This window comes from Bradyrhizobium sp. JYMT SZCCT0180 (assembly GCF_018130165.1).
Lineage (GTDB): Bacteria > Pseudomonadota > Alphaproteobacteria > Rhizobiales > Xanthobacteraceae > Bradyrhizobium.
In genome coordinates this window covers 1-55,417 of record NZ_JAFCLZ010000038.1, presented here as the reverse complement: position 1 = coordinate 55,417, position 55,417 = coordinate 1, and the positions used below count along the sequence as shown (strand labels likewise).

General features: G+C 63.1%; 58 protein-coding genes and 1 riboswitch (1 of these 59 cut by a window edge). Of the genes, 25 read left to right on the top strand and 33 right to left on the bottom strand.

All coding sequences use genetic code 11. From position 1 onward, the window contains the following. Window positions 1-72 carry the beginning of an outer membrane protein gene (locus JQ641_RS36290; RefSeq protein WP_212001860.1) on the bottom strand. Its footprint begins 501 nt before the window's first position, so the window shows 72 of its 573 coding nt (coding positions 1-72); its start codon is at window positions 70-72; its stop codon lies off the left edge, out of view. Between the two features lie 180 nt (window positions 73-252). On the opposite strand from JQ641_RS36290, the gene JQ641_RS36285 reads away from it, so the two are divergent. Together JQ641_RS36285 and JQ641_RS36280 are read left to right on the top strand one after the other, a co-directional pair. After that, a complete protein-coding gene (locus tag JQ641_RS36285) occupies window positions 253-1,545 on the top strand; it encodes an enoyl ACP reductase FabMG family protein (RefSeq protein WP_212001858.1) in 1,293 nt (430 codons plus the stop codon). Window positions 1,546-1,717: 172 nt separating this feature from the next. Then, window positions 1,718-1,909, top strand: coding sequence for a hypothetical protein (locus tag JQ641_RS36280; protein ID WP_212001856.1), 192 nt, complete (start codon window positions 1,718-1,720; stop codon window positions 1,907-1,909). An 87-nt stretch (window positions 1,910-1,996) separates the two neighbouring features. Here JQ641_RS36280 and JQ641_RS36275 read toward each other — a convergent pair whose 3' ends face one another. Together JQ641_RS36275 and JQ641_RS36270 are read right to left on the bottom strand one after the other, a co-directional pair. Beyond that, window positions 1,997-3,739 carry an N-acyl-D-amino-acid deacylase family protein gene (locus JQ641_RS36275; RefSeq protein ID WP_212001854.1) on the bottom strand — a complete coding sequence of 581 codons (1,743 nt, stop codon included), beginning with the start codon at window positions 3,737-3,739 and terminating at the stop codon, window positions 1,997-1,999. Window positions 3,740-3,817: 78 nt separating this feature from the next. Then, the gene (locus tag JQ641_RS36270; RefSeq protein WP_212001853.1) at window positions 3,818-5,056 is read right to left on the bottom strand and encodes an MFS transporter; all 1,239 of its coding nucleotides are present in this window, start codon (window positions 5,054-5,056) and stop codon (window positions 3,818-3,820) included. Window positions 5,057-5,246: 190 nt separating this feature from the next. Here JQ641_RS36270 and JQ641_RS36265 point away from each other — a divergent pair, with 190 nt between their 5' ends. Next, window positions 5,247-6,500, top strand: coding sequence for an ATP-grasp domain-containing protein (locus JQ641_RS36265; protein ID WP_212001851.1), 1,254 nt, complete (start codon window positions 5,247-5,249; stop codon window positions 6,498-6,500). Window positions 6,501-6,600: 100 nt separating this feature from the next. Here the strand turns inward: JQ641_RS36265 and JQ641_RS36260 are convergent, their stop codons facing one another. Continuing rightward, window positions 6,601-6,756 (bottom strand): hypothetical protein, encoded by a 156-nt coding sequence (locus JQ641_RS36260; protein ID WP_212001849.1) that lies wholly within the window; start codon window positions 6,754-6,756, stop codon window positions 6,601-6,603. Window positions 6,757-6,915: 159 nt separating this feature from the next. Here JQ641_RS36260 and JQ641_RS36255 point away from each other — a divergent pair, with 159 nt between their 5' ends. Beyond that, window positions 6,916-7,155 carry a hypothetical protein gene (locus JQ641_RS36255; RefSeq protein WP_192735553.1) on the top strand — a complete coding sequence of 80 codons (240 nt, stop codon included), beginning with the start codon at window positions 6,916-6,918 and terminating at the stop codon, window positions 7,153-7,155. 82 nt (window positions 7,156-7,237) lie between these two features. On the opposite strand, the gene JQ641_RS36250 is transcribed toward JQ641_RS36255, so the two are convergent. The 4 genes from JQ641_RS36250 to JQ641_RS36235 form a co-directional block, all read right to left on the bottom strand. Then, the gene (locus JQ641_RS36250; RefSeq protein ID WP_249151132.1) at window positions 7,238-7,525 is read right to left on the bottom strand and encodes a hypothetical protein; all 288 of its coding nucleotides are present in this window, start codon (window positions 7,523-7,525) and stop codon (window positions 7,238-7,240) included. Next, on the bottom strand, window positions 7,522-7,770 hold the full coding sequence (locus JQ641_RS36245) for a transcriptional regulator (protein ID WP_249128059.1): 249 nt from the start codon (window positions 7,768-7,770) through the stop codon (window positions 7,522-7,524). The genes JQ641_RS36250 and JQ641_RS36245 overlap by 4 nt, the downstream gene beginning before the upstream one ends. A 115-nt stretch (window positions 7,771-7,885) precedes the next feature. Then, on the bottom strand, window positions 7,886-8,902 hold the full coding sequence (locus JQ641_RS36240) for a DUF6925 family protein (RefSeq protein WP_212001847.1): 1,017 nt from the start codon (window positions 8,900-8,902) through the stop codon (window positions 7,886-7,888). Window positions 8,903-8,999: 97 nt separating this feature from the next. Beyond that, window positions 9,000-11,282, bottom strand: a complete 2,283-nt coding sequence (locus JQ641_RS36235) for a TonB-dependent receptor (protein ID WP_249151131.1) — start codon at window positions 11,280-11,282, stop codon at window positions 9,000-9,002. Window positions 11,283-11,396: 114 nt separating this feature from the next. Then, window positions 11,397-11,596: riboswitch (cobalamin riboswitch) on the bottom strand. A gap of 134 nt (window positions 11,597-11,730) precedes the next feature. Between JQ641_RS36235 and JQ641_RS36230 the strand changes: the two genes are divergently transcribed. Genes JQ641_RS36230 through JQ641_RS36220 form a run of 3 tightly spaced genes read left to right on the top strand, consistent with a single transcriptional unit; the run spans window position 11,731 to window position 14,380 of the window. Next, window positions 11,731-12,774 (top strand): FecCD family ABC transporter permease, encoded by a 1,044-nt coding sequence (locus JQ641_RS36230; RefSeq protein WP_212001844.1) that lies wholly within the window; start codon window positions 11,731-11,733, stop codon window positions 12,772-12,774. After that, window positions 12,771-13,553, top strand: coding sequence for an ABC transporter ATP-binding protein (locus tag JQ641_RS36225; protein WP_212001843.1), 783 nt, complete (start codon window positions 12,771-12,773; stop codon window positions 13,551-13,553). The genes JQ641_RS36230 and JQ641_RS36225 overlap by 4 nt, the downstream gene beginning before the upstream one ends. Further along, window positions 13,553-14,380 (top strand): ABC transporter substrate-binding protein, encoded by an 828-nt coding sequence (locus JQ641_RS36220; RefSeq protein ID WP_212001841.1) that lies wholly within the window; start codon window positions 13,553-13,555, stop codon window positions 14,378-14,380. Before JQ641_RS36225 ends, JQ641_RS36220 begins: the two co-directional genes overlap by 1 nt. A gap of 106 nt (window positions 14,381-14,486) precedes the next feature. Here JQ641_RS36220 and JQ641_RS36215 read toward each other — a convergent pair whose 3' ends face one another. The 10 genes from JQ641_RS36215 to soxC all read right to left on the bottom strand — a co-directional run bounded on the left by JQ641_RS36215 (window position 14,487) and on the right by soxC (window position 22,315). After that, window positions 14,487-15,527 carry an MBL fold metallo-hydrolase gene (locus JQ641_RS36215; RefSeq protein WP_212001838.1) on the bottom strand — a complete coding sequence of 347 codons (1,041 nt, stop codon included), beginning with the start codon at window positions 15,525-15,527 and terminating at the stop codon, window positions 14,487-14,489. Window positions 15,528-15,649: 122 nt separating this feature from the next. Next, the gene (locus tag JQ641_RS36210; RefSeq protein ID WP_249151138.1) at window positions 15,650-16,081 is read right to left on the bottom strand and encodes a DsrE family protein; all 432 of its coding nucleotides are present in this window, start codon (window positions 16,079-16,081) and stop codon (window positions 15,650-15,652) included. A gap of 26 nt (window positions 16,082-16,107) precedes the next feature. Further along, complete coding sequence (gene soxB, locus JQ641_RS36205) at window positions 16,108-17,850, bottom strand: thiosulfohydrolase SoxB (protein WP_212001828.1); 1,743 nt, start codon at window positions 17,848-17,850, stop codon at window positions 16,108-16,110. A gap of 88 nt (window positions 17,851-17,938) precedes the next feature. Further along, complete coding sequence (locus JQ641_RS36200) at window positions 17,939-18,244, bottom strand: hypothetical protein (RefSeq protein ID WP_212001826.1); 306 nt, start codon at window positions 18,242-18,244, stop codon at window positions 17,939-17,941. Further along, the gene (gene soxA / locus JQ641_RS36195) at window positions 18,241-19,104 is read right to left on the bottom strand and encodes a sulfur oxidation c-type cytochrome SoxA (RefSeq protein ID WP_212001823.1); all 864 of its coding nucleotides are present in this window, start codon (window positions 19,102-19,104) and stop codon (window positions 18,241-18,243) included. The genes JQ641_RS36200 and soxA overlap by 4 nt, the downstream gene beginning before the upstream one ends. After that, complete coding sequence (soxZ, locus tag JQ641_RS36190; RefSeq protein WP_212001821.1) at window positions 19,101-19,412, bottom strand: thiosulfate oxidation carrier complex protein SoxZ; 312 nt, start codon at window positions 19,410-19,412, stop codon at window positions 19,101-19,103. The genes soxA and soxZ overlap by 4 nt, the downstream gene beginning before the upstream one ends. 27 nt (window positions 19,413-19,439) lie before the next feature. Next, window positions 19,440-19,928, bottom strand: coding sequence for a thiosulfate oxidation carrier protein SoxY (gene soxY / locus JQ641_RS36185; RefSeq protein ID WP_212001819.1), 489 nt, complete (start codon window positions 19,926-19,928; stop codon window positions 19,440-19,442). 27 nt (window positions 19,929-19,955) lie between these two features. Next, on the bottom strand, window positions 19,956-20,279 hold the full coding sequence (gene soxX / locus JQ641_RS36180) for a sulfur oxidation c-type cytochrome SoxX (protein WP_212001879.1): 324 nt from the start codon (window positions 20,277-20,279) through the stop codon (window positions 19,956-19,958). Between the two features lie 91 nt (window positions 20,280-20,370). Beyond that, window positions 20,371-21,009 carry a c-type cytochrome gene (locus tag JQ641_RS36175; RefSeq protein ID WP_502755032.1) on the bottom strand — a complete coding sequence of 213 codons (639 nt, stop codon included), beginning with the start codon at window positions 21,007-21,009 and terminating at the stop codon, window positions 20,371-20,373. Window positions 21,010-21,034: 25 nt separating this feature from the next. After that, window positions 21,035-22,315: a sulfite dehydrogenase gene (gene soxC / locus JQ641_RS36170; RefSeq protein WP_502755031.1), complete on the bottom strand. Its 1,281-nt coding sequence runs from the start codon at window positions 22,313-22,315 to the stop codon at window positions 21,035-21,037. Window positions 22,316-22,492: 177 nt separating this feature from the next. Here soxC and JQ641_RS36165 point away from each other — a divergent pair, with 177 nt between their 5' ends. The 5 genes from JQ641_RS36165 (at window position 22,493) to JQ641_RS36145 (ending at window position 26,746) form a co-directional block, all read left to right on the top strand. Next, complete coding sequence (locus tag JQ641_RS36165) at window positions 22,493-22,858, top strand: ArsR/SmtB family transcription factor (RefSeq protein WP_212001815.1); 366 nt, start codon at window positions 22,493-22,495, stop codon at window positions 22,856-22,858. A 9-nt stretch (window positions 22,859-22,867) separates the two neighbouring features. Beyond that, a complete protein-coding gene (locus JQ641_RS36160; protein ID WP_212001813.1) occupies window positions 22,868-23,563 on the top strand; it encodes a DUF938 domain-containing protein in 696 nt (231 codons plus the stop codon). A 112-nt stretch (window positions 23,564-23,675) separates the two neighbouring features. Further along, window positions 23,676-24,920: an MFS transporter gene (locus JQ641_RS36155; protein WP_212001811.1), complete on the top strand. Its 1,245-nt coding sequence runs from the start codon at window positions 23,676-23,678 to the stop codon at window positions 24,918-24,920. 25 nt (window positions 24,921-24,945) lie between these two features. Beyond that, window positions 24,946-25,305 (top strand): nuclear transport factor 2 family protein, encoded by a 360-nt coding sequence (locus JQ641_RS36150; RefSeq protein ID WP_212001809.1) that lies wholly within the window; start codon window positions 24,946-24,948, stop codon window positions 25,303-25,305. A 202-nt stretch (window positions 25,306-25,507) separates the two neighbouring features. Then, the gene (locus tag JQ641_RS36145) at window positions 25,508-26,746 is read left to right on the top strand and encodes an MFS transporter (protein WP_212001800.1); all 1,239 of its coding nucleotides are present in this window, start codon (window positions 25,508-25,510) and stop codon (window positions 26,744-26,746) included. A gap of 92 nt (window positions 26,747-26,838) precedes the next feature. Here JQ641_RS36145 and JQ641_RS36140 read toward each other — a convergent pair whose 3' ends face one another. Together JQ641_RS36140 and JQ641_RS36135 are read right to left on the bottom strand one after the other, a co-directional pair. Continuing rightward, window positions 26,839-27,333, bottom strand: coding sequence for a VOC family protein (locus JQ641_RS36140; RefSeq protein WP_212001799.1), 495 nt, complete (start codon window positions 27,331-27,333; stop codon window positions 26,839-26,841). Window positions 27,334-27,426: 93 nt separating this feature from the next. Next, window positions 27,427-27,972 (bottom strand): carboxymuconolactone decarboxylase family protein, encoded by a 546-nt coding sequence (locus JQ641_RS36135; RefSeq protein ID WP_212001792.1) that lies wholly within the window; start codon window positions 27,970-27,972, stop codon window positions 27,427-27,429. Window positions 27,973-28,131: 159 nt separating this feature from the next. On the opposite strand from JQ641_RS36135, the gene JQ641_RS36130 reads away from it, so the two are divergent. After that, window positions 28,132-29,316: an acyl-CoA dehydrogenase family protein gene (locus JQ641_RS36130; RefSeq protein WP_212001790.1), complete on the top strand. Its 1,185-nt coding sequence runs from the start codon at window positions 28,132-28,134 to the stop codon at window positions 29,314-29,316. Between the two features lie 158 nt (window positions 29,317-29,474). Beyond that, window positions 29,475-30,614, top strand: coding sequence for an acyl-CoA dehydrogenase family protein (locus tag JQ641_RS36125; RefSeq protein WP_212001788.1), 1,140 nt, complete (start codon window positions 29,475-29,477; stop codon window positions 30,612-30,614). Between the two features lie 302 nt (window positions 30,615-30,916). On the opposite strand, the gene JQ641_RS36120 is transcribed toward JQ641_RS36125, so the two are convergent. The 8 genes from JQ641_RS36120 to JQ641_RS36085 form a co-directional block, all read right to left on the bottom strand. Further along, window positions 30,917-31,957, bottom strand: a complete 1,041-nt coding sequence (locus tag JQ641_RS36120; RefSeq protein WP_212001781.1) for an amino acid ABC transporter substrate-binding protein — start codon at window positions 31,955-31,957, stop codon at window positions 30,917-30,919. A 57-nt stretch (window positions 31,958-32,014) separates the two neighbouring features. Further along, window positions 32,015-32,614, bottom strand: a complete 600-nt coding sequence (locus tag JQ641_RS36115; RefSeq protein WP_212001779.1) for a L,D-transpeptidase — start codon at window positions 32,612-32,614, stop codon at window positions 32,015-32,017. 261 nt (window positions 32,615-32,875) lie between these two features. Beyond that, entirely contained in the window at window positions 32,876-32,977 is a 102-nt protein-coding gene (locus JQ641_RS36110; protein WP_192735727.1) for a DUF2474 domain-containing protein, read from the bottom strand. An 89-nt stretch (window positions 32,978-33,066) separates the two neighbouring features. After that, entirely contained in the window at window positions 33,067-34,074 is a 1,008-nt protein-coding gene (gene cydB / locus JQ641_RS36105; protein WP_210337217.1) for a cytochrome d ubiquinol oxidase subunit II, read from the bottom strand. Then, window positions 34,071-35,480 (bottom strand): cytochrome ubiquinol oxidase subunit I, encoded by a 1,410-nt coding sequence (locus JQ641_RS36100; RefSeq protein ID WP_212001778.1) that lies wholly within the window; start codon window positions 35,478-35,480, stop codon window positions 34,071-34,073. Before JQ641_RS36100 ends, cydB begins: the two co-directional genes overlap by 4 nt. Window positions 35,481-35,566: 86 nt before the next feature. Then, window positions 35,567-36,391, bottom strand: coding sequence for a hypothetical protein (locus tag JQ641_RS36095; RefSeq protein ID WP_212001776.1), 825 nt, complete (start codon window positions 36,389-36,391; stop codon window positions 35,567-35,569). A gap of 231 nt (window positions 36,392-36,622) precedes the next feature. Further along, window positions 36,623-37,102, bottom strand: a complete 480-nt coding sequence (locus tag JQ641_RS36090; protein WP_212001774.1) for a cupredoxin domain-containing protein — start codon at window positions 37,100-37,102, stop codon at window positions 36,623-36,625. 318 nt (window positions 37,103-37,420) lie between these two features. Then, the gene (locus JQ641_RS36085; protein WP_212001772.1) at window positions 37,421-37,612 is read right to left on the bottom strand and encodes a hypothetical protein; all 192 of its coding nucleotides are present in this window, start codon (window positions 37,610-37,612) and stop codon (window positions 37,421-37,423) included. Here JQ641_RS36085 and JQ641_RS36080 point away from each other — a divergent pair. Then, on the top strand, window positions 37,611-37,775 hold the full coding sequence (locus JQ641_RS36080; RefSeq protein ID WP_212001770.1) for a hypothetical protein: 165 nt from the start codon (window positions 37,611-37,613) through the stop codon (window positions 37,773-37,775). The genes JQ641_RS36085 and JQ641_RS36080 overlap by 2 nt on opposite strands. 12 nt (window positions 37,776-37,787) lie before the next feature. On the opposite strand, the gene JQ641_RS36075 is transcribed toward JQ641_RS36080, so the two are convergent. The 5 genes from JQ641_RS36075 to JQ641_RS36055 form a co-directional block, all read right to left on the bottom strand. Next, entirely contained in the window at window positions 37,788-38,399 is a 612-nt protein-coding gene (locus tag JQ641_RS36075) for a sigma-70 family RNA polymerase sigma factor (RefSeq protein WP_192735524.1), read from the bottom strand. 382 nt (window positions 38,400-38,781) lie between these two features. Then, a complete protein-coding gene (locus JQ641_RS36070) occupies window positions 38,782-39,519 on the bottom strand; it encodes a response regulator (protein ID WP_212001768.1) in 738 nt (245 codons plus the stop codon). Then, window positions 39,516-41,261 carry an ATP-binding response regulator gene (locus JQ641_RS36065; RefSeq protein WP_212001765.1) on the bottom strand — a complete coding sequence of 582 codons (1,746 nt, stop codon included), beginning with the start codon at window positions 41,259-41,261 and terminating at the stop codon, window positions 39,516-39,518. Before JQ641_RS36065 ends, JQ641_RS36070 begins: the two co-directional genes overlap by 4 nt. Next, window positions 41,231-43,297 carry a sensor histidine kinase gene (locus tag JQ641_RS36060; RefSeq protein ID WP_212001759.1) on the bottom strand — a complete coding sequence of 689 codons (2,067 nt, stop codon included), beginning with the start codon at window positions 43,295-43,297 and terminating at the stop codon, window positions 41,231-41,233. Before JQ641_RS36060 ends, JQ641_RS36065 begins: the two co-directional genes overlap by 31 nt. 31 nt (window positions 43,298-43,328) lie before the next feature. Continuing rightward, the gene (locus tag JQ641_RS36055; RefSeq protein WP_212001757.1) at window positions 43,329-44,324 is read right to left on the bottom strand and encodes a TRAP transporter substrate-binding protein; all 996 of its coding nucleotides are present in this window, start codon (window positions 44,322-44,324) and stop codon (window positions 43,329-43,331) included. Window positions 44,325-44,552: 228 nt separating this feature from the next. On the opposite strand from JQ641_RS36055, the gene ugpB reads away from it, so the two are divergent. From ugpB to JQ641_RS36005, 10 genes are all read left to right on the top strand, one after another. Continuing rightward, window positions 44,553-45,863 carry a sn-glycerol-3-phosphate ABC transporter substrate-binding protein UgpB gene (gene ugpB, locus JQ641_RS36050; RefSeq protein WP_502755030.1) on the top strand — a complete coding sequence of 437 codons (1,311 nt, stop codon included), beginning with the start codon at window positions 44,553-44,555 and terminating at the stop codon, window positions 45,861-45,863. A gap of 140 nt (window positions 45,864-46,003) precedes the next feature. Next, window positions 46,004-46,957: an aminoglycoside phosphotransferase family protein gene (locus JQ641_RS36045; RefSeq protein WP_212001753.1), complete on the top strand. Its 954-nt coding sequence runs from the start codon at window positions 46,004-46,006 to the stop codon at window positions 46,955-46,957. 238 nt (window positions 46,958-47,195) lie between these two features. Next, window positions 47,196-48,815, top strand: coding sequence for an ABC transporter substrate-binding protein (locus JQ641_RS36040; protein ID WP_212001751.1), 1,620 nt, complete (start codon window positions 47,196-47,198; stop codon window positions 48,813-48,815). 6 nt (window positions 48,816-48,821) lie between these two features. Continuing rightward, on the top strand, window positions 48,822-49,835 hold the full coding sequence (locus JQ641_RS36035; protein WP_212001749.1) for an ABC transporter permease: 1,014 nt from the start codon (window positions 48,822-48,824) through the stop codon (window positions 49,833-49,835). A gap of 2 nt (window positions 49,836-49,837) precedes the next feature. Beyond that, window positions 49,838-50,737 carry an ABC transporter permease gene (locus JQ641_RS36030; RefSeq protein ID WP_212001748.1) on the top strand — a complete coding sequence of 300 codons (900 nt, stop codon included), beginning with the start codon at window positions 49,838-49,840 and terminating at the stop codon, window positions 50,735-50,737. Window positions 50,738-50,747: 10 nt separating this feature from the next. Further along, window positions 50,748-52,457, top strand: coding sequence for a dipeptide ABC transporter ATP-binding protein (locus JQ641_RS36025; protein ID WP_212001746.1), 1,710 nt, complete (start codon window positions 50,748-50,750; stop codon window positions 52,455-52,457). A 110-nt stretch (window positions 52,458-52,567) separates the two neighbouring features. Next, window positions 52,568-52,747 carry a DUF4089 domain-containing protein gene (locus tag JQ641_RS36020; protein WP_192735513.1) on the top strand — a complete coding sequence of 60 codons (180 nt, stop codon included), beginning with the start codon at window positions 52,568-52,570 and terminating at the stop codon, window positions 52,745-52,747. A gap of 7 nt (window positions 52,748-52,754) precedes the next feature. Next, a complete protein-coding gene (locus tag JQ641_RS36015) occupies window positions 52,755-54,131 on the top strand; it encodes an AtzE family amidohydrolase (protein ID WP_212001744.1) in 1,377 nt (458 codons plus the stop codon). 14 nt (window positions 54,132-54,145) lie between these two features. Continuing rightward, complete coding sequence (gene hpxZ / locus JQ641_RS36010; protein WP_212001740.1) at window positions 54,146-54,538, top strand: oxalurate catabolism protein HpxZ; 393 nt, start codon at window positions 54,146-54,148, stop codon at window positions 54,536-54,538. Window positions 54,539-54,571: 33 nt separating this feature from the next. Next, window positions 54,572-55,309: a GntR family transcriptional regulator gene (locus tag JQ641_RS36005; RefSeq protein WP_212001737.1), complete on the top strand. Its 738-nt coding sequence runs from the start codon at window positions 54,572-54,574 to the stop codon at window positions 55,307-55,309. The last annotated feature ends 108 nt before the right edge of the window (window positions 55,310-55,417 follow it).

Below are 55,417 nucleotides of genomic sequence, written 5' to 3'. Positions count from 1 at the left end.
GGCCGTCCGCCCGCCCAGACAGAGCGCCGCCAGAACGAGCGCGAGACCTAATCTGCCTGCAAAAATCGACATCCGTACCATCGCCAAACTTCCCCGGATCATACCCTCCAGGTATCGGGAACGCCAGCACGGAGCCCTATCGATACTCGGCCTGATACTTGGCTTCATACTTGGGTTCAGGATGGAACCGATGTACTTGGTACCGGTCAATTTGATAGTATTCGAAGAACCTCTCCAGCCAAGGATATCCGCGTGCAAAAGTTCGAGCCGCTTCGTCAGGTCAACCCCGTTTCAGGCTACGGCAAAAACGACGTTCTGGTCATTTTCGGCGAGGTCTTTGCCCGAGGTTACGTCAACGGCCTGATCGATGAAGCCAAGAAGGCCGGGATGACAGTCATCTATGGCACGGTCGGACGCCGCGATGAAAATGAGCAGCTGCGTCCCCTGACGGCGGAGGAGTTGGCCGAGAAAGACCAGCCGCTGGTCAACGTTCCCCTGGAATGCGGATTCGATCTGGCAAAATCGAGCAAGGGCCTCAGCCCATGCGACCAGCTCAAGGGTCTAAAACTCAGCGAGTGGGACAAGGCCACGGTTGATCTTGCGCAGGTGGAAGAATCGCGCAAGGCCGGCCGCGAAAATTTTCGCGCGCGCGTGCAGCAATATCTGGTCGAGTTGCAAAAGCAAATTCCCGACGGCGCCAAGGTCCTGATCGCTCACACCATGGCCGGCGGCGTTCCGCGCGCGAAGATCATGATGCCTGTCATGAACCGGGTCTTCAAAGGGACCGCTACCTCTTCCAAGGAGTTTTGGGAAGGCGACCTCGGCCGGCTCTGCGAAATGAGCTTTATGGATGTGAGCGCGAATAGTCTTTCGGATCTGATCGAACTGAGTGCCGGGCTACGCGACAGCGTCGCCAAAAACGGCGGTCAGGTTTCCTACGTGGCCTACGGCTATCATGGCACCGAGATCCTGATTGCCGGTGAGTATCATTGGCAGAGCTATTCACCCTACCTGCAGGGTTTCGCGAAGATCGAACTCGAGAATATCGCGCGGCGCGCGACCGCGGATGGCGTGAAAGCGAGCGTCTTCAATGCGCCGGAGATACTGACCAATTCAAGCTCGATCTTTCTGGGTGTCGAAGTGGCGCTCTATCCGCTGCTCGCCGCCTTCAAGAAAGAGGCGCCCGATCATCCGGTCACCAGGAAACTTCTGGCCGAGTGTGCTGACCTGCTGAAGCCCGAACACAGCCTTGAGGCACTGATCGAACTCACCGACAATTATTTTCGGTCAGACATTATCCAGCGCTGGACCAAGTTCGAACAATGGCCGCAGCACAATGGCCCCGAGCAGATGGAATTGATGCACGCCACGTCGAAAGCAATTATCGACATGCACAAGGACGGCCGCAAGCTTCTCACGGCGGCGCTGAGTGAAATCGTGTTCAAGGCCTGCGGATACGCCATGCTGCATGAGGCATTGAATCCCCGCCAACCGGTATGGTGGGTCGGCCATCAATTTGTCACCCAGGCTGCAACCAAGGCCTGACGCGCCGCGGCGCCAAACTTCGGTCGTGACACCCCGCGCACCGGTTTGCCCGGGCGTGCACCTGTGCCTTGCGATCACCCCGATTTGAGCGATCTTGAGGCCGTCACAGATTGCGGCAGTGCGGTAGGGACCACACATGGGAAGCGGGGTGGCTGATTAAAGGATATTCGCGATGCGTTTTGTGTTGGCCCTGGGCCTTCTGATCGCCTTTAGTGCTTCTGCCAGCGCCGCAAAGAAGGTGCATCACGCCAAGCAGCGGCATGTCATTGTCCGTGCCGTCCAGCCGGTGGACCCACGCTTTCCGCCCGTGCTCATGGACCAGACCCCGAGATACGATGATCCGTCCAAGTTTGGTGGCGGCTGATCTGCGACGACCGCGTACAAGCATGCGATGATGGCATCGAAGCGCGGTGACGCGCTCGACTTCGATTGCAGTTAAGCCAATCCCGCGTCAGCCCGCCGCCGCGCCGAACTTCGGTTGCGATCCCTGCGCGCCGCGAACTAGTTTGCCGGGGCGTGCGCCGGTCGCCTTGCCGCCGCGCTGCGTCACTACTCCAGAGACGATGGTGGCATCGTAGCCGTCGACCTGCTGCATCAGCCGGCGGCCGCCGACCGGCAGATCGTAATGCACCTTCGGCGGATGCAGATGCAGCTTGTCGTAGTCGATGACGTTGACGTCGGCCTTGAAGCCAGGTGCGATCACGCCGCGATCATAGAGGCCGACCGACAGCGCGGTCTTGCGCGACTGCGCCGCCACCACGAACGGGATCGAGAGTTTTTCGCCGCGGCTGCGGTCACGGGTCCAGTGCGTCAGCAGATAGGTCGGGAAGCTGGCATCGCAAATGATGCCGCAATGCGCGCCGCCGTCGGAAAGACCCGGCACCGAATGCGGATCGCGCAGCATCTCGCGGGTCGCATCGAGATTGCCGTCAGAATAATTGAGGAACGGCACATAGAGCATGCCACGGCCTTCTTCGGTCAGCATCGCTTCATAGGCGAGTGCTTCCGGCTGCCGGCCCTGACGGCGAGCCTGCGCGCCCAGCGTGTTTTCCGGCGGCTGTTCGTAATCCGGCGGATTGCCGAGCAGGTACATCTTGTCGTAGTTCGGGCGGAAGAATAGCGGATCGTCGGTCGCGGTCGCATGCTCGCTCAGGATCGCCTTGCGCATCTCAGGCTGATGCAGGCGCTTCAGGCGTTCCTCCAGCGGCAGGTGGGCGATCGCCTTGTAGCTCGGATGAGTCTGGAACGGGTTGCGCGACAATTCGAGCCCGAGCATCAATCCGACCGGACGTGCAGGGATCTGCGCGGTGATGTCGAGGCCGCGCGCAGATGCTGCGCTGATCATGTCGAGCGTCTTGCGCCAGCGCTGCGGCTCTTTGTCGTTCTGCGTGATCGAGAACGTCACCGGAATTTTGGTGTTCTCGGCCACCCGCAGCATCATCGGAAGATCTTCGTTGATGGTGGAGAGGTCGAGCACGAACTGCAGTACGCTGCGGCCCTGGCCGTGCATCGCGGCGGCAATCGCGGTCAGTTCGTCCTCGCCGGCCTTCAAGGTCGGCGTGTAGTCGCCGGTCGAGGTGCGGTGATTGAGCGTGCGCGAGGTCGAGAAGCCGAGTGCGCCCGCGCGCACGGCATCCGCGGCAAGCGCCGCCATCGCCTTGTTGTCTTCGGGCGTGGAGGGATCGCGGCGCGCGCCGCGGTCGCCCATCACATAGACGCGCAAGGCCGCGTGCGGCAGTTGCGCGCCGACATCCATGTCGAAGCTTCGCTTCGACAGCCATTCCATGTAATCCGGAAAGCTTTCCCAGGCCCAGGGAATGCCGGCGCTCAACACCGGCTCCGGAATATCCTCGACGCCTTCCATCAGCTGAATCAGGCGGACATGGTCGCTCGGCCGGCACGGCGCGAAGCCGACGCCGCAATTGCCCATGATCGCGGTGGTGACGCCGTTCTGCGACGACGGCGTAATCTCCTGGCTCCAGGTGACCTGGCCGTCATAATGGGTGTGGACGTCGACAAAGCCGGGCGTGACCAGTTTGCCCCTGGCGTCGATCTCTTCCGTGCCTTTCCCGGAGACCTTGCCGACCTCGGTGATGCGGCCACCCGAGATGGCGATATCGGCTTCATAGAGGTCGCCGCCTTTGCCATCGGCAATGTTGCCGCCACGGATCACGAGGTCATGGGAACTGGTCATGGCGATTCATCCCGGGTTGAATTTTTGTTGCCTCATCATCGGATATCCCCTGATGCAGTCAACGGCCGGGAATGAGGTTCAGGAATGCACCACGCTTGTGACCGGGCCCTCCGACCGCGCTTTCGGTTTGCGGTCGGTGATCAATGCGAGCAGGACCGTCAGGACCATGAAGGCGACGGAAGCGCCGAACACCCAATGCGGCATGTGCTGATCCATGATCCAGCCGAACAACAGCGGGCTCAAAATGCCGCTGAAGTTGAAGCCGGTGGAGACGATGCCGAATGCGCGGCCGGCCGCACCCGGAGGGGCGGCATTGCGCACCAGCATGTCGCGCGAGGGCGCGATCACGCCGCCGAGGAACCCGGCGATGCCCATCGCCGCGGTCAGCACCACCGACGGCAGGGTGGTCGTCGCGATCACCAACATGATGATGGCGTTGACGCCAAAGCAGGCGGCGGCGACCTGGCCGTGGCGCGTGGTGCGGTCGGCGAGATAGCCGCCGGCCAGCACGCCCGCCGCACTGGCGCCGAGAAACGCGGTCAGCGCGATATTGGCGGCGGAGAATGTCACGCCGTAGCCGCTCATCAGCGCGACCACGCCGAAATTGCTGATGCCCGCGTTGGAGAGGCCCAGCAGCATGAAGAAGAACGTCAGCATGATGATCGCCGGCGTGATGACGCTTTGCCTGTGGGGTGTCGCGCCATCCACTTTGCGGTCGGCCGAGCTCGCATCGGGAATGCCGACCACGATCAACAGCAGCGCCACCACGGGTCCGACCGCGCCGGCCACGATCAGCGCGCCGAGACCTCCGACCCAAGCGACGAGTGCCGCCATGATCGCGGGCGCCACCGCGCCGCCGAGGAAGCCCGCAAACGTATGGACCGAAAACGCGCGACCCATCCGCCTTACATCCATATGCGCCGAGAGGATGGCGTAGTCGCAGGGGTGATAGACGCTGTTGGCGAGGCCGAGCAGCGCCGCACAGACGATCAGCGAGGTGTAGCTCAGATGCATGCCGAGCATGATCAGCGCGAGACCGCCGACACAAAGGCCGATCAACAGCACCTTGCGCGCGCCGATATGGTCGGCGAGATAGCCGATCGGCGCCTGGGTGAGACCAGACACCAGCCCGAACACGGTCAGGGCGAAGCCGAGCTCGATGTAGCCGACGCCGAGCTGTGCCTTGAGGTAAGGAAACAGCATCGGCAGCACGAAGATATGGAAATGGCTGACCCAATGGGCCACCGAAATTCCCGCCAGCGTGCGCAGAGAACTGTCCGCTTTCACGTGCTGCGGTGCGGTCAGAACATCGACCATATCAGCGTCAAACCCCGTCTCGATCTACGGCCCGGCAAAGGCTGGCTTTTGAAAATGCCCGCCGAAAATAGTGGTTAGCGGTTATTTGTCCATGAATACCGCTGCATGGCTGCCCCGGCGCAGGGTACGAAGGGGCCAAATGCGTCAATAAGTTCAGGGACAAAGTCGGCGGGCGCGGCAATGATCCGGCATGATCGATCCGGGGAAGCCGCTCCGGGTGCTGGTGTCAGAAGGTTCCAGTACCTCCGCCCGCGAGGCCATCACGATACTGGGCCTGACGGGCCATCATGTCGAGGTTTGCGATCCCTCCGCCCATTGCCTGGCGCGGTTCTCACGCTTCGTCCGCAAATTTCACCGCTGCCCGGGCCTGCGCACGGACCCCGCCGGATTTCTCGCGTTTGTCGAGCAATTGCTGGCGCGCGATCGTTTCGATGTGCTGCTGCCGACGCACGAGCAGGGTTTTCTGTTTGCGCGGATGCGCGCGCGACTGGAGGGCCGTACCGGTGTCGCGTTGCCTTCATTCGAGAGCTATCGCACCGCGCACAGCAAGGCCGGATTCAGCCGGCTGCTCGATCAATGGAAGCTGCCGCAGCCGCCGACGCGGATCGTGAAATCTGCACGCGCGTTGCGCGACGCCGTCGGTTTTCCAGCCGTGGTCAAGACCTCGATCGGCACCGCGAGCCGCGGCATCTGGTTCGTGCGCAATACGGATGATCTCGAAATGGCGCTGCGTGATCTCGGCGCCGGCGATGCCTTCGCCGATGAGGTGCTGGCGCAGGACCTCGTCACGGGCACCACCGAGAAGGCGCAGTCGGTATTTTGCCGGGGACGGCTGGTCGGCTTTCATGCCTATCGACAAGTCGCCCTCGGCGTCGGTGGTGGCGAGACAATCAAGCAAAGCGTGGGCCGGCCGATGGTGCGCGCCTATCTGGAGACAATCGGCGGGCAACTCGGCTGGCACGGTGCGTTGTCGGTCGACGTCATCATGCCCGACGATGGCACGGCGCCGCTCCTGATCGATTGCAACCCGCGGCTGGTCGAACCGGTCAACGCCTATCGCGCCGGCATCGATCTCGTTGGGCTATTGCTGCGTGTCTCGCAAGGCGAGACGCCGGAGCCGTTGCCGGAAAGCCGCGAGGGCGTGCTCACGCATCTTGCGATGCAGGCGCTGCTCGGTTGCGCATCGCGCGGCGGCACGCGGGGCGATATTATCCGGGAATGCGGCCGGGTGTTTACCGCCAGCGGACCCTACGCCGGCAGCCGCGAAGAACTCACGCCGGTGCGGCTGGACTGGTTCAGCGCCGTGCCGCTGGCGATGACCGCAGCATTTCTGCTGGCCTCGCCGTCGTCAGCGATCAAACTGGCGCGTGGCGGTTTTGGCGCGCATCTGCTCGATGTCGGAAGTATCCGGAAGATTGAGAGTGAAGAGTTTCTCGAACCGTAGGGTGGGCAAAGGCGCACTGCGCCGTGCCCACCATCTATCCACAAACCATCGTTCTGAATGGTGGGCACGCTTCGCTTTGCCCACCCTACGCTAACGCGGCCTACAACGGCTCGTCGTCATTGCCGTGGCGGTCACGTTTGGGCGTGGCGATGTCGCCATCCTCGTAATCGTCGTCTTCGACAGGCGGGCCTTTCGGCTTTATCGGCTTGTCGTTGTCCTGCCTGGGAGGCTCGCTGTTCTTCCCGTTTCCACCCATATCGTTCCTTTTCGCCGGCTTAGCCGGCTTTATCCGGTGGAAGGTACGCATTCACCGCAATCCGACCGACTTTGCGCAATATACTAGCGCCAGCAACACGAATTTTCCTTGCCCTTTTTGCCGATACGGCTTCAAACGGGGCAATCAAACGGAGTCAGAATGAAGAAGCCTCGTATCGAAACCGAAGAACAGCAGCCCCGCAAAGTCATTCGCGCCGACAAGGCGCCGACGTCAGGATATTCGCTGGTGGTCGACGGTCACTTCAAATCGCACCACGACACGGTCGAAGCCGCCGAAGAGGCGGGCACAGCGCTGAAGAACAAATTCCAGATGCTGCAAGTGCAGGTCTATGACGCCGAGACCAAGACGCGCTCGATGATCCATTGGCCACCGGCGTAACGCTGCAAGCATAACTTCAGTGCTGAAGTTAAGGCTGAGCTCAGAGAGCTCAGCCTTGTCCCTGCTTCAGGGTCTTCCGATCTTAGGTCCGTCGTCCGCCGCTTTGCTGGCTCGCCAGCCAATCGCCCAATGCCGGGGTCGGCCGCTTCTCGGCCGGCTGTTTCGATTTGGCCGCGGCCTTCTTTGCCTTGACGGGAGCCGGAGGTGCGGCGGCTTCGCGGGCAAGTCGCAACGCCTTCAGCTTCGCCATGTTGTCGAGCATGGCCCTTGAGGCCGCATCGCGGTCGGCCTTGCCGGACCGCGCGTCCTGGGCTGCGCGGGTGGTTTTATCCAGACGCGCCTGGGCGCGGTCGCGATCATCTTTGCTCATTTTACGTCAGCCTTCTTCGCCACTTTGGCTTTCGCTTTGGGCTTGGCCTTCGGCTCGGGCGGATTGGCAAGATCCTCAGCTTCCTTGGCCAGCCGCAGCGCGCGCAGCTTTTCAGTCCGCTTGCGAATTGCGATGTCGGAGGCCGCGATCTCTGCCATCGCCTTGATGCCCTCGACCTCCTGGGTACGCTTGCGGTGCAGCCGAATCTCTTTCATTTCGGCCGGACTCTTCGGTTCGTCGTTCATCATATACCTCTGGAACCGCGACGCATGCCGTCGGGGGGTGTTTCGGCGGTAATACCACGGATTGCGCCGCTGGGGGCGCGAATTTGGCTCGAAAACGCCCCGTTATCGGGTTGATTCAGCCCTCATGGTGAAGAGCGGCGGGATCATCGCCGTCTTCAGGACCGCTCTGGTCGAAAGTGGCCAGCCACGCGGCCAATGTCGTTGAGACCTGACCTTCGGCTTTCACCTGGCGCAGCGCAATGCGGATGCCGGCGCGGCCGTGACGGTCGCCGGCGATCGCCACCGGCGGTTCCCCCGCCAGCACCGCATCGACGACGCGCCGCTTGATCGCCAGCGTTTCGGGATCGCCGCACGCCGCCAGGATCCGTTGAAAACGCTGGTGATGTGTCCGGTCGAAAGGCCGGGCTTCGCCCATTCCGTCACGCAACGGGTGCGGCGGATAGATGTGCGCGCAGGGGATCCAGCCTTCGGGAACCGGCTCGGTAGCTGCATGGGTCCGGCCGCTCTTCAGCAGTCTTGGCAGCACATGCGTGTGCGGGCCTTCCGGGCTCTTGCCCGAGGGCGGCGGGATCGGCTGATAGACCTCGATGCGGCCGAGCCGGCTGATGAAGACGCGATGCGGGTTCGCGCCAAGGATCATCCCCATCGCGGGATTGTCGTGTTCGAAGATGGCGCGGCCGCAGAGTTGGCGCAGCCGCGCGGCGAGATCGGGGTCACTGACGCGCACGCAGAAATCCGCCTGCAGCGCACCGAGGCCGAGATCGAACAGGAAGGATTCGCGGTCCTCCGGCCGCAGCGCGTCGCGATCGGCGCCGATTTCCGTCAGCGCGTTGCGGCCGTTCATCGCGCAATCGCCTGCCGGCAGGCACAGCGCGATCCGATGGCTCCAGCCTGATTTGCTGATGCTCTCGGAGGCGAACGGCCGGCTGTTGCCGTTGGGATTAAGCGCAATGCCGCCGCGCGGCGTCACCGCTGCAACGGCCTCGATCGATTGCGTCAGCCGCACCGGCTCGTCGCGGTCGCGGGCGAATTCGGCGATGGCGCCGAACGTGCCGAGACTCCATTGCGTATCGGGATCGGCTATTTCCCGCTGCAACAGATCGGTCGCCGCGACGGCGGAAACATCAGGCATCAACCAGCATTCCCTTAACCCTCGGGGCTAAAGAGAATACTGGCTTGTCGGGTCAGGACAAGCCGGTCCGGAGCGGGTCCCGGACCGGCGTCTTGGCTCAGAACGTCGCGCCGGCCTTCACCATGTAGGTCCGGCCCGGCAGCGGATAGGCGCTGAAGCGGCCGTCGGTGAACGTGCTTGCGATCGCATAGTCGTAGTACAGCGCGTTGAGCACGTTGTTGACGCTCACCGACCAGAAGAAGTGCTGATATGCCCCGCTCAGCTTGAAGTCGATGGTGGCATCGGCCGGGATGCGGCGCTGGGTATTCTTCTGGTCGTTGTCCATGTAGCGCTCGCTCCAGCCGCGCACCGTGGCGTCCGCAACCAGATAGTTCTGCCAGATATTCCACGTCACGCCGCCACTGGCGGTATAGCGGGACACCAGCGGAACGTCATTGCCGGCGAACTGCCCTTCACGGAACACCGCGCGGGTGTAAGCCACACCGCCGCGCAGCAGCACGCTGTCGCTGACGCGAAGCGAGGCGCTGGTTTCCGAGCCGTACCGGCGGGTCGGATCGAGGTTGGTGTTAAAGAACAGTGCCGGGTTGAAATGGATCTCGTTCTCGAGGTCCATGTTGTAGATGCTCGATTGCATCTGGAATCCGCCCGACTTGATGCGGAAGCCGCCCTCGATGTCGTGCGAGGTCTGGGTTTTCAGCTGGAAGGTGCCGGGAATCGGGGTGAAGAAGACAGGATCGAAGGAGGGTCCGGAGGACAATCTTTCGTCGACATTCGGTGTGCGGAACGCGCGGGCGGCGCGGCCGAATACCGAGACGATATTGTTGAAGCGATGTTCGAGGCCGACATGCAGCGCGTGCTGGACTTCGCTGCTATCCAGCGGAAGGTTCTGAGCGCCGCATGTAAAAAACAGGGCGCAATTCGGCGGATCGTTAAGACGGTCCCGCGCACTCAGGCTGGTGTTCTGGATTCGCGCGCCGTACGAGAAATCCGTTGTCGGCAACAGCCCAAGGGTTTGCTGCCAATAGCCGGCAATCGTTCTCTGCGACAGATCGTAGGTATGGATCGGCGGTGTGCCCTTAAATTCCGGCCGCTCCTGGTGGAATGTCGCATCGTAATAATCAATGCCCGTCAGGATCGAAGAGGGTAGCCCGAACATTACGTTCTTGACGCTCAATCGAGGCGTCAGGGACCATGTCTGCAGATGGCTGTCGACGTAGCTGTTGGCAAAGGGACTGAAGAACGCGCCTTGTTGCTTTTTGTCCCGCACGCCGCCATCGATGATGAGATCGACGCCGTTCCACAGGGTCTTGGTGAAGCCGGCGGTGGCGCTGGCGCCCTGCTGGTTGCCGTAGTCGAGCGGCGTGGCGGCGCCGCGGCGGTTGGTGACGAGTTCGTTGAGACCAATCGATGGATCGACCAGCCGGCCGCCGGGTAAGCCGAGCTTCTGATCGTCGCCGGTCACCGTTACGAAGGCGGTGAGGCCGGGCGTGGAGTAGTTGAGGTTGCCGACCCCGTTGCGCTGTTCGAGCGCGTTGTTGACGCGGTAGCCGTCGGACTTGATGGCGTTGCCATAGAACGACGTCGACCACGGCCCGAAATTGGTCGCGGCCGAGACCGAGGCCATGCGCTGGTTGAAGGACCCGACGCCGGCTTCGCCGCGGATCGCGACCGGGGGACCACCGACGCCGTTCTTCAGGACGATGTTGATGACGCCGCCGACGGCATTGTCGCCGTAGAGCACCGCGCCGCTGTTGCCGCGGGTGATTTCGATGCGCTCGATCGAATCGCGCGGAATGGTCGAAAAATCGACGCCGGCCATGTCGATGTCGTTGAGCCTGCGGCCGTTGATCAGCACCAGGGTATTGGAGGTCGCAAACGCACCGAATCCGCGCAGATCGACGCTGGTCTTCGCGCCGTTGACGCCGCCAAACAGGCTGGTCAGTTGCACGCCCGGTGTTTGCGCGATGATTTCCTGCAAGGTCTGCGCAGGCGAATGCGCGATTTCTTCAGCCGTGATGACGGTTGCCGAAGAGCCGACGATGCCGGCGAATTGCCGGACCGGCGCTCCGCCGCCGCCCTGACCATCGCCTTGCGACGCGACGTTGGAGCCGGTCCCCGGCGCAGGGTTCCGATTGCTTGACGGCCTCGGGTTCGGCGCGACGACGCGGCGCGTGCCCGAGCCCTGATCGGACGCAGGCTTGGCACGGGTCCGGTTCTGGTCGCCGGGCGGGTTGACCTCGATCACCGGCAGTTGATCGGCGGCCGCGGCCGTCTGCTGGGCCTGCGCGCCGGAAATGCCGAGCGCCATGATCGGCGCCAGAAAGCTGGATGCCAGCAAAAGATGGCGGCGCCGCTTGGCGACTAGGGTGGTGGAAGACATGGTTCAGGCCTCGGTATGACGTCAGTGGCACGTCACAGCGAACCAAGTCCCACCATTGTGCTGCAAACAGCTCTGGTGAAACTAATGCCTGTACTCCCCGACCGACATCTTCGCGTGTGACCACGGCTGACGGCAGGTCTCCTGGCTTGCGGGTCGTTACCTTTCGTCGCCTTCCCAGGACCGAGAATCCCAGTGGCGTAGGACGAAAGATTCACCGCTTACAGTTGCGGGGGCAGCCGCGGAATTGGGGGACTGTCCCCGCACCGCATTCCCTTTTGATCCCCAAAACGGGAACCGTCGAAAATTATGGTAGAAGTTTGTCAAAGATAGAGTCAATCCCATCAGGCCTCGCCTCCGATCCTCACTGGACGAGTGCGTCTTTTATGTCGCATGAGCAGTACCGTTCGAACGCGTTGTGCGGTACGGGCTGACCGTTCGGGGACGATCGATGAGTGTTGAGACCATCATGGCTGCCAACGAGGAGGCCGCGCGGCGCCGGATTGGCGTGACGGCCGCGCTTGCCGGCCTCGTCGGGCTGCTCGTGCTGATCTCGCTCGGCATCGGGCCGGTGCGGCTGTCGCCGCTGGCGGTGATGGAAGCTCTGCTCGGCGGCGGCAGCGATGTGGCGCAGGTGATCGTGCAGGAAATCCGTCTGCCGCGGACCATTCTGGCGCTGGCGATCGGCGCCATCCTGGGAATGTCAGGCGCGTCGCTGCAGGGCCTGCTGCGCAATCCGCTGGCCTCGCCCTCGCTGTTCGGCGCGCCGCAATCGGCGGCCTTCGGCGCGGTGCTGGTGATCGCGCTGGGCTGGGCCGATGTGCGCTCCTATGCGCTGCCGGTCGTGGCGATCATGGCCGCTTTCGGATCGGTGTTCGTGCTGCTGACGATTGCCGGCCGCAATGCCGGGCTGCTGATCCTGATCCTGGCCGGTCTTGCGATTTCGAGTCTGGCGGGTGCGGCGACGGCGCTGGTGATGAACCTCTCCAGCAATCCCTTCGTGGTGCTGGAGATCGCGTTCTGGCTGCTGGGCTCGCTGGAGGATCGCAGTTTTCAGCATGTGATGCTGGCGCTGCCGTTCATTATTGCCGGTGGCATCATCCTGTTCAGCCAGCGCCATTCCTTTCGCGCGCTCAGCCTCGGTGAGGAAACCGCGCAGAGCCTCGGCGTCGATGTCGGGCGCTTGCGGCTGATCGTGATTACGGGCGTGGCGCTCGGGGTCGGCGGCGCGGTTGCGGTCACCGGCACCATCGGCTTCATCGGCCTCGTCGCGCCGCATCTGATGCGGCCCTTGATCGGCCACGATCCGGCGCGGCTGCTGGTGCCGAGTGCGCTGGCAGGCTCGGCGCTGCTGCTTGCCGCTGACATCGCGGTGCGGATCATTCCCTCGACCAGCGACATCAAGGTCGGCGTGCTGACCTCGATCATCGGTGTGCCATTCTTCCTCTATCTGATCGCGCGCGAACGCCGTGCGCTCGGGGGAGGTGTCGCATGAGCGAAGCAGCTCTTCTCACCGCCCGCGGCGTGAACGTGACGCTGGCCGGCCGCCATGTGCTCAGCGATGTCTCGCTGTCGCTGACCGCGGGGCATCTGGTCGCGCTGGTCGGGCCGAACGGCGCCGGCAAGACCACGCTGCTGCGGGCGCTGTCAGGGCTGCTGCCGTCCCGCGGCGACATCCACATCGGCGGCGATGCGCTGGCCGACCTGTCGTTGCGCGAACGCGCAAAACGATTTGCCTATCTGCCGCAGGGCCACATCGTGCACTGGCCGCTGCCGGCGCGCGACATCGTGGCGCTCGGTCGCTATCCGCATGGCGCGACCGATCCGGCGCGGCTGTCGCCAAAGGATACTGACGCCGTATTGCGTGCGATGCAGGCCGTCGATGTGGTGGAGTTCAGCGAACGCCGCGTCACCGAACTGTCCGGCGGCGAGCGCAGCCGCGTCGCGCTGGCGCGCGTGCTCGCGGTGGAGGCGCCTGTCATCCTCGCCGACGAGCCGACCGCTTCGCTCGATCCGCGCCACCAGATCGACGTGATGAAGAATCTGCGCGCCACCGCCGACAAGGGCGTGCTGGTCATCGTGGTGACGCACGACCTTGGCCTCGCCGCACGGTTCGCCGATCATGTGCTGGTTCTGAAGGAGGGCCGGCTGGTGTCGCAGGGCGCGCCGGTGGAAGCGTTGTCGGAGCAGGTGATAGCCGACGTGTTCCGGATCAGCGCCTACCGCGCCGAATACCAGCGCGAGGCCGTGATCGTGCCGTGGGCGGACCTGTGATGCGCCGCCGGCTTGCCGTGCTGCTGGCGGTTGCGGCGCTGGCGATGCCTAGCGCGGCGCTGGCCGCTCAATTGCCGCGCATCGTGTCGATGAACGTCTGCAGCGATCAATTGCTGCTGTCGCTGGCCGATCCCGAACAGATCCTCGGGCTTTCGCGGTATTCGCGCGATGCCTGGGTGGCCGGTGACGTTGCGCGCTATCCAAAACTGTCGGGCGGCGCGGAAGACGTGATGCTGCTGAAGCCCGATACCGTCGTCGCTAATCTGTACGACAAGCGTTCGACGCGGGAATTGCTCAAGGCGCACGGGCTGCGCCTCGCCGAACTTCCGGTGCCGCGAACCTTGCCCGAGGTGAAGGACCAGATTCGCGAGTTCGGTGACATCGTCGGTCACCCCGATCGTGCGGCGGCGCAGATCGCGTTGCTCGATGCGGCATTGGCGCGGGCGCGCCAGGCTGTCGCTGCAAAACACTATCGGGTGCTGCCGCTTTCGCGGCGCGGCTGGGTGGCGGGCAGCGACAGCTTTGTCGGCTCGCTGCTGGCCGAGACCGGGCTGTTCAACACGGCCGGCGATCTCGGCTTCAACTTCGGCGGCTTCGCCTCGCTCGAGGCGATCGTGAGCCAGAAACCGGATTTGCTGCTGGTGTCGCAGGCCGGCGATTTTGCGCGCGACGACGGCCAGGCCTTTTTGCTACATCCGGCGCTGGCGCGGTTCTATCCGCCGGAAAAACGCATCGTGATTCCGGAACGGTTGACCGAATGCGGTGGTGTGATGCTGGCGGAAGCGCTGGATGTGTTGACGGCGGAATTGAAGCGGGTGGGGCGGTAACGCTCGTAGGGTGGGCAAAGCGAAGCGTGCCCACCATTCCTTGCAGTGATTTGGATGGTGGGCACGGCGCAAGCGCGCCTTTGCCCACCCTACGTTCCGTGAGCAGTCACCCCATCACCACCGGGCCGCCGGCTTTCTTCCAGGCGTCGATGCCGCCTTCGATATGGGCGGTGTTGGCAAGGCCGGCGTTCTTGGCAGCGGTGACGGCCATCGCGGAGCGTTCGCCGAAGGCGCAGAAGAACACCACGCGGCGTCCCGTCGCGGCGGCGACTTCGCGCAGCATGCCGCCCGGCCGCAGACTTTCGGCGATGCCGGGGTAGGGCGCATGCAGCGCGCCCGACAGCGTGCCGTGCTTGGCGCGCTCGCTGGCTTCGCGCAGATCGACCAGCAGGATGTCCGGCTTGCCGATACTGTCGATCGCAGCGCGCGCCGTGAGCGCGAGACCCTGCTTGGCGAGATCGTCCTGGTGCAGGCCGACATGCATGTTGGCCGGCAGCACCACGTCCATCAGTTTTGGATTCGGCAGATTGAGATTGTTCATCAGCTCGACATACTCGTCGATGCCGCGGACCTGCAGGCGCGGATTGTAGCGCTTCTCCTCGCCGATGGTCGAGACCGTGTCGCCCTTGTAGTCATGGGCGGGGAATACCATGGTCTCGTCAGGCAGCTTCAGCAGCCGGTTGAAGATCGAGTCATACTGCGCGCGCGCGCTGCCGTTCTGGAAGTCGGTGCGGCCGGTGCCGCGGATCAAGAGGGTGTCGCCGGTGAAGACGCGGTCGCCCATTAGATAGCTGTAGGAATCATCGGTGTGGCCGGGCGTGTACATGACATCCAGGCTCAAACCCTCGATCATCACCTTGTCGCCGTCGGAGACGCGCATCGACACCACGTCGGCCTTGCTCTGTTCGCCCATGATGGTGATGCATTGGGTGCGATCGCGCAGTTCGCCGAGGCCGGTGACGTGGTCGGCGTGCAAATGGGTGTCGACCGCCTTGACCAGCCGCAGATCGAGTTCGCGCAGCAACTGGCAATAGCGGTCGGCCTTTTCCAGAACGGGATCGAGGATCAGCGCCTCGCCGCCGGCGCGGCTGGCCAGCAAATAGCTGTAGGTGCCCGAAACGCTGTCGAAGAGCTGACGAAAGATCATGATCGCTGCCGCGTTCGCTATGGGAGTCTCGCGGAGGATATTATTCTATTTGGGCTGCGTTCTCAAACGGCTTTCGTCTCTACGGGCGGCTTTTTCGAGGTAGTCTTGCTGATCCAAGGCGATCACGGCCTGACCAGCGTGTATCCATTCTCGGTCAGGAACAGAATCTGCGCGACGCCGACCTGCACCGGCGTCGCAGCCGCGATGAATTCCGGCCGCTTGCCGCTCTCGCGTTCGAGCGTGTCGACGGTGTTGAGGCAGATATCGAACCGCGCGCCCTGGGCAACGAGACTCTCGACCATCTTGCGGTTGGGATTTTCCGGGCGGAGCAGTTCGATGCCCGGGCCGAACGCAACGATTTCGATCGCGACCTTGTCGGGGTCGTAGTGCTTCATCAGGTTGCTGGCGACGCTGAGCACGAGACCCTGCTTGCGCGAGTCATTGTCGGAAAGCTGCAGCACGATCTTGTGCTCGGCAAACGGCTTGTCCTGAAGCGGCGCTTGTTGGGCTCGCACGGCCGGCGCGGTCGCTGCGATCAACAGCGTCGCGATCATTGTACGAAGGATGATGGAAAGGCCTGTCATACGTGTTTCGAAATGCCCGGATTGCCTTCGACGCCTTTCAGCGTCACGCCGGGGGCCGAGCGGTTCGGCGGCTTTCCTGACTTCAGATGCTTCGTCACCACATCCCAGACCGGCGCGCCGGTCTGCTCGTTGACCGAGGCCCATCCCGCCACCTTGTAGGTCTTGGCGGCTTGCAGCGGGCTGCCATTATCGAGCGTCAGTTCCGATATCCGCTTGCCCACGGATTCCGCCGGCGTGCAGGCATAGGAAAGGCCACCGAGCCGGACCATGTCGCCGCCCTGCTGGTAGTAGGGATCGGTGTTGAAGAGGTTGTCGCAGACGTCTTCGAGCACGTCCTTGATCTGGGTGCCGGTCATGGTCGCAACGTAGGTTTCGGGATAGGTGACCGCGGTTTGCGCCAGCACGTCTTCCATGGTCAGCGGCTGGCCCGCCAGCGCCGTGGTGCCCCAGCGGAAACCCGGCGACAGCGCGATTTCGGTGTCGAGTTCGCTGCGCAGCGCGTCGCAGATCAACTGATCCATGCTGCCGCTGAAATTGCCGCGGCGGTAGAGCAGGCGATCGGCGGAAGCGATCTTGTCGACCCAGTCGCCCGCATGCGGCGCGCGGGTCTTGTCGATCAGCCCCTGCATCGCCGGATCCGGCTTCAGCAGTTCGGAGAACACCGGCAGCAGCCGGTAGCGCACGTTTGCGACCTTGCCCTTGCCGATGTCGAGATCGAGCACGGCGAGGAACTTGCCGTTCGAGCCGGCATTGGTCACCAGCGTGACGCCGCCCGGATTGCTCACCGCAATCGGCTGCGGCACCGCGTCGTGGGTGTGGCCACCCAGAATGACGTCGATGCCGGTGACGCGGCTCGCCAGCTTGAGATCGACATCCATGCCGTTATGCGACAGCAACACGACCGCATCGACCTTGTCGTTGTTGCGCAAGCCGTCGACCAGCTTCTGCAGCTCTTCGTCGCGGATGCCGAATTTCCAGTCCGGCGTGAAGCGCTTGGGGTGCGCGATCGGCACGTATGGAAAAGCCTGCCCGATCACGGCGACCCGGCGGCCGCCGATCTCCTTGATCGTGAATGGCTTGAACACGCGGCCCGATGCCGGATCGAACGCCTTGGCGTCGTTGAAGGCGGCTTCCTCGGTCAGGAAAACGTTCTGCGCCAGGAACTCGCCCTTGAAGCGCTCGAGGTTGCTGCGCAGCGCCTTCTCGCCATAGGTGAATTCCCAATGGCCGGTCATCGCGTCGATGCCGAGCAGGTTCGAGGCGTCGACCATGTCGGCGCCCTTCATGACGTTGGCAAGGCCGGTGCCCTGCCAGAGGTCGCCGCCATCGAGCAGCAGCGAGCGGCCGGCGCCGACGTCGCTGCGCAGGCGGTCGACCAGCGTCTTCAGGTGCGCGAAGCCGCCGAGCTTGCCGAACCGCTGCGCGCCTTTTTCGAATTCGATGCAGGTGAAGGCATAGGCATCGGCGCTGTCGGGCCGGATGCCGAAGCGGTCGAGAAAGGCTTTGCCGACCAGATGCGGCGGATTGCCCTGCATCGAGCCGACGCCGAGATTGACGCTGGGCTCGCGGAAAAACACCGGCTTGAGCTGCGCATGGGTGTCCGTGATGTGCAGGATGCGCGCATTGCCGAACCGTTCGAGGTCGTAGACGCTGTCGGCGCTGCGCGCGAGACGAGGCAGGCTGCCCGTAAGGGCTGCGCCACCAGCTAGCGTCAGAAACTCCCGGCGGCGGATTGTCATGCCAAGTCTCCGCGCGGCGCAAAAACACGCCTCTTACTTGAGCATGATCTTGTCGGAAAACCGGCACCCACTTTTCCGGATCATGCTCTCAGCGAATTTCCAAATCTCTCCAGCGTTCCTTTTCGCTGGTGGCCTGGAAGATCGAAGCTTTCGCCAGCGCTTCCGCTTCTTTTGCGGATGCGGTGGCCTTGTCGAAATCGCCGCCGTCGGCGAACTTCTTGGCCGCCGCCAGCGTTGACGCCGTCGTGGTCCATTGGTTGCGCAAGGAAGCCGCCTGCTTGTTGGCGGCTTCCGCCGCGGCGACGGCGGCCTTGTAGTCGTCCTCGCCTGCGGCCAGCGCCGATGTCGCACCTAGCAGCAACGCGGCGATCGATGTGAGTGTCGTGATCCTCATGGCCGCGCTCCCGGACCTGATATCGGCAATCCGTTGCTGACATAGGACAGGTAGTATTCGACGTTGCGGTATTCATCGTCCTGCGGCGTCAGCGGCACGCCGCGGATCTGGCTGTTGCAGGTGGTGAAGCGCCGGCTGGTGGTGCCCATGCCGTTCCATTCGGAGCGATAGATCGGCATCGCGTTGACAATGCCGAGCGCCGGCGCCAGCACTTCGGTGCGGACCCTCTCGCCAGGGCTCTGCACATGGCAGGTGGCGCAGGAGAAATTGAGCTGGCCGCGCCGCGTGTAGAAATATTCCTTGCCGTTTTCATAAGCCGCCAGCGCGCGCGGGTCGTTCGGAACCTTGATGTTGAACGGCTTGCCGCGCGAGGTGAAGGCCATGTAGGCGGTCAGCGCCGCCATCTCGTCGCGTACATAGGAGAACGCCGGCTCGCCATTGGCTTCGCGGCAACGGTTCAGCGCCAGCTCCAGCGTGATGACCTTGCCTTCTTTCTCGTCGAAGGTGGGATAGTCTTGGCGGATGCCGATGCCTTGATTCGGGAAGCAGTCGCCATAGGTCTTGCCGTTCTTGAACGGCTTGGAAAACATCTCCTTGCCCAATTCGAGCGAGAACTCGTAGGGCGGAAACTGTTCCTTGTCCTGCCATTGCTTGTACAGGTCCGCGTCCATCGAATAGGGTCCGTTGACGAAATCCTCCGGCTTCAGCTTGGGGAATTTGTCGTAGAAAAATTTCTTGAACGCCTTCTCGTCGGCGACCGGATCGACCTTGTCGGCGGAGACCGCGGGCGGCGCGGCGAACGCCAGCACGGCCAGCGCGAACGCCGCCGCAGTGAACTGTGTCGCGGATCGCAGCTTCATTGAATCTTCGCCGTGGTGGTGTCGGTGGCGCCCTTGTTGTCGACCCAGCTCACTTTCAGCTCGTCGCCCTTCTTGCCGCCCTTGAAGGCGAACTTGACGTAGGGGTCCTTGGAGACGCCGCCGCCCCAATCGGCAACGAATACCGGCTTGCCGTTATACTCGAAGGTCAATTGCTGGATGAAATGCGGCGGAATGAGCTCGCCCTTGGAATCCTTGATGAAGCCGGAATCCATCGGGTGCTGGATCAGCGCCTGCACTTCGGTGGTCTCGCCTGACGAGGTGGCGCGCACGCGAATGGTCGATGCCATTGTTTCGATCCTTCGATTATCTGTGTCTTAACCGCCGCAGCCGCCGACGGTGACTTTGACTTCCTTGGTGGCGCTGTAGAGCTTGCCGCCGGCTTCGACGACGACGATCACGTTGCTGGTCTTCGCCATCTTGATGCGGTTGGCAACGTTCGGCATCGTGCCGGCCGGAATCTTGTAGGAGGCCACCAGCGCGACCGGGTTTTCAGCCACCAGGAACGAGATCGAGGTCACGTCGGCCAGTGTCGTCGAAACCGATACCGGAACCACGGCGCCGTTTTCGGCGATCTCGGGCGCGTCCATCTTCACCTTGTCGGAAGCCTCTGCCGTCTTGCCGTAGAGAGACTTGATCGCGTCGGCTTCGGTCTTCTGCTTGAACGCCTCTTCCGGATATTTGTCGTTGGCGGCCGCGAACGCCGGTGCAAACGGAAGATTGCCGAGGCCGACCAGCGCCACCGCGCCCGCGCCTTGCAGGATCAGGCGCCGCGTGGCGGAAAATCCATTGTCAGTACGTGTCATCCGAAAGTTCTCCTGAAAGGCGCGTCGTCACAATGTTTGCAGGAAATCCACGACCGCGCTGATTTCCTTGTCGGTCAAAATCCGGTTTCGTCCGAACGGCGGCATCACCGTCAACGGATTGCGCTTGGTTTCGTCGTAGATGATGGCGACGAGCTCGTCGCGGTTGGGGTATTTGCTTTTGATGTCGACCAGTTCCGGCCCGAGCGTGCCGGGATACTGGCCGCCCTTGATCGCGTGGCAGGTCAGGCAATTGCCCTTGCTGCGGTCGAACGCCAGTTTCTGGCCTTCCGCCGCCGCGGACTGGGCAGCAGCGGGACTCGCGGCCGCGCCGATCGACAGCGCCAGCACCATCCCCGCGATCAGGCCAAGCTTGTTTAGAGGTGTGTTGCTCAAGGACGTTTCCCGTAATTCCTGTTCGCCAATTCTGCTTTGCTTATCAATTCTACTTTGCCAGCATGGTGTCGAGTGGCCCCGTCGTGCGCGGCGTCAGGTTCTTGCCTTCCGCCGTGGACACGATTTTGACGCTGGCGGGGTCAACGCATGCGTTCATGCACGGTTTCGCTGCCGTATCGGGCCTCGGATCGGTCCAGAGGAAATTGTCGCGATTGGGCATTTTGACTTTCGGCAAGCTTTCCCGGTCGGCGACGAATTCACTGGGCACGATGTCGTTCAGGTTCAGAATATAGGCGGTCAAAGCATAAACGTCATCGGCTGACAATGTGTGCGGTGCGGCCATCGGCATGGCGCGGTTAATGTAGTCCCACAGGGTCGGCGCAAACGGCCAGTAGCTGCCGACCGTCAGCTCCGGCCGGTCGTGCCGGAGCGACCCGGCGCCGCCGACCAGCTTGGGAAACCGGCCCTCGCCTTCGCCGAAAGTTCCATGGCAGGCCGCGCATTGCTCGGCATAGACCTCCGAACCCCTGATCACGCCGCCGCGGCCCTCGGGTAGGCCCACGCCATCCTCGCCGCGCGCATCGATATCCCAGCCGGCAATCTGCTCAGGCGTCGCCCGCTGGCCATAGCCGTAATATCCGGGTCCGGGCTCGGCGGCGTAAGCGAAAGTGCCGGCCGCGATGACCATGCCGGCGCAAAGCAGCGCGCGGTGCTTAACCGAGCTGGACATCGAACACGCTCCCGTCCGCCTTCACCTGCCAGGTCTGGATCGAATTGTTGTGGTAGACCGAATTGGTGCCGCGCTGCTTGCGCAGCTGCGCGATGGTCGGCTGCACATAGCCGGTCTCGTCGATCACGCGGGATTCCAGCAGCGCCGGCGCGCCGTCCCAGCGCCATGGTATCGTGAATTTCGTCAGCGCCTTCGACAGCACCGGCTCATGCAGCCGCGCGCTCTGCCAATTGACGCCGCCGTCGGTCGAGACGTCGACGCGCTTGACCTTGCCGTTGCCGGTCCACGCCAATCCCCTGATTTCATAGAGACCGGGGCCATGAAGCGGCTTTTCGGGGCAGGGGAAGGTGATGACGGACTTGGCGTCGATCAGCCAGGTGAAGCCGCGCGAGGTGCCGTCCGGCATCAGGTCGGTATATTTCGAGGTCTCTTCGCGCGAATGCCAGGGTTTGTCGCCGAGCTTGATCCGGCGCAGCCATTTGATGCTGACATTGCCTTCCCAGCCCGGCACCACCAGCCGCAGCGGGTAACCCTGTTCGGGCCGCAGCGCCTCGCCGTTCTGCGCGTAGACCACGAGGCAATCGTCGAGGCATTTGTCGAGCGGCAGGCTGCGGTTCATGTGCGCGCCGTCGGCGCCCTCGACCATGACCCACCTGGCTTCCTTCTTGATGCCGACCTCTTCCAAGAGGGTCGAGAGCCGCACCCCGGTCCATTCCGCGCAGGAGATCATGCCGTGATTGAACTGCAGCGAGTTCAACTGCGCGGCGCGCCACTCCATGCCGCCGTTGGCCGGGCATTCGATGAAATGGATGCGCGTCACGGACGGAAAACGGATGATGTCTTTCATCGAGAGCAACAGCGGCCGCTCGACCAGGCCATGAATCATGAGCTTGTGCTGCTCCGGATCGACGTCCGGCCGGCCGGCGTGATAGCGCTCGAAAAACAGGCCGTTCGGCGTGATGATGCCGTGCAGATCCTGCAGCGGCGAAAAGCTGATCGAGGATTCGGTGCCTGCGGTGAGCCAAGGCACGTTGCGCCTGATCACGCCGGCCTCGGTATCGGCGGGCCGGCCATAGGGCCGGTCGACCACGCCGGGACCGATCGATTGCGACCATGGCGCGTCCGCGGGCGGGGATGCCGGCGAGGGCTCTGCATTTCCCTGTTTTGGACCGAGAGCAAGGCTGCCGGTCAGCGCCGCGCCAAGGCCGAGCAGGGAACGCCGGCCGAGCCGCGTGTGGGCGCCCGTGCTCGACAGTAGAGATATGCTGCGCCAGAGATCAGGCCGCACGTTTCATTCCCCTTGCCGCCACGTGGCCGCATCATTTGTTGCTTTTTCGCGGGTTTATCGGCATTCACTAATTTAGTCAATGCTAAATAACCATGGGCGCGATAAACTGATACACCGCGCCAGTCGGCGCTGATTTCGATCCGGATGCAGGCGATGAGAGCAGAAGCGGTAACAGCCAACAAGGTATCTTCAGGAAACGGCGCCGAGGACGAGGCGTCCCTGAAGAAGCTGGCGAAACAGGCCGGCGAGGCCGCGCAACTGCTTAAATTGCTCGGTCACGAGAAGCGGTTGCTGGTTCTCTGCTTTCTCGCGGTGCGCGGCGAGATGACTGTCGGTGAACTCGTCGGCGTCGCCAAGCTCAGCCAGTCGGCGCTGTCGCAGCATCTGGCAAAATTGCGCGCCGATGGTTTGGTCGAATTCCGGCGCGCCTCGCAGACGCTGCATTACCGCGTGGTCGACCAGCGCGCCCTGCGCGTCCTGCAGCTCTTGAAGGAAATCTATTGCGGAGACTTGAAGTGAGATTTTGCGGTGGCTGAGTTTGTGGTGGAGTTTGGCAAGGATGGCCGTCCGATCGAGGCCGACGGCCGGCTGGACGCGGCCGCATTCCATCGCAACCATGCACCGATCTGGGAGGTGCTGCAGAAATTCCTCGCCGGCAAATCCGGCGACGTGCTGGAGGCCGGCAGCGGCACCGGCCAGCATGTGGTGCATTTCGCCCGCCACGCGCCCGACGTCACCTGGTGGCCGAGTGACTACAACGACGCGCATCTGAGCAGCATCGCGGCATGGCGCGCGCATGCCGGCCTGCCGAACATCCGTCCCGAAATGCGGATTGATCTCAGCGATCCCGCATGGTGTTCTCAGATGCAAGACGGCAGCGGGCCTTCCGACTTGCTGGCGGTGTTCTGCGCCAACGTGATTCACATCGCGCCCTGGCGCGTCGCGGAAGGATTGTTCGCCGGCGCGTCGCGTTACTTACACCGCGACGGTCGGCTGTTTCTCTATGGCCCGTTCAAACGCGACGGCAAGCACACCGCGCTCAGCAACGCCGTCTTCGACACCAGCCTTCGCGACCGCGACCCCGAATGGGGCGTGCGCGACATTGCCGATGTCAGCCGATTGGCTGAAGGCGTTGGGCTCGCATTGATCGAAACCGTGCCGATGCCGGCGAATAATTTCATTCTGGTATTCGAGCGATCGATAAAGGGTGAGCCCAGCGCATAGCGCGCGCCCGTTTGCGCCGGTTGATCGCACGTCTGCACGTCTTCATAGTGCCGCAAATCAAACAAGCCAATGAATTGCAGCTCCCGCCGGGGCCTGCCGGGCGGGAATGTCGATGCTGGATACCACTGCCACCGCAGAGATCGCCAATGACGCGCGGGCGCGCGCCAATGTGCTGCGTCTCGCCGCGGCGCAGGCGCTAACCGGCGCCAACTCCGCGGTGATCTTCGCGACCGGTTCGATCGTCGGCGCGACGCTGGCGCCTGACATCTCGCTCGCGACCGTGCCGCTCTCGATGTATGTGCTGGGCCTCGCCGCCGGCACGCTGCCGACCGGTATGATTTCGCGCGCCTATGGTCGCCGCGTCGCCTTCATCATCGGCACCGGCTGCGGCGTGCTCACCGGTTTGATCGGCGCGCTCGCGATCCTGCAGGGCGCGTTCTGGCTGTTCTGCTGCGCGACGTTCTTCGGCGGGCTCTACGGCGCGGTGTCGCAATCCTATCGCTTTGCCGCCGCCGACGGCGCCAGCGCCGCGTTCCGCCCCAAGGCGATGTCGTGGGTGATGGCGGGCGGCGTGTTCGCCGGCGTGCTCGGTCCGCAGCTCGTGCAATGGACCATGGATATCTGGCCGCCTTATCTGTTCGCCTTCAGCTTTCTGATGCAGGCTTTCGTCGCTTTGGTCGCGATGGCGGTTCTGTCCGGCGTCGATGCGCCAAAACCTGCGGCGGCGGACATGCATGGCGGCCGGCCGCTGTTCGAGATCGCGCGGCAGCCGCGATTCATTGCTGCGGCACTGTGCGGCGTGATTGCCTATCCCATGATGAATCTGGTGATGACGTCAGCGCCGCTCGCGATGAAGATGTGCGGGCTGACCGTCAGCGATTCCAATTTTGGAATCCAGTGGCATATCGTGGCGATGTATGGCCCGAGCTTCTTCACGGGCTCGCTGATCGCACGCTTCGGCGCGCCTCGCATTGTCGCGTTCGGCCTGTCGCTGGAGGCCGCCGCCGCATTGATCGGCCTTTCCGGCATCACCGCGATGCATTTCTGGGCCTGCCTGATCGTGCTCGGCGTCGGCTGGAACTTTGCATTTATCGGTGCGTCCGCGCTGGTGCTGGAGACGCACCGGCCACAGGAGCGCAACAAGGTGCAGGCCTTCAACGATTTCCTGGTGTTCGGGATGATGGCGATCGGCTCGTTCTCGTCGGGCCAGTTGCTGGCGCATTACGGCTGGTCGATGGTCAACATGGTGGTGTTCCCGCCGGTGCTGCTCGGACTCGCGGTGCTGTCGCTCGCATCATTCGCGCGGCGGCGGGCGAAGCTGCGGGAAGTTGACGAACTCGCCGGCCCCCCTATCTGATAGCAGTCACCTTCTGGAGGCCCCCATGCCCTCGCGCGCGCGTCTTGACGAATTCATCGCCGTCGTCGTTTCCGGCGACCATGCCGGCGCCATCGAGCGTTATTACACCGAAGACGCCACCATGCAGGAGAACTCAGCGCCGCCGCGCGTCGGCCGCGACGTGCTGGTGGGGCAGGAGCGCGCGACGCTGGAGCGGGTGTCCAGCGTCGTCACGACCTGCGTTTCCTCGGTCCTCGAAGGCGACCGTGTCGCGATCCACTGGATCTTCGATTTCACCTATCCATCCGGCAAGACGATGCGGATCGATGAGGTCGCGATGCAGGAATGGCGTGGCGACAGGATCTTTCGCGAGCGGTTCTTCTATGAGCCGCCGAAGAAAGCCTGATGACAGCTGCTGACATTTCGGCCAGCGCCGAATTATTGCTCTTGTGATTCTGCTATTTGTTGTTGTCATGGCCGGGCAGAAGCGCGAAGCGCGTCTTCGCGCTAGATGATCTGGCCATCCACGCCCTTCGTGGCCGCTAGCAAGAAAGACGTGGATGCCCGGCACGAGGCCGGGCATGACGGTGCAAGAACAAAGAACAAGAATGTTAAAAGGCCCCATTCACACCACACCCGACGAATCCTCGCTCCGCTACGACGGCTGGCGGATTGTGCTCGTCTGTTTCCTGCTCGCGACCTTCGGCTGGGGGCTCGGCTTTTACGGCCAGAGCGTCTATGTCGCCGAGCTGCAGCGGCTGCACGGCTGGCCGGCATCGCTGATCTCGCTGGGCACGACGTTCTTCTATCTGTCCGGCGCGGCGCTGGTTGCCTTCGTCAGCGAGGCGATCAGGGCGTTCGGTCCCCGCAACTGCATGATCGCCGGTATCGGCACGATGGCGATTGCCGCGGTTACGATCGGCCAGGCGCGCGAACCCTGGCAGCTTTACCTCGCCAACGCGTTTCTCGCCTTCGGCTGGGCCGGAACCAGCCTCGGCATGATCACCAACACGCTGGGCCTCTGGTTCGACAAAAAGCGCGGCATGGCGATCAGCCTGGCGCTGAACGGCGCCAGTTTTGGCGGGATCGCCGGCGTGCCGCTGCTGGTACTGGCGATCGGCTATTTCGGTTTCCCGGGCGCGATGATTGCCGCGGCGGTGGTGATGGTCGCGCTGATGGTGCCGGTCATCCTGATTTACGTCGGACGGCCGCCGGGCCATGCGAGCGCAAACGGAGGCGCGGTCAGCGCCGCGGATGCGCCGTCGCCGATCCAGATTCGCGCGCGGGCGTTTCGCAATATCGGATTTCTGACGGTATCATCGGCCTTCGCGCTGGTGCTGTTCGCGCAGGTCGGCTTCATCGTCCATCTGATCGCGTTCCTGGATTCGGTGATCGGGCGCGAGCGCGCGGCCATCGCGGTCGCGCTGTTGACCGCCATGGCGGTGGTCGGCCGCGTGCTGTTTTCGTTCGTGATCGATCAGATGAACCAGCGGCTGGCGTCCGCGCTCTCGTTCGTCAGCCAGGCCGTGGCGCTGGCGGTCGTCATCAACGTGCACAATGACTACGCGCTGATGGCTGCCTGCGCGCTGTTCGGATTTTCGGTCGGCAACCTGATCACGCTGCCGGCGCTGATCGTGCAGCGCGAATTCGATCCGCGTTCGTTCGGCGTGCTGGTGAGCCTGATCACCGCGATCAACCAGATCACTTATGCATTTGGCCCCGGCGTGGTCGGCCTGCTGCGCGACATGTCGGGAAGCTATTCGCTGCCGTTCTACGGCTGTATTGGCCTCGAGTTGATTGCGGCGGTGCTGATCATGATTCGTGGACGGGGCAAGACCTCATCCTGAGGAGCGGCCACTTGGCCGCGTCTCGAAGGATGCAGGCCCGTCTCTGGCCTCATGGTTCGAGACGCGCGAAGACGCGCTCCTCGCCATGAGGATCAAGCCTCCCGTTGCCGCAGCAAATCCTCGAGGTCCAGCCGCTTCGTGAACATCGACAGCGAGCCGTCGGCGGCGCGCGGCCATTCTTCCTTGGGCCGGTCCCGGTAAAGTTCGACGCCGTTCTCATCAGGGTCGCGCAAATACAGCGCCTCGCTGACGCCGTGGTCGCTGGCGCCGTCGAGCGCAATGCCGGCCTGCATCACGCGGTGAAGTGCGTCGGCCAGCGCCGGGCGCGTGGGGTAGAGGATCGCGGTGTGGAACAGTCCGGTGGTGCCCGGCGGCGGCGGAAGGCCGCCTTTGCTTTCCCAGGTGTTGAGGCCGATGTGATGATGATAGCCGCCGGCCGAAATGAACGCCGCGGCCGTGCCCATCCGCTGCATGATCTCAAAACCGAGCACGCCGCAGTAAAACCCCAGCGCGCGTTCGAGATCGGCGACCTTGAGATGGACATGCCCGATCCGTGTGCCTGATATGATGGGCGGGTTGTCGGGCATGTCGATGTCTCCATTTTGCCTTGCCGAGATTTCAAAGTAGGGAGAATTCGGGAGAGGGGTACCGGCAATTCGGAAACCATGCGTTTCCAAATCTCATGCCAAGTCTGAAACTTCCCCATCCGGCAGGCCGAACTCGAACGTGTTCAGCGTCATCGAAACCATCGTGTAATAGCCGCACAGCCCGATGACTTCTGTCACGCCGCGCATCGTTAGCACTTCCACCGCCGCGTCATAGAGCGGCTTGGAGACGCCGTGGCCCTCATGCAGTGACTTGGCGACGTCGTAGATCATCTGGCCCTTGGGATCGTCGAAAGTGGGCGTGCGGCGGTCGCGGATGTCGTCGATGATTTTCGGGTCCATGCCGCCCTTCAGCGCCAGGCGCTTATGCGCGTACCATTCGTAATGCGAGGTCCAGTGCCGCGCGGTGACGAGGATCGCGATCTCGGAAAGTTTCGCGGGAAAGATCGTGTTGAAACGAAGCTGCTCGCCGAGCCGCGTGGCGTGCTTGGCCATCTGCGGGCTGTTGAGCCAGGCCATCATCGGCGCCGGCGCCGCGCCGCGCTTGCCGGCAATCGACTCGTCGTAGGTTTCTTTTTGCTCGGGGCTCATTTCGCCAGGCGAAAGCAACTTCAGCCGCATGTCGGTTTCCTCTTGTTTTTCAATCGTTGCCACCTCTGCGATACACCCGATCCCGGCGCGTGACTATGGCGCTCAGCGCATGGTGCGGCGCAGAGAGATGTTGAATTCCGCGATGCGGCGACTAAGGTCTTTTCAACTTGCCCAATATGGAAACGCACCATGTCCGATCCTGATCAATTCCGCCGTGAAACCCGCGCCTGGCTCGAGGCCAATTGCCCGCCGGAAATGCGCAAGCCCATGACCTCGGAGGGCGACACCTACTGGGGCGGCCGCAACGCCAAATTCTCTTCCGAGCCGCAGCGCGTCTGGTTCGAACGGATGCGCGACAAGGGCTGGACCGTGCCCGACTGGCCAAAGGAATATGGCGGCGGAGGGCTCGATCGCGCCGAGCACAAGGTGCTGCGCGAGGAAATGGCGGCGATGGGCGCGCGTTCGCCGCTGTCGAGTTTTGGTATCTGGATGCTCGGGCCGGCGCTGTTGAAGTACGGCAACGAAGCGCAGAAGAAGGAGCATCTGCCGAAGATTGCCGCGGGCCTGATCCGCTGGTGCCAGGGTTACTCCGAGCCGAACGCCGGATCGGACCTCGCTTCGCTGCAGACCCGCGCCGAGAGCGACGGCGATGATTTCGTCATCACTGGCCAGAAGATCTGGACGTCATATGCCAACTACGCCGACTGGATCTTTTGTCTGGTGCGCACGGATGGCGCCGCGAAGAAACATGACGGCATCAGTTTCATTCTGTTCGACATGACGTCGAAGGGCGTCACCACAAAACCGATCCTCTTGATCTCGGGTTACTCGCCGTTCTGCGAAACCTTCTTCGATGGTGTCCGGGTGCCGAAATCGCATGTGGTCGGCACCGTCAACCGCGGCTGGGATGTGGCGAAATATCTGCTGCAGCACGAGCGCGCGATGATCTCGGGCATGGGCGAGCGCGGCGTCGGCCGGCCGCTCGGCCAGGTCGCGGCGGATTCTATCGGCAGCGACGAGCAGGGCCGGCTGGAGGATGCGATGCTGCGCGGCCAGATCTCGACCTTCGAGATCGACGAGGCGGCGCTGTCGGCGGCGGCGGAGCGCGCGGTCGACCTCGCCAAAGCCGGGCAGTCGCATCCGGCGTTTTCCTCGGCGATGAAATATTACGGCACCGAGCTCAACAAGCGCCGCCACGAAATCCTGATGTCGGCCGGCGGCGTCGACGCGCTGGAATGGGAAAGCGAGCGCTCCAAAGGCGGCGCCCGCCCGCGCGCCTGGCTGCGCACCAAGGCCAATTCGATCGAAGGCGGCACGTCAGAGGTGATGCTCGGCATCGTCGCCAAGCGGATCCTCGATCTGCCGGGGGCGTAGCCTCCCACACTAACCGTCATTCCGGGCGCGCGAAGCGCGAGCCCGGAATCCACAACCACGATCGGGAGTATGGATTCCGGGCCTGCGCCAAGAGGCGCATCCCGGAATGACGAAAGCAAAAACGAATTCGTTGAAACATCCAGACCGGAATCTCCTCCATGGCACTCGTCCTCACCGAAGAACAATCCATGCTGCGCGACAGCGCGCGCGGCCTTATCAGCGACAAGGCGCCGGTGTTGCATCTGCGAAGCTTGCGCGACAGCAAAGATGCCACGGGATTTTCCCGCGAGCTCTGGAAGGCGTTTGCCGAGATGGGCTTTTCGGGCCTGCTGGTGCCTGAGAATTTCGGCGGCAGCGGGTTAGGTGCCGTCGAGGCCGGCGTGGTGATGGAGGAAATCGGCCGCACCTTGATGCCGTCGCCGTTCCTGTCGACCGCGGTGCTGGCGGCCTCCGCTCTGACACGCGGCGGTAGCGACGCGCAGAAGGCCGCGCATCTGCCCAAAATTTCGGACGGCTCGCTGCTCGCGGCGCTCGCGATCGACGAGGGCGCCAAGCATCGCCCGCTGCAGACCAAATTGCAGGCCGTGCGCTCCGGCAACGGCTTCAAGCTGAGCGGCGCAAAAGCTTTCGTGGTCGACGGCCACACCGCCGATCTCCTGATCGTCGCGGCGCGCACCGGTGGCTCCGCCGGCGAGCGCAACGGGCTGACGCTGTTCCTGGTCGATCCCAAGTCCAAGGGTCTTGCCGTGGAGCGCACTGCGATGGTCGATTCGCACAATGCCGCGCGCATCGAATTCGATAATGTCGAGGTCAACGCCGATCATGTGCTCGGCGAGGTCGATCAGGGTGGGGCACTGCTCGAAGGCGTGCTCAATGTCGGCCGCGGCGCGGTCGCATCCGAAATGGTGGGCCTCAGCGAGGAAGTGTTCGGTCGCACCGTGACCTATCTGAAAGAGCGCAAACAATTTGGAAAACTGATCGGCGAATTCCAGGCGCTGCAGCACCGCGCCGCCGAGCTCTATATCGATATCGAGATCACCCGCGCCGCCGTGCTGAAGGCGTTGCAGACGCTGGATGACGATTTTACCAACGCCGGTGCCGCGGTCGCCGTTGCAAAGGCGCGCGCCGGGACCACCGCGACGCGGGCGGTGCAAGAAGGCGTGCAGATGCATGGCGGCATGGGCATGACCGACCAGTTCGACATCGGCTTCTTCATGAAGCGCGCCCGGGTCTGCCAGGAATTGTTCGGCGACAGCAACTACCACGCCGATCAGCTGGCGCGGATGAAGAGTTATTGAACTCTATCCCCTCATGGTGAGGAGGCGCGCAGCGCCGTCTCGAACCATGAGGCCACAGACGGGCCTGCATCCTTCGAGACGCGGCCAAGAGGCCGCTCCTCCAGCGACAACGGCGAAGCCGTTGCGCGGGGATGAGGGGAGGCACTGAATGCGCGACAAAATCGGTGTCATCGCCCGGCTTGACCGGGCGACCCAGTACGCCGCGCCATCGTGATTGATCCGAAATGTCCCGGCGTACTGGATCACCCGCTTTCGCGGGTGATGACAGCTGTTGTGTGGCTACGTTTGCCGGCTTGCAGCCGTCACCGGATCGGTGGCGCGTACTGGATGCCGCCGTTGCTCCAGAGCGAGTTCAGGCCGCGCGGGATCTTCAGCTTGGATTCGGCGCCGACATTGCGGTCGTAGATCTCGCCGTAATTGCCGACGTGGCGGATGATGCGGGCGGCCCAGTCCTTGGTGAGGCCGAGGTCCTCGCCATAGGCGCCTTCGGTGCCGACCAGCCGCATCACGTCGGGCTTTTTCGACTTCAGCGCGTCGTCGATGTTTTTCGAGGTGATGCCGAGCTCCTCGGCGTTGATCATCGCATACAGCGTCCACTTCACGATCATCATCCAGTCGTCGTCGCGCTGCCGCACCACGGGCGCCAGCGGCTCCTTCGAGATGACGTCGGGCAGGATGGTGTGATCGTCCGGCTTACTGAGGTTGAGGCGCAGCGCGTAGAGCTGGGAGACGTCGGCGGTCAGGGTGTCGCACTTGCCCTCATTATAGGCTTTGACGACGTCATCCAGCTTGGCGAATTTCATCTCCGTGTATTTCATGTTGTTGGCGCGGAAATAATCCGCGACGTTGAGCACGGTGGTGGTGCCGTCCTGCACGCAGATCTTGCTGTTGTTGAGGTCCAGCCCGGAATCGATCTTGCGCGAGGCCGGCAGCATGAAGCCTTCACCGTCATAATAGGCGACGGCCGGGAAATAGAGCGCGTTGTTGACCTCGCGCGACATGCTCCAGGTGGAGTTGCGCGAGAGAATGTCGACCTTGCGGCTCGACAGTTCCTTGAACCGCTCGCTGGCGTCGAGCGGAATGAACTTCGCCTTCTTGGGATCGTCGAAGATCGCCGCCGCCACCGCGCGGCAGAAATCGACGTCGAAGCCGGTCCAGTCGCCCTTGTCGTCGGGGATCGAGAAGCCGGGCAGGCCCTTGTTGACGCCGCACAGCAGTTCGCCGCGCTTGAGCGTCCGCTTCAGGGTCTTGGTGTCATAGCGTTCATATGTGATTGCGCCAGCCGCGACCGCGATTGCGACCGCCAGCCCAATGAGGAGGCCGCCTCGAAATGTACGTAGCATTTTTTAACTCACCAATTTCAGGGAAATGGATCTGCGGAAGAGACGGTGCTGTCGCAATTACAGTTCGGGCTTCTGCCGGATGATCACCTTGGTGCCGACCGGGACGCGCTCATAGAGATCGGCGACGTCGGCGTTGACGAGCCGGAAGCAGCCGGAGGAGACGGCGGTGCCGATGGTGTCGGGCCGGTTGGTGCCGTGAATGCGGTAGACGGTGGTGCCGAGATACATCGCCCGCGCACCGAGCGGGTTACCCGGGCCGCCGGCCATGAAGCGCGGCAGATAGGGCTGGCGTTGAATCATTTCCGGCGGCGGCGTCCAATCCGGCCATTCCTTCTTTTGCGTGATGTTGACGAGTCCCTGCCACGTGAAACCCTCGCGGCCGACGCCGATGCCGTAGCGCAGCGCGCGGCCGCCGCCCTGGATCAGATAGAGATGGCGTTCGGCCGTGACCACGATGATGGTGCCCGGCGCTTCGTTGGTGCGGTAGAGCACCGCCGTCTTCCTGAACTGCGGATCGAGCTGGACGGATTCGTCGGCGACCAGCCCCGGCTGGTCACCCACATCGGGTTGCCGCAGCTGCGCGTTGCTCTGCGAGGCTGAAAGGATCAGACCGCTCGTTGCGATCATCATCCAGATCAGGTGCCGAAACTTCGTCATTGCGGAGCTCTCCTTGTTGGCGCGTTGGCCAATTGGTAGGCGTTCTAAAGCATGATCCGGAAAAGTGTGAAGCGGTTTTCCGAAAAGATCATGCGCAAACAAAGAACCAAAGCGCGATGACCAGCGCGCTTTGGCCAAATCAGCGGAACCATCAAATCTCAGGGCCAGCTTGATGGCAAGTTTAGGGCAGCAGGGCCGGTATCTTGCTGGAATAGCTTCTATTTTTGTTCATCCCGATCGCGGCTGATTGTGACAGACGGCTCATTTCGGCGCGATCCAGAGTCGCAGGCCGTAGGAGATCAGCGTCACCGTGCCAACGCCGCCGAGCCAGAGCGCGGCAAACCACAGCAGGCGCTGCGTCAGCGGCCGCGGTGTCGGCTCGCTGGATTCCTGATTGGACGCGTTTTCTTGACGCGAACCGGGGTCCACTTCGCTGGAAAACGCTTTGGTCATCAGTGATAGCCGCTTCCGGCTTTGACCTTGCCGCGGAACACCCAATAGGCCCACGCGGTATAGCCGAGGATCAGCGGGATCAGTATGGCGACGCCGACCAGCATGAAGAGCTGGCTGTTTGCGGGCGAGGCCGCCTGCCAGATCGTGATGCTCTGCGGCACGATATAGGGATACATGCTGATGCCGAGCCCGGCATAGGACAGCGCGAACAGCGCCAGTGTCAGGAAGAACGGCTGGTAGTCATATTTGTTGGCGAGGCTGCGCAGCAACATCACGGTGACGGCCGCCACCGCCACCGGAACCGGCGCGGTCAGGATGATGTTGGGCCAGGCAAACCAGCGATGGGTGTACTGCACATGCAGGAACGGCGTTGCAATGCTGACGATGCCGATGGCGCACAGCATCGCGACCAGCAGCAGCCAGCTTAGCTGATAGGCGCGGTCGCGCAATTCGCCTTCGGTCTTCATGACCAGCCAGGTCGAGCCGAGCAGTGCATAGCCGATCACGAGCGCGACGCCGGTGAGGATGCTGAACGGCGTCAGCCAATCCCACCAGCCGCCGGCATAATGCCGTCCCGAGACATGGATGCCCTGCAGGATGGCGCCGAGCGCGATGCCCTGCGCCAGCGTCGCCAGCAGCGAGCCGCCGGCAAACGCAATGTCCCAGCGGTTGCGTTCGCGCGTGGTGCGCCAGCGGAACTCAAAGGCGACGCCGCGGAATACCAGCCCGAGCAGCATCACGATCATCGGCGTGTAAAGCGCCGGCATCAGCACGGCATAGGCCAGCGGGAACGCCGCCATCAGGCCGCCGCCGCCGAGCACCAGCCATGTCTCGTTGCCGTCCCAGACCGGGGCGACGCTGTTCATGATGACGTCGCGGTCTTCCTTCTTCGGGAATAGCGGAAACAGGATGCCGAGGCCGAGATCGAAGCCGTCCATCACGACATAGACGAACACGGCGAAGGCGATGATGAAAGCCCAGATGGTTGGAAGGTCGATGGGGATCATCGCGCGGCTCCCTCGGCGACAGCACCGGCGGCCGGCGTGATGCCGGCGGCACGCGCCGGGACGTCGCTGCGCGGACCTTCCTCGCCGTGATGCGGCGGCTGCGCCATCAGGCGCAGCAGGTAGATCACGCCGGCGGTGAACACCACGAAATAAACGATGATGAAGGCGATCAGCGACGAGGCGACCGCGGGCGCCGCCAGCGGTGATGCCGAGTCGACCGTCCGCAACAGGCCATACACCGTGAACGGCTGACGCCCGGTCTCGGTGGTGATCCAGCCTGCCAGCACGGCGATGAAACCCGACGGGGCCATCGCGACCGCAAACATGTGCAGCAGGCGTGAGTTGTACAGCGTACCGCGGAAGCGCATCAGCAGGCTGAGCAGGCCGAGCCCCACCATCAGCAATCCCATGCCGACCATGATCCGGAACGACCAGAAGGTGATCGGCACCGGCGGCCAGTTTTCGCGCGGCACGGTGTCGAGGCCGGCCATCGGCGCGTCGAGGGAATGTTTGAGAATCAATGAGCCCAGTTTGGGGACTTCGATCGCGTAGTCCATTCTGCCGGCGGCCTGATTGGGCCAGCCGAACAGAATTAGCGGCGCGCCGTCCTTGTGGCTTTGGAAATGGCCTTCCATCGCCATGATCTTCACCGGCTGATGCTCAAGCGTGTTGAGCCCGTGCTGGTCGCCGGCGAGGATCTGGAGCGGGGCGACGATCGTCGCCATCCACATCGCCATCGAGAACATCACGCGTGGGCCGGCCAGATGCGGGTCGCGCAGCAGATGCCAGGCGCCGACCGCGCCGACCACCAACGCGGTGGTCAGGTACGCCGCCAGCACCATGTGCACGAGCCGGTAGGGGAATGACGGATTGAAGATCACCTTGAACCAGTCGACGGCGATGAACTGGCCTTCGGCATTGAGGGCGTGACCTGTGGGCGTCTGCATCCAGGAATTGGCTGACAGAATCCAGAATGCCGAAATCAGCGTGCCGACCGCGACCATCAGCGTCGCGAAAAAATGCAGTTTTGGGCCGACGCGATCGAGCCCGAACAGCATCACGCCGAGGAAGCCCGCCTCGAGGAAGAACGCGGTCAGCACCTCATAGGCCATCAATGGGCCGATCACGGGGCCAGTTTTGTCCGAGAAGGCCGACCAGTTGGTGCCGAACTGGTAGGACATCACGATGCCCGACACCACGCCCATGCCGAAGGCGACGGCGAAAATTTTCAGCCAATAATTGAACAGGTTGATGAAAACTTCGCGCCCGGTCCACAGCCACAGCGCTTCAAGCACCGCAAGATAACTGGCGAGCCCGATCGAGAAGGCGGGAAATACGATGTGGAACGACATCGTGAAGGCAAACTGCGCCCGGGCCAATACGACCGCATCCCAGCCTTCGAACATCGGCACCACCTATCGCAGCTAAGCTGGCGTCAATCCTATCATGCCGGATGCGATAACAGTACCGCGCCTTTTGCAGCAGAGGCCCGCTATCCAGCCGGTGTTCCGGCATCCGGAGGAGCCGGGGCATCCGGAGGAGCATTGAGGCGCCGAATGATTTCTGCGCGCACGGCGCGTGCCGCATTTTGGTCGTGCTTTGTCGGGCTGCAGAAGGTCTGGCCCGTGTGCAGCCGAATGCTGATGGTGCAGGTCCGGTCCTTGGAATCGGGCTCGTCGACCTCGATTGCTGCGACGTCACCTGCTCGGACCGTCTCGGCGGATGGTTTGCCGCTTAACGCAATCCGCTCGACACGGATCTCACCTTGCCGAATGATCCAGCACGCGCCGGCTAATCGATTCGCGTAGCGGTAGAGTGCAAAGGCCGCGAGAAAGCCGAGCGGCAAGAGCAATCCGAGCGCCATTTCCCACTCGCCGATCCAGAATGCGATGAGGAATGGCAGAGCGCACAGGCCGGCCACAACCGGCACGGCGATTCGAATCACGCGGCCGAGATCGGGGTTGACCGGCGAGCCAAGGATGATCTCGGCGTTGCCGGCCTCGAGCGGGTTGTCGATGGGCGCGGCATCGGGAAGACCGAGCAATCCCGTAACAATTGCGGTGGTTTCGTTGACGCGCGTGATGTCCGGCAGCGGTGGCGAGATCACGACACCCCCTGCGGCCAGCCTGCACACCAGGCTGAAACTCGCGGGGTAGCTGAACCTGTTCTTGCGGACGCGAACCTCTGCGATGTCGTGATGGCGGATCATTCGCTTGTGCACCTGGCCAAGCGGACGCTGCTCGCCGATCAGGATGCCGTCTTGCGTGATGATCCAGGCCACATTGCATTCAAGAACGGCAACGCCGATCAGGAACAATCCGAGCGGCACGACCCAGAGTGCAGGAATGAATGGTCGGCCGCCCGAGGCCCAGGTAAGCAGGCCCGGGACAATAATCAGAAGAATTGCAGCGCCGGAGCCCGCCTGGACAAATCGTTCCCTGAGCGAGGATCCCTTGCGCAGCCGAACTTCATCCGGGTTTGCCGCAGCATCCATTGTCAGCGGCAAACATCATGAGCGGCTCGATCGCGTCAAGCAAGAAGTGCAACATTACTCGATCACGATCTCGCCGGTCATGCCGAGATCGGCGTGGGCCTTGCCGTCAGCAGCCTTGATGTCGCAGCGCAGGTCGGTGGCGCGGCCGGCGGCGACCGGTACCAGCCACCATTCGGCGGAGTGGCCCGGATAGACTTCGATCTCGCGCATCGCGCCCTTGAACTCGGCGAGCGTCACGGTCTTGCCGTCGCGCTGTTGCGTGACCTGTACCTTGCGCGTCCATACCATCGCTGAGAAAGCGTGCGAGGTGAAGTAATGCGGATCGTTGCTGTCGTTGCGCAGGATCAGTTTGTAGAGCTTGCCAGTCTCCAACTTCAGTTGCTTCGGCGCGAATTCATGCTTGCCCGGCGAGCCCAATGCGACGGTGACCTCGATCGGCGTCTGCCGCGACAAATCGCCGGCCGCGATCGCCGCGCCCGAGACGAGGCCGAACAAAACAGATGCGCCGATGGCGGCGCGATACGAGACGAACATGGTGGCCTCCCCCTGCGTTCCGGACAATTGCCGGCACCTGATTTGATGCTAATGCAAGTGCAAATTAGTTGCAAATAAATCGGGAGAGGTGCCCAGGTCCGGACGAAGAGGGGGCCGCTTTACTTTGCATGGGGTTGTTTTCGAGATTTTTGTCCAGGCCCCCATCCTGGACATTGGAGCCTCGGGCCAACTGGCTCCTGGCGCGACGCACTGGCCCGCCCCCCCAAATACAGAGCGACCCGGGCGGGGGGCATCCCGGCCGGGTCGTTGGAGGTTCTTGGGAGGTTAAAGCTTGGTCGGCTCGTCAGAAACTTTGGTTTAGCGAACGACGTCCGGGATCACACAGACCTCGGCGGCGCTCACGGTGCTGCAATCGACCACTTGTTCGCGCACGACCGTCGAGCCGGCATCGCGCTGGGCGCGGGGCGAGACGTTCTGGGCGGATAGCGAGGCCAGGGTGCAGACTGCGCCGAGCGGGATAATGAAAAAGCGGAAGGACGGCTTCAGCATGTTCGCTCTCCTGTTCGGCGTTGGTGTTGCGTTGTTGATGATGGGTATAGGGGCAGAGTTTTTCCGGGTGATGTCGCCAATTGTTTCATTTGTTTCGTCGCCTTTAATCTTTGGCTTCGAAATCGACCCGGTTTCCGCTCCCAATGCCTATCTAACCGACTGAAGAATCAACGATTTATGCTGCGATGCTGTCCACGCCGGCGACCTTAAGCAAGTCGGCCAATTGTTTGCGGGCATAGAACATCCGGGTCTTCACCGTGCTCTGGGGAATACCGATGATCGCGCCTGCCTCTTCCACCGACTTCTCGTGGTAATAAACCAGATTGATGATCTCGCGGTGCGCCGGCGACAGCTTGGCGACACAGGCGCGCAGGATGGCGCTGGTGTTGCTGCGGTCGAGCGAGGCTTCCGGGGTGTCGGCCTCGTCGGCGATCTCCAGCACGTCGTCCTGATCGATATCCTCATGCTTGCGCTGGCGCAGCGCGGTCAGCGCCTTGAAGCGGGCAATCGACAGCAACCAGGTCGAAACCTGGGAACGGCCCTCGAACTGGCTGGCGGTGCGCCACACGTCCAGAAACACCTGGCTGACGAGGTCTTCCGCCATCGTGGTGTCGCGCACCATGCGCAGGATGAAGCGGTAAACCCGTACGTGATGCCGGGAGTAAAGTACGTGCATCGCCGTGCGGTCGCCTTTGGCAATGCTCTCCAGCAGCGATTCGTCCGATGTCGCGCGGGCATCGGCAATGTGCTTGCGGGCTGCAGCGTTGATGGCAATCACGTTCGGCATGACAAACTCCCAGTTCGCCGCTTGGCGGCGTGTCGTTGGGAGATTTCTAGTTAATCAACGTTTCGGGATGTCTGCACGGAAGGGGGAAAATGGTTTCGTGCCGGGGAGAATTGTTTCGTCGCAGCGGCCGCGACGAAACATTCGGGGCGAAAATAGCAATAATTTCAACGTGCGGAAAATTGGAGGATTTCAGATCGAAAATGGTTCCGCGGGGGCGACGCGACGTCTTTCTTCTTACCTCGCCCCGCTTGCGGGGAGAGGTCGGCGCGTAGCGCCGGGTGAGGGGGTACAGGTCCCAGGTCCCTCGACAGTCTTTGCTCGGAGAGAGGCCCCTCACCCCAACCCTCTCCCCGTAAGAACGGGGCGAGGGAGCAGTTGGCAGCTAGCCCTTCTCGCCGGTCGGCGAGAACAGATAGCCGCCGCCGCGGATGGTGCGAATGACGGCCGGCTTGGTCGGGTCGATCTCGATCTTGCGCCGGATCCGCATGATGCGGAGGTCGACCGCACGGTCGAAGGCTTCGGCGTCGCGCGCATTCGCCAGTTCCAGCAGCCGCTCGCGCGACAGCACCCGCTTCGGATTGGCCGCGAACACCTTCAACAGGCCGAATTCGGACGCGGTCAGCGGATGCTCGTTGCCTTCGTCGTCGCGCAGCGCCTGGGCTTCGAGATCGAGCCATTTGGTGCCGAACCGCACCAATTGCTCCTTTTCCGCCTTGGCGCCGGCGGCCTCGGGCGTCGCCGCCTTGACCGGTGCACTGCGCCGCAGCACCGAGCGGATGCGCGCCATCAATTCGCGCAGCTCGCAGGGCTTTGCGATGTAATCGTCGGCGCCAAGCTCGAGGCCGACGACGCGGTCGATCGGGCTGGCGGTCGCCGTCAGCATGATGACGGGGACGTTGATGCGGCTCTTCAGGTCGCGGATGATCGAGAGCCCGTCTTCCTCGGGCATGTTGAGGTCGAGCACGACGAGGTCGGGCACATTGGTTTCGATGACGCCGCGCAGGCTCTTGCCGCCGTCGCACAGCGTCACCGCGAAACCGTGCATCTTGAGGTAATCACCGACCATTTCGCGGGCCGGCGCCTCGTCGTCGACGATGATGATGTGCTGGCTCTGGCTCATGATGTCTCTGCTGCAGGCAGTGTAACCGTAAAGGTCGACCCCTGTCCGGGGCCTGGGCTATCCGCGGTCACATGGCCGCCATGCATGTCGATAATGCGTTTGACGATCGATAGACCGAGGCCGGTCGAGCTTTCGCCCGCGGTCGGCTTGGCCGACAGCCGCTGGAAGCGGCCGAACAGCCGACCAAGATCCTCGGGCGACAGGCCCGCGCCCTCGTCCGTGATCCGGACGACGGTGTTGTCCCCCTCATGGGTGACGCCGACCGTGATCTTGCCGCCGATCGGTGAATATTTGATGGCATTGCTGACCAGATTGTCGATCGCCTCGCGGATCCGATCGACGTCGCACATGGTGACGAAATTCGGCGGCGCGGAGACGCTGATGGTCTGCTGCTTGTTCACGGCAGAGGGCAGATTGGCGTCGGTGACTTCGGCCACCAGGGCGCCGACGTCGACCGGCTCGCGGCGGATGGTGATGTCGAAGGCATCGGCCATCGCGTCCGAAATCAGATGATCGACCATCGAGGTCAGGCGCTTGGTGGCGTCGCGGATGTGGTCGACCTGCGCCGTGACGTTTTCCTTCGGCGAACCGGCGCCGATCAGTTCGTTGAGCATTTCGGTGCGGCCGAGAATGACGCCGAGCGGGTTTTTCAGGTCGTGGGCGACGGTGCCGAGGATTTCGTTCTTGAAGCCGTTGGCGCGCTGCAGCCGAAGCCACTGCGCCGAAAGCCGGCGGTTGGCCTGCATCAGCGCGCGGGTGCGCTGGGCGACGCGGTCTTCGAGCTGGGTATTGGCCGCATGCAGCTGCTGGTAGAGGATCACATTGTCGAACGCGATCGACAGCCGGCTGGAGAAAATCTCGACCAGCGCGCGGTCGGTGTCGGAGAGCTGGCGTTCGGCCTGCAGCAGCACCACGACTTCACGGCCAGAGCCGGTGCGCAGGTAAAGCACGCTGCGGTGGTCGGCGAACTCGTTCTTGCGGCGCGTGAAGGCGTCTTCCACCATCTGCCGCAAATCCGGATCGAGCGATTTTGAACTGGTCGAGCCGATGAAGCGGCTGTAGCAACCCGAGCCCGCCAGCACGGAGAATTCGCTGCCGGGGGCGCCGTCGTCGCGCAGCACCAGTATACCGGCGCAGTCGACATTGAGCAGTGAAGCCAGTTGCGTCAGCACCCCTTCGGCGAGGCGCTGCATCGATTTGAAGTCGTACAGGGTCGAGGCGGCGTCGATGATGATTTCGAGCCCGCGCCTTGTCTGCACCATGCGCTCGAGCTGCTGGTAGCTGCGCAAGGCGGCGGTCAGCGAGGTGAACAGCTTGTCGGCGGTGAGCTCGGTCTTGGCCTTGTAGTCGTTGATGTCGTACTGGACGATGACGCGGCGCTCCGGCGCCTGGCCGGGCTGGCCGGTGCGCAGGATGATGCGGACGGTCTCGTTCTTGATGTCGTTGCGGATGTACTCGACGAGGTCGAGGCCGGCGACGTCGGTTTCCATGATGACGTCGAGCAGCACGGCGGCGATATCGGGATTGTTGCGCATCAGGACGCGGCCTTCAGCCGCGGAATAGGCGGAGAGGATTTCCAGCGTGCCGCCGTGGAGGTTGTAGTCGCTCAGCGCAAACCGGGTGCCTTCATGCACCGCCTGATCGTCGTCGATGACGGCGATCTTCCATTTGCGTACAGACGAATCATCCGGGGCGGTTTCGGAATCGTCGATCAGGTGGAGGACATCGTCCTGTTCGGCCATTGAGGGGTTCCGTCGGCTGCTGCGTCTGTGATCGTGGGTCCGCTGGTTACGATTCCCTTGGCGACCTTGGGCATGATAATGCGGAAAGTGGTGCCTTGTCCTAGCCTTGACTCCAGCATCATCCGGCCGCCGAGCTGTTGAGTGACAAGATTATAGACGATATGCAAGCCCAGTCCGGTGCCGCCCTCGTTGCGGCGCGTGGTAAAGAACGGATCGAACGCCTGCCGCTGGACGTCCGGCGTCATTCCGGCCCCATTATCGGCAAAAATGATTTCGACATCGTCACTGCCGCGGGCCCGTGCCGAAAGCGAGATCGCTCCGGAACGGCCGTCGGCGAAGGCATGATTGGCTGCGTTGAGGAAAAGATTGGTTAAAATCTGGCCGTAGGAGCCGGGATAGCCGTCGATCAACAGGCCCTCCGGCACGTCGACCGACAGCGTAATCGTCGCCTTCTTCAATACCGGGCGCAGGCTCGCCACGATCTGGTCGGTGGCCTCGCTGAGGCTGAATTGCCGGCGCTCGGCATGGGAGCGGTCCACCGCCACCTGCTTGAACGACTGGATCAGTTCGCCGGCACGGTGCAAATTGGCCACCAGTTGCCCGGCGGCGTCGCGCGAGCTCTTGACGAACTCGTCGAGCTTGGAGCGGCGCAGCGGCTCGGTGCGCAGCTCGGTCTCGAAGATATCAGCGCGGCGCGCGAAGCTCGATGCCACCGTCAGGCTGATGCCGATCGGGTTGTTGACCTCGTGGGCGACGCCGGCGACCAGGCCGCCAAGCGCCGCCAGCCGTTCGGCGTCGATCAGGTTCTGCTGGGCGGCATTGAGTTCGAGCAGCGCGCCCTCGGCCTTTTCCTTCGACGCGCGCAGTTCGTCCTCGGTCTTGCGTTTGGCGATGGCGTTTTCGCGGAACACCTCCACCGCGCGCGCCATCGCGCCGACCTCGTCCTTGGCTGACGTGCCCTGCACGGCGCGATCGTAATTGCCCGAGGTGATCGCGTGCATCGACGCCATGATCTGCTGCAGCGGCAGCCGGATCGAGAGCGCGATCAGGACACCCGCGGACAGGATGATGCCGAGGAAGATCACGGCGATCGACAGCACGCGGCGCGAAATGCCCGCCAGCGTGCGGTCGAAGGTTTCCTGCGCCTTTTGCTCGCGCTGGCGCATCTTCACCGACAGGCCGTCGATCACGCCGATCGCATCGGCCTGGCTGGCGTCGATGGTGTTGCGCAACAATTCGGTCCGGATCGCAAGCTGCTCGGTCAGCTTCGCCAGTCCCTCGCGCAGCGCCAGGGTTTTAGCATGCAGCCGCGTCAGCGCCATGCGCTGCAGATCATTGTCGGCGAGGTCGGACATGACCGGGATGGTCTTTTCGATCGTCTCGGTATTGCGGCGGGCGTCCTCGGCCGACGCCGACGCCAGCGAAAGGTAATAGGCGTTGGCGGCGACCAGCATCCCGGTAAACGCCTCGCGGGATTTTCCAAGCGACGGCCAGATCAGCGCATCGCGGTGCCCGGTGGCGCCCTCGATGATGGAATAGAGCCCGGCCATGTCCCTGGCCGGGCCCAGCACCTGCTGCTCGTAGGTTTTCGAGATCGTCGCCTGCACCGCGCGCAGTTCGCCGAAACCGTTGAGGAAGCGGTCGGTGACCTGCTCGAGCTGCGCCACCGAGCCCGAAAGCATCGGGTCGTTTGAGGCGCGGTTGGTCAGCGTGCCGAGGACGGCTTCACGCAGCAGCAGGATCTCCGCGAACAGTTCCGGGCTCGGCTGGTTGATGTAGCGATGGATCAGGTTCTGCAGCCGGCTGGTCTCGCTTTCGAGCAGCGCCAGGATCTTGTCGGATTCCCTGACATGGCGGACATCTTCCCAGGCCGAACCGAGCACCTTGGCGCCGTTCCATATCAGCGCGGCGAGCACCACGACCACGGCGGAGTTCAGGGCCGCGATCGACAGGATGCGCCAGCGGATCGGGACCGCGCGCAGCACCTGGACGATGCGAATACGGCCGCGCGCGGCGAGGCTTGCCGGCCGTTCCACTGATCCTTCCTGTTGCGAGGTTACGGCCAACTCACTGCACCCCACGAATTCGTTCGATGAGCTGCGCCATCGCGGGGTCTTGCTGCGCCCTGGTGTAAATTCCCGCCATCGCCGCCTCGAGCGGCTTGCGGTCGAAATCGGTGACGATCTTGACGCCGGCGTCTTCCGCCTGCTTGCGCGAGCGCTCTTCGAGATCGCGCCATTTCTCGCGCATGAAGCGGCTCGAGCGCTGTGCGGCTTCGCGGAAGGTCTTCTGGTCTTCGGGTGACAGGCCAGACCACGCCTTCTTCGACATGACAAGCACTTCCGGGCTCATCGTATGTTCGGTGAGGGTGTAGAAGCCGGCGAATTTGTAGTGATCGGTGGTGACAAAGGACGGCCAGTTATTCTCGGCGCCGTCGATCAATTTGGTGGAGAGTCCGGTCAGCACCTGACCGTAGGGCAGTGCGACCGGATCGGCGCCGAGCGAGCGGATCATCGCGACCATCTGCTCGGACTGCTGCACCCGAATCCGCAAGCCCTTGAGATCGGCCATCGAGGTGACCGGGCGGACGTGGTTGTAGATCGAGCGGGCGCCGGAATCGTAGAACGCGAGGCCGACGAAGCCGTAAGGTTCGAAGCTGTCCAGGATATCGTTGCCGATAGGACCATCCAGCACCTTCTGCAAATGCTCGATGGAGCGGAACAGAAACGGCATCGCCAGCACATTCATCGCCGGCACCATGGTCCCGATCAATGCGACGTTGGTACGATTGATATCGATGGCGCCTGCGCGGGTCTGCTCCAGGGTTTCCTTTTCTTCGCCGAGCTGGCGCGAATGGAACACCTTGATCTCGTGGCGGCCGCCGGTGCGTTCCGCAACCAGGCTGCCCATATAGTGCAGCGCCTGCACGGTCGGATAACTCTCGTTCTGGGTATCGGCGGCGCGAAATTCGCGCGCAAAAGTGCTCGTTGAGGCCGCTGTCAGGAACAACGCCAGAACAAGCATTATGATCCGCGAAAGGTCGGCGCGGCGATACACAGGCAACAAATCCCCTTGTGAAGAAGTCTGCGGCGGGAGAAAAAGGTTCAATGTTTTTTAGCAGAAAGCACCCACGCTTGGCTATCGGGAGCCGCTGCAATCGTTAATTGTGCGGTGCGACGGCGGTAGTGGATTGAAACGGCGGGCGCGGGCATCTATTGAGGCGCAGCGCGCAGATTTGATCGCGGTCCTGACAAGCGGTTTTGGCAAAGTGATTCATCAGTGAAGTCGGTCTTGAGGTTGTTTCAGTTTGTCGCGCTCGCATTCACCGTGCTGGTGTCTCCGGCGCAGGCGACCACCGAGATCATGTGGTGGCACGCGATGTCGGGTGAGCTCGGCAAGCAGCTGGAGAAGCTCGCGGCCGATTTCAACGCCTCGCAATCCGACTACCGGATCGTTCCGACCTACAAGGGCAGTTACACGGAAACGGTGACGGCGGCGATCTTCGCCTTCCGTTCGCGCAGCCAGCCCGCCATCGTTCAGGTCAACGAGATCGCGACCGCGACCATGATGGCGGCAAAGGGCGCGATCTATCCGGTGTTCGAGTTGATGCGCGACCAGTCGGAGCCGTTCTCGCCGACGGCCTATCTGCCGGCCGTCGCCGGCTATTATTCCGACGTCGCCGGCAACATGCTATCGTTCCCCTTCAACGCCTCGACACCGATCCTCTACTACAACAAGGACCTCTTCCGCGCCGCCGGTCTCGATCCGGAAGCGGCGCCGAAAACCTGGCCCGATGTTGGGGCCGCGGCGAAGAAGCTGCGCGCGGCAGGCGCGGTCTGCGGCCTTACCACCTCCTGGCCTTCCTGGATCAATGTCGAGAATTTTTCAGCATTCCATAACTTGCCTCTGGCGACCAAGGGCAATGGGTTTGGCGGTCTCGACGCCGAACTGACCTTCAACAACCCGACCGTGGTGCGCCACATCACGCAGCTCGCGGAATGGCAGGCCACGAAAGTGTACGACTATAGCGGCCGCGGCCAGTCGGCCGAGCCGCGCTTCCAGAAGGGCGAGTGCGGAATCTTCATCGGTTCGTCGGCGACCCGCGCCGACATCAAGGCCAATTCGAAGTTCGAGGTCGGCTACGGCCTGATGCCGTATTATCCCGACGTCAACGGCGCGCCGCAGAACACCATCATCGGCGGTGCGACCCTATGGGTGCTGAGGGCCCGGCCACGCGATGAATATACCGGGGTCGCGAAGTTTTTCGCGTTTCTGTCGAAGCCGGAAGTCCAGGCGGCCTGGCACCAGAACACCGGCTATCTGCCGATCACCCGCGCCGCCTTCGATCTCTCACGTGCGCAGGGGTTCTATGATCGCAATCCCGGAGCGGCGATCTCGATCGAGCAGATGACCTTGAAGCCGCCGACCGAGCACTCCAAGGGAATCCGGCTTGGCTCGTTCGTGCTGATCCGCGACGCGATCGACGAGGAACTGGAGCAGGTCTTCAGCGGCAAGCGAACCGCGCAGGCCGCCCTCGACCTCGCCGCCGAGCGCGGCAACCGTCTGCTGCGGCAGTTCGAGCGGGCGAATCCGGACAGGTAGGCGCCTGCGATCTCGACCTTCCGTCATTGCGAGCGAAGCGAAGCAATCCATCGCGCGGCATAACGGAAGGATGGATTGCTTCCGCCTTCGCTGATCAGCTACGGCGGACAAGTCGTCGCTATCGAATGACGGTTGATTTGATGACACCTTTACTGCCGATCCTCGCCGACTACGAAGCCTTCCATGCCTGGCGCGCCGACACCTCGCGATGGCTGCCGGTGGCGTTGGACATTGCCCATGGCCACGGCTTGAAGCCGGCGGCGCCGCATGTTTTCGCGACCGGTACCAACCTTGTCGTCGGCCTTGGCGACGAACTGATTCTGAAGCTCTTTCCGCCGATGCTTCGCGGCCAGTTTGCCTCCGAGCGCGCTTCGTTGAGGCAGTTACGCGGACAATTGAGCATCCCGATTCCGGAAATCCTGTTCGAAGGCGAGCGCGACGGGTGGCCCTATCTCATCATCACGCGGCTGCATGGTGTCGTCGGCTCCGAGGTCTGGCCGACGCTGCCTGAAGACCAGAAGGAGCGCGTGCTTGCGCAGATCGGCGCTGTTATCGCCGAAGTGCAGCGCGCCCCGCTCGGAGAACTCGCAGACATCGAGCCGCAGTGGGGCCGGTTCATATCCAGGCAAATCGAGGGCTGCCGCGCGCGGCACGAGCGCCTCGGGATGCCGCAGAAGTTTCTCGATGGCTTCGACGACATCCTGCGCGATGCCGCGAAGATCATTCCGCTGGACAAGCCGCCGGTCATCCTGACCGGCGAATACATTCCGGAGAACTTCCTGTTGAGCCGGGAAGGCGCCGGCTGGCGCCTGTCGGGGCTGTTTGATTTCGGCGACGTAATGACCGGCTGGGGCGAATATGACCTGCTCGGTCCGAGCGCCTTCATGGCCGCGGGAAACCCACAGCGGATGCGGAGCCTGTTCGAAGGGTTCGGATACGCGCCCGCCGACATCAACCCGGCCATGAAACGGCGGCTGATGGCGCTGATGCTGTTGCACCGGGCCGGCGATCCGGTCCGGCATATCTGCATCGAGAACTGGCAGGGCAAGGCCGGCAACCTTTCCGAATTGCAGGACCTGGTCTGGCCGGTCTGACGGGTGCGACGAAACCGCACATCAAAGAGGCGCGCAAAAATATTTGCATAGCAAGTAAGCAAATCTGCCTCTTTGTATGCAATTTGAGCGTCGCGTTGGCGGAGCCAGATGCATCATAAAATTGATATTCAGTAGTATTATCAGATAATTATATCAGATTTAGCTTTCCATTAAGGTTTGGCACGAACCTTGCGATTCCCGGTTCCAAAGCCGTTTCCCTCAGGCGTTGGAGCATCACATGAAGCGTCGCGATTTCCTGAAATCCGTCACCGGGGTGGCCGCGGGCGCCCTGGTGCCGGCGCCGGCCATCTTCTCCCCCGCCAAGGCCGATGCGCGGTCGGAGACGCTTCTGATTGTCTCGGAAGGCGGTCCCAACAACCTCGACATCCATGGCGTCGGCACCAACGTGCCCGGTTATGAAGTGTCGTGGAATTGCTACGACCGCCTGATCACCCACGAGATGAAGAGCGGTCCCGGAGGCGTGCCGTATTACGACCGCGACAAGTTCAAGGGCGAACTCGCCGACGACATGAAGATCGACGACATGTCGGTGACCTTCAAGCTGAAGAAGAACGCGAAATTCCATGACGGCACGCCGGTCGCGGCCAAGGACGTCAAATGGTCGCTCGATCGCGCGGTCTCGGTCGGCGGCTTCCCGACCTTCCAGATGAGCGCGGGCTCGCTGACCAAGCCCGAGCAGTTCGTTGTCGTCGACGACAACACGCTGCGCGTCGACTTTGCCAAGAAAGACCGCCTGACGATCCCCGACCTCGCCGTCATCGTGCCCTGCATAGTCAATTCGGAGCTCGTGAAGAAGAACGCCTCCGAGAAGGATCCCTGGGGTCTCGAATATACAAAACAGCAGACCGCGGGCTCCGGCGCCTACAAGCTGTCGAAGTGGACCGCCGGCACCGAAGTCATCATGGAGCGCAACGACGCCTGGGTCGGCGGTCCCCTGCCGAAGATCAAGCGCGTGATCTGGCGCATGGTGCCGCAGGCCGGCAACCGCCGCGCGCTGCTGGAGCGTGGCGACGCCGACATCTCCTATGAACTGCCGTTCAAGGATTTCCAGGAGATGAAGGCCAACGGCAAGCTCAATGTGGTGTCGCTGCCGTTCAGTAACGGCATCCAGTATATCGGCATGAACGTCACCAAGCCGCCGTTCGATAATCCCAAGGTGCGCCAGGCGATCGCCTACGCGCTGCCCTATCAGAAAATCATGGACGTCGTGCTGTTCGGCCTCGCCAACCCGATGTTCGGCGCGTCCGCCGAAAAGGCCACCGAAGTGGCGTGGCCGCAGCCGACCAAATACGCCACCGACATGGCCAAGGCGAAGGCGCTGCTCGCGGAAGCCGGCTACGCCAGCGGCTTCGAGACCACGATCTCGTTCGATCTCAATTTCGCAGGGGTCAACGAGCCGCTCTGCGTGCTGGTGCAGGAGAGCCTCGCCCAGATCGGCATCAAGACCACGATCAACAAGATCCCCGGCGCCAACTGGCGCACCGAGTTGAACAAGAAGGAGATGCCGCTCTACACCAACGTGTTCTCGGGCTGGCTCGATTACCCCGAATACTTCTTCTACTGGTGCTATCACGGCAACAATTCCGTCTTCAACACCATGAGCTACAAGTCGCCGGAGATGGACAAGCTCATCGACGGCGCACGCAACGCGGCCTCGACTGGTGACAAGGCGGCCTACGACAGCGACGTGAAGGGCTTTGTCGATCTCGCCTATAAGGACATCCCGCGGATTCCGCTGTATCAGCCCTTTGTCAACGTCGCGATGCAGAAGAACATCTCGGGCTATCAATACTGGTTCCACCGCCGTCTCGATTATCGTGCGCTGGTGAAGGCGTAATCCGCCATGCTGACCATGATCGGCAAGCGGCTGATGTTTGCGATCCCGTCGCTGATCGGGGTCGTGATCGTGACGTTCCTGCTGACGCGGGCGCTGCCCGGCGATCCCGCCGCGTATTTTGCCGGGCCCGCCGCGACCAAGGAGGCGGTCGAGCAGATCCGGAAAAAACTCGGACTCGACAAGCCGCTGATCGAACAGTTCTTCCGCTACACCAATGATCTCGCCCATGGCGATTTCGGCAATTCGCTGACCACCGGCCAGCCCGTCGCCGCCGAAATCCGCAATCGCCTGCCGGCTTCCGCCGAACTGACGCTGCTCGGCCTGTTTGTGTCCATCGTGATCGCGATCCCGCTCGGCGTGCTGGCCGCCACCCGGCCTGGCTCGTGGATCGACCACCTGTGCCGGATAACGACGACGGCCGGAGTCTCGCTGCCGGTGTTCTTCACCGGTCTGGTGCTGGTCTACATCTTCTATTTCCGGCTCGGCTGGTCGCCGGCACCGCTCGGCCGGCTCGACGTGTTCTACAGCGCGCCGCCGACCGTGACCGGCTTCTATCTCATCGACACCCTGATCGCGCGCGATCTCGAGGCGTTTCGCTCCGCGCTGAGCCAGCTGATCCTGCCCGCGACGACGCTGGCGATTTTCTCGCTGGCGCCGATCGCGCGCATGACGCGGGCCTCGATGCTGGCGGTGCTGGCCTCGGATTTCGTGCGCACGGCGCGCGCCTCTGGCCTGTCGCCGGGTACCGTGATCGTCACCTATGCGTTCCGTAACGCGATGCTGCCTGTGATCACCACGCTCAGCATGGTGTTCTCGTTCCTGCTCGGGGCCAACGTGCTGGTGGAAAAAGTCTTCGCCTGGCCCGGCATCGGCTCCTACGCGGTGGAAGCGCTGATCTCGTCGGACTTTGCGCCGGTGCAGGGCTTTGTGCTGACCATGGCGGTCATGTACGTACTGCTCAATCTGATCATCGACATTCTGTACGGCGTAATCGATCCGCGCGTGAGATTGGAAGGGTAAGCATGAGCACCGTTGCGCCTGCCGTCGAACCTGTCGGTCCCGCGCGAACGTCGGGACTAACAGCGATCTTCGAACACACCCGCTATGTGCTCGGCGAGAACCGCGTGACCGCGTTTGCCTTTGGGCTGTTGATCGTGATCCTGTTCGCGGCCGTGTTCGGTCCCTACATTGTGCCCTACGATCCGCTCGCCAGCGACACATCAGCTGCCTTGAAGGCGCCGTCGGCGGCGCACTGGTTCGGCACCGATCAATTGGGCCGCGATATCTTCAGCCGCGTCATCGTCGCCACCCGGCTGGATGTGTTCATCGCGGTCGCTTCCGTGGCTCTGGTGTTCCTGATGGGCGGGCTTGCCGGCATCGCCGGCGGCTATTTCGGCGGCTGGACCGACCGCATCGTCGGACGTGTCGCCGACACCATCATGGCGTTTCCGCTGTTCGTGCTGGCGATGGGCATCGTCGCGGCGCTCGGCAATACCGTGCAGAACATCATCATCGCCACCGCGATCGTGAATTTTCCGCTCTATGCCCGCGTCGCCCGCGCCGAGGCCAATGTCCGGCGCAACGCCGGCTTCGTGCAGGCGGCGCGGTTGTCGGGCAATGGCGAATTCCGGATTCTGCTGGTGCACATCCTGCCCAACATCATGCCGATCATGATCGTGCAGATGTCGCTGACCATGGGTTACGCGATCCTCAACGCCGCCGGTCTGTCCTTCATCGGCCTTGGCGTGCGGCCGCCGACCGCCGAATGGGGCATCATGGTCGCGGAGGGCGCCGGCTTCATGGTGTCGGGCGAATGGTGGATCGCGCTGTTCCCCGGCCTCGCGCTGATGATCGCGGTGTTTTGCTTCAACCTGCTCGGCGATGGTCTGCGCGATATCGTCGATCCGCAGCGAAGAACCTGAGGACATACCGATGACCGCGCAGCCATTGCTCGACGTCAACGATCTCACGGTGGAATTCGCCACGCGGCGCGGCATCGTGAAAGCGGTGCAGCACGTCAACATCTCCGTGGCCAAGGGCGAGACGCTCGGTATCGTCGGCGAGTCCGGCTCCGGCAAGTCGGTGACATCCTATGCCGTGATGCGGATCCTCGACCGCGCCGGCAAGATCGCCGAAGGCTCGGTGATGTTTTCCGGCATCGACGTCAAGGTCGCGACCGAGAACCAGATGCGGGATTTGCGCGGCCGCGAAATCTCGATGATCTTCCAGAACCCGCGCGCGGCGCTCAATCCGATCCGCAAGGTTGGCGACCAGATCGAGGACGTGCTGCGCCAGCATGTGCAGTCAGCGGCCAGTGATCGCGGCGAGAAGGCGATCGAGGCGCTGGAGCAGGTCAAGATCGCGCGCCCGCGCGAGCGGTACCATGCCTATCCGTTCGAACTTTCCGGCGGCATGTGCCAGCGCGTCGTGATCGCGCTGGCGCTGGCTTGCAATCCGCAGCTCCTGATCGCCGACGAGCCGACCACCGGCCTTGACGTCACCACGCAGAAAGCGGTGATGGATCTGATTGTCGAACTCACGAAACGGCGCGGCATGTCGACGATCCTGATCACGCATGACCTCGGCCTCGCCGCCGCCTATTGCGATCGTGTGGTGGTGATGGAAAAGGGCCGGGTGGTCGAGACCGCGAAATCCGCCGACATCTTCGCCAACCCCGAACATGCCTACACCAAGAAGCTGATGCGCGCGACGCCGCGGATCGGCGTCTCCTTGCGCGATCTGTTGCCGGAAGAAGACGCGGCGGCGCTGCCGGCACTGACTTCAGCTGTGCCGGCCGACAACGAAACCAAGCCGCTGCTGCTGGTCGAGAAACTGGTGAAGGAATATCCGCGCCAGGGCGCCACGGCTGTTCTCGGTAAGCTGTTCTCGCGCAAGCCGCCGATCGAGGCCGAACTGTTCCGCGCGGTCGACGGAATCAGCTTTTCGGTTGGCCACGGCGAGAGCGTCGGCCTGGTCGGTGAATCCGGTTGCGGCAAATCGACGACGTCGATGATGGTGATGCGGCTGCTGGACCAGACCTCGGGCCGCATCGTGTTCGATGGCGACGAGATCGGCACCATGCTGCCCAACGCCTTCGCGCGGCTCCCGTTGCGCAAGAGCATCCAGATGGTGTTCCAGGATCCGACCGATAGCCTCAACCCGCGCTTCACGGCGGCGCGCGCCATCGTCGATCCGATCATGCAGCTCGGCGACATCAGGGGACGCGATGCGCTGCGCGCCCGTTGCGAGGAACTCGCCGGGCTGGTGGGTCTCCCCATTAATCTGCTCGATCGCTTTCCGCACCAATTGTCCGGCGGCCAGAAGGCCCGCGTCGGCATCGCCCGCGCGATTGCGCTGCACCCAAAACTCGTGATCCTCGACGAGCCGACCGCGGCGCTCGACGTTTCCGTCCAGGCAGTGGTGCTCAATCTGCTGCAGGACCTCAAGTCGTCGATGGGCATGAGTTATCTGTTTGTCTCCCATGATTTGAATGTGGTGCGCCTGTTGTGCGATCGTGTCATCGTGATGCGCGCGGGACGAATCGTGGAACAGGGCCCGTCCGAACAGGTCTTGGGCAATCCGCAGGACGCCTATACAAAGGAACTGCTGACGGCGATCCCGCATCCGCCGTTGCCGGTTTGATTTTGCTGTCATGCTCCGCGAAAGCGGGGCATCCAGTAATCGCCGGTGTTTACTGGATCGCCCGGTCAAGCCGGGCGATGACAAGATAGGGAGAGAACGTGACGGGTAAATTGGCCGAACCCCTGGACGACTATATCGACGCCGTCGCGAAAGCCTTGGCGTTGCCGGTGGAAGATTCCTGGCGGCCGGCGGTGCGTGCGAACCTCGAAGTATCGCTGAGGCTGGCGCGTCTGGTCGACGAATTTGCATTGCCCGACGAAACCGAGCCCGCCAGTGTCTTCGCAGCCTGACCGCGCCATGACCGCACAAGAGATCGCCCAGGCGGTGGCCGGCGGCAAGATGACGGCGCTGGCGGCGACCGAAGCCGCATTGGCGCGGATTGCCAAGCACGATCCTGTGCTGAATTCATTCACTGATGTCACCGCAGATCGCGCACGTGCGAAAGCCCGCGCCGTCGATGCCGCTGTCGCCGCGGGGCAGAAAGTCGGCCCGCTCGCGGGCGTGCCGTTCGCGGTGAAAAACCTGTTCGACGTGAAGGGCCTGCCGACGCGCGCGGGCTCGAAGATCAACCGCGACCTCGCGCCGTCTTCGCGCGATGCGACGCTGGTCGAGCGCATGGAGGCGGCGGGCGCCGTCCTGGTCGGCGCGCTCAACATGGGTGAGTACGCCTACGACTTTACCGGCGAGAACGTCCATGACGGCCCGTCGCGCAATCCGCATGATCCGACCCGCATGACGGGCGGTTCATCCGGTGGTTCCGGCAGTTCGGTTGGCGGCGGCCTGGTGCCGATCGCGCTGGGCTCGGACACCAATGGCTCGATCCGGGTGCCGTCGTCGTTCTGCGGGATCTTTGGCCTGAAGCCGACCTACGGCCGGCTGTCGCGGGCGCGCTCGTTTCCGTTCGTGGCGAGCTTCGATCATCTCGGACCTTTTGCGCGCAGCGTCGGCGATCTCGCACTGGCCTATGATGCGATGCAGGGGCCTGATGCCGACGACGCCGCGTGCTCGACGCGTGCGGTCGAGCCAGTGACGTCGCAGCTCGCGCAAGGCATCGGCGGCCTGCGGGTCGCGATTGCCGGCGGCTATTTCCAGAAGAATGTGTTTCCGGAGGCCGTCGAGGCCGTGGCGCGCGTCGCCAAGGCGCTCGGTGCGACGCAGACGATTGAAATCCCCGAGGCCGCGCGCGCCCGAGCCGCGGCTTACGTCATCTCAACCACCGAGGGCGCGTCGCTGCATCTCGATCGCCTGCGTAAGCGCCCGAACGATTTCGATCCGGCGGTGCGCGATCGTCTGATCGCGGGCGCGATGGTGCCGGCGCCGCTGGTCGACCGCGCGCAAAAGTTCCGCCGCTGGTATCGCTCGCAAGTGCTGGAGCTGTTCAAATCGGTCGACGTAATTATCGCGCCGGCGACGCCCTGCACCGCGCCCAAACTCGGGCAGGTAATGTTCAAGCTCGACGGCGTCGAACTGCCGGTGCGCGCCAATATCGGCATTCACACCCAGCCGATTTCGTTCATCGGGCTGCCCGTGGTCGCGGTGCCGGTGCCGCTGGAGCCGATGCCGATCGGAGTCCAGATCATCGCCGCACCGTGGCGCGAGGATATAGCGCTTCGCGTCGCTCATGCGCTGGAGCAATCCGGCGTTGCTGCGGCGCCTGCGCCAAGAGGAATCTAGCGAGGAATTTAGCCATGGATATCGATCTTCCCGACGTGCTCGCCGAGGTGTCAGCGCAATTCGCGCGCTATGAAGCGGCGCTGGTGTCGAACGACGTCGCGGTGCTGGATGAATTGTTCCGCAACGATCCCCGCACGCTGCGCTACGGCATCGCCGAAAATCTCTACGGCTATGAGGCCATCATGGCGTTCCGCGCTGGGCGCTCGCCGGTGGGGCTGATGCGTACGACCGACAAGACCGTCATCACCAGCTATGGCCGCGATACCGCTGTTGCCTCGACATTGTTCTATCGCGATGCGTGGAGCGGCAAGAAGGTGGGACGGCAGATGCAGACCTGGGTGCGGTTTTCCGAAGGGTGGAGAATCGTCGCCGCCCACGTCAGCATCATCGACGAGCCGGCCTCGTAGGGCAGGATTTCGAAAGGATTTGGGTCAAACGACATGAGCCTTGACGATCTTCCTACCCGCAGCCCGCAATCCGGCCCCGAAGGCGAGCCGGTGGTGCGGCGCGTCGACCGTGCCTCGCCGCAGGCGGACAAGGTCACGCGCGCAGAGGAATTGCGGCTGCAGCTTGCGGACGAGATCGTGCGCGGCGTGCTGGCGCCGGGATCGGGGCTGGACGAGACCGATATTGCGCGGCGCTTCAGCGTGTCGCGAACGCCGGTGCGCGAGGCGCTGCGGCAGCTGGTGGCGAGTGGTCTGGTCGAATCCCGGGCCCATCGCGGCGCCGTGGTGGCGCAGCCGTCGATCGAGCGGCTGACGGAAATGTTCGAGGCGATGGCGGAGCTGGAAGCGCTGTGCGCGGGACTTGCCGCGGAGCGGATGCCAGCAGCGGATCGCCAGAAGCTGGAGGCAATCCACGAGGAACTGCGGGTGCTAAGCCATGCGGGCAATCCCGAAAGCTTCCACGAGGTCAACGAGCGCTTTCACAACGCAATCTATGCCGGCTCGCAAAATGGCTATATCGCCGAGATGACCCTGGCGACGCGGGTGCGCGTGCAGCCGTTCCGGCGCGCGCAGTTCCGCAATCTCGGGCGCCTCGCCAAATCGCACGCCGAACATGACCGCGTCGTGGTCGCGATCATGCGCGGCGACAAGGCCGGCGCCGCGGCCGCGATGCGCGCGCATATCGAGCTGGTGCGCGGGGAGTATGAGCTTTACGCGGTGTCGCATCCGTAGAGGCGCTCTTCTCTTACCTCGCCCCGCTTGCGGCAGGGCTATCGCATATGGCTGAGGGTAGCCAAGAGGAAGGCGTCGTCCCAACCGGCGCGCTTGATTTTACGCCGG

Bases quoted from the DNA above. Each gene is read 5' to 3' on its own strand.
- JQ641_RS36280 (WP_212001856.1), top strand. From the start codon at position 1,718: ATGCGTTTTGTGTTGGCCCTGGGCCTTCTGATCGCCTTTAGTGCTTCT.
- JQ641_RS36275 (WP_212001854.1), bottom strand. From the start codon at position 3,739: ATGACCAGTTCCCATGACCTCGTGATCCGTGGCGGCAACATTGCCGAT.
- JQ641_RS36270 (WP_212001853.1), bottom strand. From the start codon at position 5,056: ATGGTCGATGTTCTGACCGCACCGCAGCACGTGAAAGCGGACAGTTCT.
- JQ641_RS36265 (WP_212001851.1), top strand. From the start codon at position 5,247: ATGATCGATCCGGGGAAGCCGCTCCGGGTGCTGGTGTCAGAAGGTTCC.
- JQ641_RS36260 (WP_212001849.1), bottom strand. From the start codon at position 6,756: ATGGGTGGAAACGGGAAGAACAGCGAGCCTCCCAGGCAGGACAACGAC.
- JQ641_RS36255 (WP_192735553.1), top strand. From the start codon at position 6,916: ATGAAGAAGCCTCGTATCGAAACCGAAGAACAGCAGCCCCGCAAAGTC.
- JQ641_RS36250 (WP_249151132.1), bottom strand. From the start codon at position 7,525: ATGAGCAAAGATGATCGCGACCGCGCCCAGGCGCGTCTGGATAAAACC.
- JQ641_RS36245 (WP_249128059.1), bottom strand. From the start codon at position 7,770: ATGAACGACGAACCGAAGAGTCCGGCCGAAATGAAAGAGATTCGGCTG.
- JQ641_RS36240 (WP_212001847.1), bottom strand. From the start codon at position 8,902: ATGCCTGATGTTTCCGCCGTCGCGGCGACCGATCTGTTGCAGCGGGAA.
- JQ641_RS36235 (WP_249151131.1), bottom strand. From the start codon at position 11,282: ATGTCTTCCACCACCCTAGTCGCCAAGCGGCGCCGCCATCTTTTGCTG.
- JQ641_RS36230 (WP_212001844.1), top strand. From the start codon at position 11,731: ATGAGTGTTGAGACCATCATGGCTGCCAACGAGGAGGCCGCGCGGCGC.
- JQ641_RS36225 (WP_212001843.1), top strand. From the start codon at position 12,771: ATGAGCGAAGCAGCTCTTCTCACCGCCCGCGGCGTGAACGTGACGCTG.
- JQ641_RS36220 (WP_212001841.1), top strand. From the start codon at position 13,553: ATGCGCCGCCGGCTTGCCGTGCTGCTGGCGGTTGCGGCGCTGGCGATG.
- JQ641_RS36215 (WP_212001838.1), bottom strand. From the start codon at position 15,527: ATGATCTTTCGTCAGCTCTTCGACAGCGTTTCGGGCACCTACAGCTAT.
- JQ641_RS36210 (WP_249151138.1), bottom strand. From the start codon at position 16,081: ATGATCGCGACGCTGTTGATCGCAGCGACCGCGCCGGCCGTGCGAGCC.
- soxB (WP_212001828.1), bottom strand. From the start codon at position 17,850: ATGACAATCCGCCGCCGGGAGTTTCTGACGCTAGCTGGTGGCGCAGCC.
- JQ641_RS36200 (WP_212001826.1), bottom strand. From the start codon at position 18,244: ATGAGGATCACGACACTCACATCGATCGCCGCGTTGCTGCTAGGTGCG.
- soxA (WP_212001823.1), bottom strand. From the start codon at position 19,104: ATGAAGCTGCGATCCGCGACACAGTTCACTGCGGCGGCGTTCGCGCTG.
- soxZ (WP_212001821.1), bottom strand. From the start codon at position 19,412: ATGGCATCGACCATTCGCGTGCGCGCCACCTCGTCAGGCGAGACCACC.
- soxY (WP_212001819.1), bottom strand. From the start codon at position 19,928: ATGACACGTACTGACAATGGATTTTCCGCCACGCGGCGCCTGATCCTG.
- soxX (WP_212001879.1), bottom strand. From the start codon at position 20,279: ATGGTGCTGGCGCTGTCGATCGGCGCGGCCGCGAGTCCCGCTGCTGCC.
- JQ641_RS36175 (WP_502755032.1), bottom strand. From the start codon at position 21,009: ATGGTCATCGCGGCCGGCACTTTCGCTTACGCCGCCGAGCCCGGACCC.
- JQ641_RS36165 (WP_212001815.1), top strand. From the start codon at position 22,493: ATGAGAGCAGAAGCGGTAACAGCCAACAAGGTATCTTCAGGAAACGGC.
- JQ641_RS36155 (WP_212001811.1), top strand. From the start codon at position 23,676: ATGCTGGATACCACTGCCACCGCAGAGATCGCCAATGACGCGCGGGCG.
- JQ641_RS36150 (WP_212001809.1), top strand. From the start codon at position 24,946: ATGCCCTCGCGCGCGCGTCTTGACGAATTCATCGCCGTCGTCGTTTCC.
- JQ641_RS36145 (WP_212001800.1), top strand. From the start codon at position 25,508: ATGTTAAAAGGCCCCATTCACACCACACCCGACGAATCCTCGCTCCGC.
- JQ641_RS36140 (WP_212001799.1), bottom strand. From the start codon at position 27,333: ATGCCCGACAACCCGCCCATCATATCAGGCACACGGATCGGGCATGTC.
- JQ641_RS36135 (WP_212001792.1), bottom strand. From the start codon at position 27,972: ATGCGGCTGAAGTTGCTTTCGCCTGGCGAAATGAGCCCCGAGCAAAAA.
- JQ641_RS36130 (WP_212001790.1), top strand. From the start codon at position 28,132: ATGTCCGATCCTGATCAATTCCGCCGTGAAACCCGCGCCTGGCTCGAG.
- JQ641_RS36125 (WP_212001788.1), top strand. From the start codon at position 29,475: ATGGCACTCGTCCTCACCGAAGAACAATCCATGCTGCGCGACAGCGCG.
- JQ641_RS36120 (WP_212001781.1), bottom strand. From the start codon at position 31,957: ATGCTACGTACATTTCGAGGCGGCCTCCTCATTGGGCTGGCGGTCGCA.
- JQ641_RS36115 (WP_212001779.1), bottom strand. From the start codon at position 32,614: ATGACGAAGTTTCGGCACCTGATCTGGATGATGATCGCAACGAGCGGT.
- cydB (WP_210337217.1), bottom strand. From the start codon at position 34,074: ATGATCCCCATCGACCTTCCAACCATCTGGGCTTTCATCATCGCCTTC.
- JQ641_RS36100 (WP_212001778.1), bottom strand. From the start codon at position 35,480: ATGTTCGAAGGCTGGGATGCGGTCGTATTGGCCCGGGCGCAGTTTGCC.
- JQ641_RS36090 (WP_212001774.1), bottom strand. From the start codon at position 37,102: ATGTTCGTCTCGTATCGCGCCGCCATCGGCGCATCTGTTTTGTTCGGC.
- JQ641_RS36080 (WP_212001770.1), top strand. From the start codon at position 37,611: ATGTTCGCTCTCCTGTTCGGCGTTGGTGTTGCGTTGTTGATGATGGGT.
- JQ641_RS36085 (WP_212001772.1), bottom strand. From the start codon at position 37,612: ATGCTGAAGCCGTCCTTCCGCTTTTTCATTATCCCGCTCGGCGCAGTC.
- JQ641_RS36075 (WP_192735524.1), bottom strand. From the start codon at position 38,399: ATGCCGAACGTGATTGCCATCAACGCTGCAGCCCGCAAGCACATTGCC.
- JQ641_RS36070 (WP_212001768.1), bottom strand. From the start codon at position 39,519: ATGAGCCAGAGCCAGCACATCATCATCGTCGACGACGAGGCGCCGGCC.
- JQ641_RS36065 (WP_212001765.1), bottom strand. From the start codon at position 41,261: ATGGCCGAACAGGACGATGTCCTCCACCTGATCGACGATTCCGAAACC.
- JQ641_RS36045 (WP_212001753.1), top strand. From the start codon at position 46,004: ATGACACCTTTACTGCCGATCCTCGCCGACTACGAAGCCTTCCATGCC.
- JQ641_RS36040 (WP_212001751.1), top strand. From the start codon at position 47,196: ATGAAGCGTCGCGATTTCCTGAAATCCGTCACCGGGGTGGCCGCGGGC.
- JQ641_RS36035 (WP_212001749.1), top strand. From the start codon at position 48,822: ATGCTGACCATGATCGGCAAGCGGCTGATGTTTGCGATCCCGTCGCTG.
- JQ641_RS36030 (WP_212001748.1), top strand. From the start codon at position 49,838: ATGAGCACCGTTGCGCCTGCCGTCGAACCTGTCGGTCCCGCGCGAACG.
- JQ641_RS36025 (WP_212001746.1), top strand. From the start codon at position 50,748: ATGACCGCGCAGCCATTGCTCGACGTCAACGATCTCACGGTGGAATTC.
- JQ641_RS36015 (WP_212001744.1), top strand. From the start codon at position 52,755: ATGACCGCACAAGAGATCGCCCAGGCGGTGGCCGGCGGCAAGATGACG.
- hpxZ (WP_212001740.1), top strand. From the start codon at position 54,146: ATGGATATCGATCTTCCCGACGTGCTCGCCGAGGTGTCAGCGCAATTC.
- JQ641_RS36005 (WP_212001737.1), top strand. From the start codon at position 54,572: ATGAGCCTTGACGATCTTCCTACCCGCAGCCCGCAATCCGGCCCCGAA.